The organism is Bacillus sp. JZ34 (genome assembly GCF_053903205.1).
Genome location: NZ_CP096403.1, coordinates 4,210,001 through 4,264,847, shown reverse-complemented (window position 1 = coordinate 4,264,847; position 54,847 = coordinate 4,210,001). Strand labels below are relative to the sequence as shown.

Genomic DNA, 54,847 nt, shown 5'->3' with positions numbered 1-54,847 from the left:
AAACCCTAAAGGTCAAGCGACGATCTCTGAAATTGACGGTGTCGTAGCTGAAATCAATGAAGTCCGTGACAAACAGCAGGAAATCGTCGTTCAGGGCGAAGTCGAAAGCCGTTCATATACGGCGCCTTACAACGCGCGCCTGAAAGTCACTGAAGGAGAGAAAATTTCCCGTGGTCAGGTGCTGACAGAAGGTTCGGTTGATCCGAAAGAGCTTCTGAAAGTTACTGACATCACGACGGTGCAAGAATACCTCCTTCATGAAGTGCAGAAGGTTTATCGTATGCAAGGGGTTGAAATCGGGGATAAGCACGTCGAGGTTATGGTTCGCCAGATGCTTCGCAAAGTGCGTGTCATCGATGCCGGCGACACGGAAGTGCTGCCAGGCACGCTGCTCGATATTCACCAGTTTACCGAAGCGAACAAAAAAGTTCTGCTCGAAGGCAAACGCCCTGCAACAGGCCGTCCGGTGCTTCTCGGTATCACCAAAGCATCGCTTGAAACGGATTCCTTCCTGTCTGCCGCGTCATTCCAGGAAACAACACGTGTCCTGACAGATGCAGCAATCAAAGGAAAACGCGATGAGCTTCTCGGCCTGAAAGAGAATGTTATCATCGGTAAGCTTGTTCCTGCTGGAACGGGTATGCTGAACTACCGTAAAGTGAAGCCGGTATTGCAAGTCCAATCATCTGATGAAATGGTTCCGGCTGAATAAATAAAAAAATCCTAAAGAAGGATGTCACTAAAAATTGTCATCATGTGTTGACATCCTTCTTTCAGGATGATAATATAACCAAGGTGCTCAATTTAAACCTGTTACTTTGGAGGATATATGATGTCTTATGATAAAGTATCACAGGCTCAATCTATTATTATCGGTACGAAGCAGACAGTCAAAGCGCTGAAGCGCAATTCTGTTAAGGAAGTCGTCGTAGCAAAAGACGCTGATCCTTTTCTGACGTCAGATGTTATTAACCTGGCAAATGAACAAGGGATTCCCGTCTCAATGGCAGAGTCCATGAAAAAGCTCGGCAAAGCCTGCGGAATTGAAGTCGGAGCTGCAGCTGTTGCCATTATTCAATAACGTACTCGTTGTTTTTGCTTTTATGCAAAGGCATTGTTTTTTGCTTTTAAATGAACCACCTGGGTATGTGGGTTATAAAACATGATGAAGGGAGGAATTACAAAATGCCTACAATTAATCAGCTAGTCCGCAAAGGACGCGTAAGCAAAGTTGAAAATTCTAAGTCTCCAGCACTTAACAAAGGATACAACAGCTTCAAGAAAGAGCACACTAACGTATCTTCACCACAAAAACGCGGAGTATGTACCCGTGTCGGTACAATGACACCGAAGAAGCCGAACTCGGCGCTTCGTAAATATGCCCGTGTTCGTTTAACTAACGGAATCGAGGTTACGGCCTACATTCCTGGTATCGGACACAACCTGCAAGAGCACAGTGTCGTATTGATCCGCGGTGGACGTGTAAAAGACTTACCGGGGGTACGCTACCACATCGTGCGTGGCGCGCTTGATACTGCCGGAGTTGAAAACCGTGCACAAGGCCGTTCTAAATACGGTACAAAACGTCCTAAGAAAAAATAATTCCGTTTAAATACAAATAAAAGGGTTTTTAAAAGCAAGGAGTTCTGGCAATGCTGTTAAGGGCATCAGGCTTTTCGCGCCTAGCGCTGGTTTGATCCCGGCAGCTGAACCGTGAAATCCCTCTGCTTACTGTAAACCCGTAACAAGAGAAGGGAGGATAATCAGATGCCACGTAAAGGTCCTGTAGCAAAAAGAGATGTTTTACCTGATCCGCTTTACAACTCTAAACTGGTTACTCGTTTGATCAACAAAATGATGATCGACGGTAAAAAAGGTAAAGCTCAAACAATCCTATACAAGTCATTCGATATTATTAAAGAACGTACCGGCAACGATGCAATGGAGGTTTTCGAACAAGCATTGAAGAACATCATGCCAGTGCTTGAAGTTAAAGCACGCCGCGTAGGTGGTGCGAACTACCAAGTACCTGTAGAGGTTCGTCCTGAACGCCGTACGACTCTTGGACTTCGCTGGTTAGTAAACTACGCTCGTCTTCGCGGAGAAAAAACGATGGAAGAGCGTTTAGCTAACGAAATCCTTGATGCAGCTAACAACACTGGTGCAGCTGTTAAGAAACGTGAAGATACTCATAAGATGGCTGAAGCAAACAAAGCGTTCGCTCACTATCGCTGGTAATCTCACACGACAAAATATTATTCCCTAAGAAGGAAGGAGAAAAGACCCAATGGCAAGAGAGTTCTCCTTAGAAAAAACTCGTAATATCGGAATCATGGCTCACATCGATGCCGGTAAAACGACAACAACTGAACGTATCTTGTTCTACACAGGCCGTATCCATAAAATTGGTGAAACTCATGAAGGGGCTTCCCAAATGGACTGGATGGAGCAGGAACAAGAACGCGGTATCACAATCACATCCGCTGCAACAACTGCACAGTGGAAAGGTTACCGCGTAAACATCATCGACACACCAGGACACGTAGACTTCACAGTTGAGGTTGAACGTTCACTGCGCGTACTTGATGGTGCCGTTGCCGTTCTTGACGCACAATCAGGCGTTGAGCCGCAAACTGAAACGGTTTGGCGTCAGGCAACAACTTACGGAGTACCTCGTATCGTATTTGTCAACAAGATGGACAAAACGGGTGCGGACTTCCTTTACTCTGTAGGAACTCTTAAAGACCGTCTTGAGGCGAACGCTCACGCGATCCAATTACCGATTGGCGCCGAAGACAATTTCGAAGGGATCATCGACCTTGTAGAAAACGTTGCGTACTACTATGAAGATGATCTTGGAACACGCTCTGATGCGCGTGAAATCCCTGCCGAGTACAAAGACAAAGCTGAAGAGCTTCGCGCCAGCTTGATTGAAGCTGTTGCTGAGCTTGATGAAGAGCTTATGATGAAGTACTTGGAAGGCGAAGAAATCACAGTTGACGAGCTGAAAGCGGCAATCCGCAAAGGAACTTGTAACGTGGAGTTCTATCCGGTTCTTTGTGGTTCAGCTTTCAAAAACAAAGGTGTTCAATTAGTGCTTGACGCAGTTCTTGACTACCTGCCAGCTCCAACTGACGTACCGGCAATCAAAGGTACTCTGCCTGATTCTGAGGAAGAGGTTACTCGTGAGTCTTCTGACGACGCACCTTTCTCAGCACTTGCATTTAAAGTTATGACTGACCCTTACGTTGGTAAATTGACGTTCTTCCGTGTGTACTCAGGAACACTTGATTCCGGTTCATACGTAAGAAACTCAACAAAAGGCAAACGTGAGCGCGTCGGACGTATCCTGCAAATGCACGCCAACAGCCGTGAAGAAATCTCTACTGTGTACGCAGGGGATATCGCTGCTGCTGTAGGTTTGAAAGACACGACTACAGGGGACACGCTTTGCGACGAGAAAAACCTTGTTATTCTTGAATCTATGGAATTCCCTGAGCCTGTTATCCACGTTGCAATCGAGCCTAAATCTAAGGCTGACCAAGACAAAATGTCTACTGCACTGGCTAAATTGGCTGAAGAGGATCCAACATTCCGTGCGCATACTGACCCTGAAACAGGTCAAACGATCATCGGCGGTATGGGTGAGCTTCACCTTGATATCATCGTTGACCGTATGAAACGCGAATTTAAAGTTGAAGCCAACGTTGGTGCTCCTCAAGTTGCGTATCGTGAAACATTCCGTGCGAGCGCGCAAGTTGAAGGTAAATTCGTACGTCAGTCTGGTGGACGAGGACAGTTCGGACACGTTTGGATCGAATTCTCTCCAAACGAAGAAGGAAAAGGCTTTGAGTTCGAAAACGCAATCGTCGGTGGTGTCGTTCCTCGTGAATACATTCCGGCTGTTCAAGCAGGACTTGAAGATTCACTTCAAAACGGTGTAGTCGCAGGTTACCCTGTTATCGACATCAAAGCGAAATTGTTTGACGGTTCTTACCATGACGTCGACTCAAACGAAATGGCGTTTAAAATCGCTGCTTCAATGGCGCTTAAAAACGCGGCAAGCAAGTGTAACCCGGTTATTCTTGAGCCGATCTCCAAAGTTGAAGTCGTTATCCCAGAAGAATACATGGGAGACATCATGGGTGATATTACATCACGCCGCGGTCGCGTAGAAGGTATGGAAGGACGCGGAAACGCTCAAGTCGTTCGCGCGATGGTTCCACTTTCTGAAATGTTCGGTTACGCTACGGCTCTCCGTTCAAACACACAAGGACGCGGTACGTTCACAATGGTCTTTGACCATTACGAAGAAGTGCCTAAGAGCATTGCTGATGAGATCATCAAAAAAAATCAAGGTGAATAATTGATTTTGCCTCTTCATTAAAGTATAAATACTATTGTAAGATGAGAAAGTGAAACATCGCTTTCACTTTCTATCACTCTATATAACAAAAACTAACCTTTTTAAGGAGGATTTTCAGAATGGCTAAAGAAAAATTCGACCGTTCCAAATCACATGCCAACATTGGTACAATTGGACACGTTGACCATGGTAAAACTACATTAACAGCTGCTATCACAACTGTGCTTCATAAGAAATCTGGTAAAGGTACTGCTATGGCATACGACCAAATCGACGGTGCTCCAGAAGAGCGTGAGCGCGGTATCACAATCTCTACTGCACACGTTGAGTACGAAACAGAAACTCGTCACTATGCACACGTTGACTGCCCAGGACACGCTGACTATGTTAAAAACATGATCACTGGTGCTGCGCAAATGGACGGAGCGATCCTTGTTGTATCTGCTGCTGACGGTCCAATGCCACAAACTCGTGAGCACATCCTTCTTTCTCGTAACGTAGGTGTGCCTTACATCGTAGTATTCTTGAACAAATGCGACATGGTAGACGACGAAGAGCTTCTTGAGCTAGTTGAAATGGAAGTTCGCGATCTTCTTTCTGAGTATGAGTTCCCTGGTGACGATGTACCAGTTATCAAAGGTTCTGCACTTAAAGCTCTTGAAGGTGACGCTGAATACGAAGCTAAAATCTTCGAACTGATGGATGCAGTTGACGAATACATCCCAACTCCAGAGCGCGATACTGAAAAGCCATTCATGATGCCTGTTGAGGACGTATTCTCAATCACAGGTCGTGGAACAGTTGCTACTGGACGCGTAGAGCGCGGACAAGTTAAAGTCGGTGACGAAGTTGAAATCATCGGTCTTCAAGAAGAAAACAGCAAAACAACTGTTACAGGTGTTGAAATGTTCCGTAAGCTTCTTGACTATGCAGAAGCTGGAGACAACATCGGTGCACTTCTTCGCGGTGTATCTCGTGAAGATATCCAACGTGGTCAAGTACTTGCTAAACCAGGTACAATCACTCCACATAAAAAGTTCAAAGCTGAAGTTTACGTTCTTTCTAAAGAAGAGGGTGGACGTCACACTCCATTCTTCTCTAACTACCGTCCTCAGTTCTACTTCCGTACAACTGACGTAACGGGCATCATTCAGCTTCCAGAAGGCGTAGAAATGGTTATGCCTGGAGACAACATCGAAATGACTGTTGAATTGATTTCAACAATCGCGATCGAAGACGGAACTCGCTTCTCTATCCGTGAAGGCGGACGTACAGTTGGTTCTGGCGTAGTATCTTCTATCACTGAATAATACTTATAAAATAAAACGAGATCCGACCGGGTCTCGTTTTTTATTTGTCCTGAAGTCCTTGATTATCCTTGCTGGAATCTGTATAATAAAAAAAGTGTGCAAAAGCCGGTAATATTCAATATTACCTTGCATCATGCCTATAAATTTTGTATAATAGTGCATGTTGGTCTTTGACTGCGATGAAGTGAGAGGTTGCTGACACACCCGGCCGCTTTGCCATGGCAAGGTGATTCAGGTTTTTCTCACGGAGAATTGTCTAATGTAAGTAGGCGAAAAGGAGGGAAAATAATGGCAAAACAAAAAATTCGTATTCGTTTAAAAGCGTATGATCATAGAATCCTTGATCAATCTGCTGAGAAGATTGTTGAAACGGCTAAACGTTCCGGAGCCAGCGTTTCTGGTCCGATTCCGTTGCCAACTGAGAAATCAGTTTACACAATCCTTCGTGCGGTGCACAAATACAAAGATTCTCGTGAGCAATTCGAAATGCGTACACATAAACGTTTGATCGACATTGTGAACCCAACACCACAAACTGTCGATGCTCTAATGCGATTAGATTTACCATCTGGTGTCGATATCGAAATTAAACTTTAATCTAAAATATAGAATGATTTTTATAGGAGGTGTGACGAATGACCAAAGGAATCTTAGGAAGAAAAATTGGTATGACGCAAGTTTTCGCAGAAAACGGTGATCTTATTCCGGTAACTGTTATCGAAGCTGCTCCTAACGTTGTACTTCAGAAGAAAACTTCTGAAAACGACGGCTATGAAGCGATTCAGATCGGTTTTGACGACAAGCGTGAGAAGCTTGCCAACAAACCAGAAAAAGGACACGTTGCAAAAGCGGAAACTGCTCCTAAGCGCTTCGTTAAAGAATTACGCGGAGTGGATATGGATGCGTATGAAGTTGGTCAGGAAGTCAAAGTTGATATTTTCTCTAACGGAGAAGTCGTAGATGTAACAGGAACATCGAAAGGTAAAGGTTTCCAAGGCGCTATCAAACGCCACGGACAATCTCGCGGACCTATGTCTCACGGTTCACGCTACCATCGCCGTCCTGGTTCAATGGGACCGGTAGACCCTAACCGTGTATTCAAAGGAAAGCTGTTGCCTGGACGTATGGGCGGAGAGCAAATCACTGTTCAAAACCTTGAAATCGTAAAAGTGGATGCAGAGCGCAACCTTCTTTTAGTTAAAGGTAACGTTCCTGGTGCGAAAAAATCATTAGTCGCTGTTAAAAGCGCTGTTAAATCTAAATAATTCTCTTAGGAAAGGAGGAAATTGATCATGCCAAAAGTAGCTTTATATAACCAAAACGGTTCTACTGCTGGTGATATCGAATTAAACGACTCTGTATTTGGAATCGAGCCAAATGAGAGCGTAGTATTCGACGCTATTCTTATGCAAAGAGCTTCCTTACGTCAAGGAACTCATAAAGTAAAAAATCGTTCGGAAGTACGTGGCGGAGGTCGCAAACCTTGGCGTCAAAAAGGTACCGGCCGTGCTCGTCAGGGATCTATCCGTTCACCGCAATGGCGCGGAGGTGGTATCGTATTCGGTCCTACACCACGCAGCTATGCATATAAATTACCGAAAAAAGTTCGCCGCTTGGCTATCAAATCAGCATTGTCTTCTAAAGTGAATGACAACAACTTGATCGTTCTTGAAGATCTTAATCTTGATGCGGTTAAAACAAAAGAAATGGCAGCTATCCTTAAAGGTCTGTCTATCGAGAAGAAAGCTTTAATCGTAACTGCGGATACAAACGAGACAGTTGAACTATCTGCTCGTAACCTTCCAGGAGTTACTGTTGTTGAAGCTAACGGAATCAACGTCCTCGATGTTGTCGGTCATGAGAAGCTTGTGATCACGAAAGCAGCGGTTGAAAAAGTAGAGGAGGTGCTTGCATAATGAAAGATCCTCGTGATGTTCTAAAGCGCCCCGTCATTACTGAACGTTCTGCTGATTTAATGACTGAGAAAAAATATACGTTTGAAGTAGACGTAAGAGCTAACAAAACAGAAGTGAAAGACGCTGTTGAGCAAATCTTTGGAGTGAAAGTTGAAAAAGTCAACATCATGAACTACAAAGGGAAATTCAAACGTGTCGGCCGCTACTCTGGTATGACAAACAAACGCAGAAAAGCGATTGTTAAGCTTACTGAAGACAGCAAAGAAATCGAAATTTTTGAAGCTTAATCACTTGTAAAAAGAAGGAGGGAAATTCAAAATGGCGATTAAAAAGTACAAACCGACCTCTAACGGACGTCGCGGCATGACTACGTCTGATTTCGCGGAAATCACGACAGATCAGCCGGAAAAATCCTTGCTTGCCCCGCTTCACAAAAAAGGCGGACGCAACAACCAAGGTAAATTAACTGTACGTCATCAAGGCGGCGGACATAAACGCCAATACCGTATTATCGACTTCAAACGCGATAAAGATGGTATACCTGGACGCGTTGCTACAGTTGAGTACGATCCAAACCGTTCAGCTAACATTGCTCTAATTAACTATGTAGACGGAGAAAAACGCTACATCCTGGCTCCTAAGGGCCTTCAAGTAGGAACTGAAATCATGTCAGGACCAGAAGCTGACATTAAAGTAGGTAACGCACTTCCACTGATCAACATCCCTGTTGGTACAGTCGTGCACAACATTGAATTGAAACCTGGAAAAGGCGGACAGCTTGTACGTTCAGCTGGTACATCTGCTCAAGTTCTTGGTAAAGAAGGAAAATACGTTCTTGTACGTCTGAACTCCGGTGAAGTTCGCATGATTCTTTCTGCTTGCCGCGCTTCTATCGGTCAAGTAGGTAACGAACAGCACGAACTGATCAACATCGGTAAAGCAGGACGTTCACGCTGGAAAGGCATCCGTCCTACAGTTCGCGGTTCTGTTATGAACCCTAACGATCACCCGCACGGTGGTGGTGAAGGACGCGCTCCGATCGGACGTAAATCACCTATGTCTCCATGGGGTAAACCAACTCTTGGATTCAAAACTCGTAAGAAAAAGAACAAATCAGATAAATTCATCGTACGTCGTCGTAAAAATAAATAACGGGGTTGTCTACGGTTCATATCGGACCGTAGTGCAATCACGAAGGGAGGTTCCAAAATGGCTCGCAGCTTAAAAAAAGGACCATTTGTCGATGATCATCTAATGACAAAAATCGAGAAATTAAATGAAGCGGATAAGAAACAAGTTGTGAAAACTTGGTCTCGCCGTTCTACTATTTTCCCGCAATTTATCGGTCACACAATCGCAGTCTATGATGGACGCAAACATGTGCCTGTTTACATCTCTGAAGATATGGTAGGTCACAAGTTGGGTGAATTCGCACCGACACGCACTTACAAAGGTCATGCTAGTGATGACAAAAAAACAAGACGCTAATGAGAGGAGGCTTTTAAATGCAACAAGCTAAAGCTGTCGCAAGAACAGTCCGTATTGCTCCTCGTAAGGCACGTCTAGTAATGGACCTGATTCGAGGCAAGCAAGTAGGTGAAGCAGTATCGATCTTAAACCTTACGCCAAAAGCTGCTTCCCCGATTATTGAAAAAGTTTTAAAATCTGCTATCGCTAACGCTGAGCACAACTACGAAATGGATGCAAACAACCTGGTTGTTACTCAAGCTTACGTGAACGAAGGCCCTACGTTGAAAAGATTCCGTCCGCGCGCTATGGGACGTGCAAGCCAAATCAACAAACGTACGAGCCACATTACTATCGTTGTATCAGAAAAGAAGGAGGGATAACTCGTGGGTCAAAAGGTAAATCCAGTCGGTCTTCGTATTGGTGTTATACGTGATTGGGAATCTAAGTGGTACGCTGGCAAAGATTACGCTGACTTCCTTCACGAAGATCTGAAAATCCGTGAATTTATTAATCAACGCCTGTCTGACGCTTCTGTTTCTAAAGTGGAAATCGAGCGTGCGGCAAACCGTGTAAATATTACGATCCACACAGCTAAGCCTGGTATGGTTATCGGTAAAGGCGGTTCTGAAGTAGAAGCGCTTCGCAAAGCCCTTAACAGCCTTACTGGCAAGCGTGTACACATTAACATTCTTGAAATCAAAAGAGCTGATCTTGATGCTCAGCTAGTTGCTGATAACATTGCTCGTCAATTGGAAAACCGTATCTCTTTCCGTCGTGCGCAAAAGCAACAAATCCAACGCACAATGCGCGCTGGTGCACAAGGAGTTAAAACAATGGTTTCCGGTCGTCTTGGCGGCGCTGACATCGCTCGTTCTGAATACTACAGTGAAGGAACTGTTCCATTGCACACACTTCGTGCAGACATCGACTATGCTACATCTGAAGCTGACACAACTTACGGCAAGCTTGGTGTAAAAGTCTGGATCTATCGTGGAGAGGTTCTTCCTACTAAGAAGAAAACTGAGGAAGGAGGAAAATAATATGTTAATGCCAAAACGCGTTAAATATCGCAGAGAGCATCGCGGAAAAATGCGCGGCCGTGCAAAAGGCGGCTCTGAAGTGCATTTCGGTGAATACGGCATCCAGGCTCAAGAAGCTTCTTGGATTACAAACCGTCAAATCGAAGCTGCGCGTATCGCAATGACTCGTTACATGAAACGTGGCGGTAAAGTTTGGATCAAAATTTTCCCTTCTAAGCCTTATACAGCTAAGCCTCTAGAGGTTCGGATGGGTTCCGGTAAAGGTGCTCCTGAAGGATGGGTAGCTGTTGTAAAACCGGGCAAAGTTTTATTTGAAATTTCTGGTGTGTCTGAGGAAGTCGCTCGTGAAGCTCTTCGTCTTGCATCTCACAAATTGCCAATTAAAACGAAGTTCGTAAAACGTGAAGAAATTGGTGGTGAATCAAATGAAAGCTAATGAAATTCGTGACCTTACCACTGCTGAAATTGAACAAAAAGTAAAGTCTCTTAAAGAAGAACTTTTCAATCTTCGCTTTCAATTAGCGACAGGACAACTTGAAAACACTGCTCGCATTCGTGAAGTGCGCAAGTCAATCGCGCGCATGAAAACTGTGATTCGGGAAAGAGAAATTGCTGCCAACAAATAATTCCGGAGGGAGGTTCTCTAAAACATGAGCGAACGCAATCAGCGCAAAGTCTACCAAGGACGTGTTGTTTCTGACAAAATGGATAAAACCATTACTGTTGTTGTAGAAACTTACAAAAAACATTCACTCTACGGTAAACGCGTAAAGTACTCTAAAAAATTCAAAGCACATGATGAAAATAACCAAGCTAAAATCGGAGACATCGTAAAGATCATGGAAACTCGTCCATTATCTGCGACTAAACGTTTTCGTCTAGTTGAAGTTGTCGAAGAAGCTGTTATTATCTAATAAAGTTCGGAAACCTTTTTCCGAAGGGAGGTAACAAATAATGATTCAACAAGAGACTCGTTTAAAAGTAGCTGATAACTCTGGTGCCCGTGAAGTATTAACAATCAAGGTGCTTGGTGGTTCTGGACGCAAAACAGCTAACATTGGTGATGTCATTGTTTGCACGGTTAAACAAGCAACACCAGGAGGCGTTGTCAAAAAAGGTGAGGTCGTAAGAGCTGTAATCGTACGTTCTAAGAGCGGCGCGCGCAGAAATGACGGATCTTACATCAAATTCGATGAGAATGCATGTGTTATCATCCGTGACGACAAAAGCCCGCGCGGAACTCGTATCTTCGGACCTGTAGCACGTGAACTTCGTGATAACAACTTCATGAAAATTGTTTCTCTAGCTCCAGAAGTACTTTAATGATATCAATGCCGGACTAAGGAGGTGCGATCAGGATGCATGTTAAAAAAGGCGATAAAGTAATGGTTATCTCTGGTAAAGACAAAGGGAAACAAGGTGTGATCCTTGCAGCTTTCCCTAAAAAAGACCGCGTAATCGTTGAGGGTGTCAACATGGTGAAGAAGCACTCAAAGCCGACTCAAGCTAACCCTCAAGGCGGAATTTTAAATCAAGAGGCGCCAATTCATGTGTCAAACGTAATGCCGCTCGATCCTAAAACAGGTGAAGTGACTCGCGTAGGATACAAAGTGGAAAATGGCAAAAAAGTTCGTATTGCAAAAAAATCTGGGCAAGTTCTAGATAACTAGTAATAAAGGAAGGGAGGTCTATCTCATGAACCGCCTTAAAGAAAAGTACAATAAAGACATTACACCTGCATTAATGAAAAAGTTCGAATACAAATCTGTGATGCAAGTGCCTAAAATTGAAAAAATCGTAATCAACATGGGTGTTGGTGACGCTGTTCAAAACGCTAAAGCTATCGATAGCGCTGTTGAAGAACTAACGTTTATCGCTGGTCAGAAACCTGTCGTTACTCGTGCGAAGAAATCTATTGCTGGATTCCGTCTTCGTGAAGGAATGCCAATCGGTGCGAAAGTAACTCTTCGCGGAGAGCGCATGTACGATTTCCTTGATAAACTAATTTCTGTTTCTTTACCACGTGTTCGTGACTTCCGCGGAATTTCAAAAAAATCTTTTGACGGTCGCGGAAACTACACACTAGGAATCAAAGAACAGCTGATCTTCCCTGAAATTGACTATGATAAGGTAACTAAAGTTCGCGGTATGGACATCGTTATCGTAACGACTGCCAACACTGATGAAGAAGCTCGTGAACTGTTAACTCAATTAGGTATGCCATTCCAGAAATAATCAATGAAAGGGAGGCGAAATCGTGGCTAAAAAGTCAATGATTGCGAAACAAAAACGCACACCGAAGTTTAAAGTACAAGAGTACACTCGCTGCGAACGCTGCGGCCGTCCGCACTCTGTTATTCGTAAATTTAAACTTTGCCGTATTTGTTTCCGTGAACTTGCATATAAAGGACAAATTCCTGGCGTTAAAAAAGCCAGCTGGTAATCCCCGTTTATGGGAAGGAGGTTATTAAATAATGGTTATGACAGATCCGATTGCAGATATGCTGACTCGAATTCGTAATGCAAACATGGTACGTCATGAGAAGCTCGAAATTCCTGCTTCGAAGTTGAAAAGAGAAATCGCTGAAATCTTGAAAAGAGAAGGTTTCATCCGTGACGTAGAATTCATTGAAGATAACAAGCAAGGTATCATCCGTGTTTTCTTGAAATACGGACAAAACAACGAGCGTGTCATCACTGGCCTTAAGAGAATCAGCAAACCAGGTCTGCGCGTTTACGCTAAGTCAAACGAAGTGCCTCGCGTACTGAACGGACTTGGAATCGCAATTCTTTCTACATCACAAGGTGTGTTAACAGATAAAGAAGCCCGCGCTAAACAGGCTGGCGGAGAAGTATTAGCATACGTTTGGTAAGAAGTTTAACATGAATGGAGGTGTTTGGTATGTCTCGTGTAGGTAAGAAGCTACTTGAGATTCCTTCAGGCGTTACAGTTACTCTGAACGACAACACTGTAACCGTGAAAGGACCAAAAGGAGAATTAACTCGTACGTTTCATCCTGATATGAAGATTAAAATTGAGGACAATGTACTTACTGTAGAGCGTCCTTCAGATAATAAAGAACACCGTGCGCTGCATGGCACAACTCGCAGCATCATCGGAAACATGGTTGAAGGTGTATCTAAAGGTTTTGAAAGAGGTTTGGAATTAGTCGGTGTCGGTTACCGTGCTTCTAAATCCGGAAACAAACTTGTTTTGAACGTTGGATACTCTCACCCTGTAGAAATCGTTCCTGAAAACGGAATTGAAATCGAAGTTCCATCTCAAACAAAAGTGGTTGTAAAAGGTACAGATAAAGAGCGTGTTGGAGCTACTGCTGCAAACATTCGCGCTGTACGTTCTCCAGAACCTTACAAAGGCAAAGGGATCCGCTATGAAGGAGAAATGGTTCGTCGTAAAGAAGGTAAATCTGCTAAGTAAAACCGCTTAATGTGAGAAAGGAGTGACCCAGATGATTACGAAAACAAGCAAGAATGCTGCACGTCTTAAAAGACACGGTCGTGTTCGCGCGAAGCTTTCAGGAACCCCTGAGAGACCTCGTCTAAATGTTTTCCGTTCAAACAAACATATTTACGCACAAGTGATCGATGACGTGAACGGTGTTACACTTGTGAGTGCATCAACTCTTGATAAAGACTTTAACGCTGAAAATGGCAGCGATACGTCTGCGGCTGCAAAAGTTGGCGAGCTTGTTGCAAAACGCGCTTCTGAAAAAGGTATCACAAATGTCGTGTTCGACCGTGGCGGTTACCTTTATCATGGACGTGTAAAAGCATTGGCTGATGCTGCACGCGAAGCTGGATTAGAATTTTAATAAAAGAAGGAGGGACATATGAATATGCGTCGTATTGACCCAAGCAAATTAGAGTTAGAAGAACGCTTAGTTACCGTTAACCGCGTAGCGAAAGTTGTTAAAGGTGGTCGTCGTTTCCGCTTCGCAGCTCTAGTCGTTGTCGGTGACAAAAACGGACACGTAGGATTCGGTACTGGTAAAGCACAAGAAGTACCAGAAGCGATCCGCAAAGCTGTTGAAGATGCGAAAAAGAATTTGATCGAAGTACCAATGGTTGGAACTACAATTCCACACGAAATCATCGGACGTTTCGGTGCAGGAAACATCTTGTTAAAACCTGCTTCTGAAGGTACGGGAGTTATCGCTGGAGGCCCAGTACGTGCGGTACTTGAGCTTGCAGGTGTAGCTGATATCCTTTCTAAGTCTTTAGGTTCTAACACACCGATCAACATGATCCGTGCAACAGTCCAAGGTTTAAGCGAGCTGAAACGCGCTGAGGACGTTGCGAAGCTTCGTGGAAAATCTGTAGAAGAACTGTTAGGATAAGGAGGGAACATTAATGGCTAAATTAGAAATTACCCTCAAACGCAGTGTAATCGGACGCCCGGAAGATCAGCGTATTACTGTAAGAACGCTCGGTTTAAAGAAAACAAACCAAACTGTCGTTCATGAAGACAACGCTGCAATCCGCGGTATGGTTAACAAAGTATCTCATTTAGTTTCTGTTAAAGAACTTTAAAAATAAACGATAGGCTAAGGAGGTGTCCAAATGAAACTTCATGAATTAAAGCCCGCAGAAGGTTCACGTAAAACGCGCAACCGCGTAGGTCGTGGTATTGGTTCTGGTAACGGTAAAACAGCAGGTAAAGGTCATAAAGGTCAAAACGCTCGTTCTGGCGGCGGTGTACGTCCTGGATTCGAGGGTGGACAAATGCCTTTGTTCCAACGTCTTCCTAAACGCGGTTTCACAAACATCAACCGCAAGGATTTCGCTGTAGTCAACCTAGACAAACTCAACAGCTTTGCAGAAGGGACGGAAGTTACTCCTGAACTTCTTTTAGAAACAGGTGTAATCAGCAAGTTGAAATCTGGAGTGAAAATTCTTGGCGACGGTCAATTAGAAAAGAAATTAACTGTTAAAGCCAATAAATTCTCCGCTTCTGCTAAACAAGCAATTGAGGCTGCTGGCGGTACAGCTGAGGTGATCTAACTTGTTTAAGACAATCTCCAATTTTATGCGTGTGAAGGATATTCGGAATAAGATTATCTTCACTCTTTTAATGCTTATCGTCTTTCGTCTCGGTTCGTTCATTCCTGTGCCGCATGTAAACACAGAAGTTTTAAAGGCACAGGATCAAATGAGCGTATTTGGGATTCTAAACACATTTGGCGGCGGTGCATTGTTCAACTTCTCCATTCTTGCGATGGGAATCATGCCTTACATCACAGCTTCAATCATCATTCAGCTCCTGCAGATGGATGTTGTGCCGAAGTTTACCGAATGGTCTAAGCAAGGAGAAGTTGGTCGCCGAAAACTAGCACAGTTCACAAGGTACTTCACAATCGTTCTTGGATTTATCCAGGCTTTAGGTATGTCTTACGGGTTTAACAACATGGCCGGCGGCGCGTTGATTACAAACCCTGGAGTCGGTACTTATTTGCTTATTGCGGTTGTACTAACTGCTGGAACTGCTTTTTTAATGTGGCTGGGAGAACAAATTACGTCTCATGGAGTTGGTAACGGAATATCCATTATCATCTTCGCCGGTATCGTTGCCGGCATTCCGCAGACGATTAATCAGATCTACGCTCAGCAGTTTGTAGATGCTGGAGATCAGTTATTCTTGCAAATCATAAAGGTTGTCGTTATATTGGTTGCGATTTTGGCGATTGTCGTTGGCGTTATTTTCATCCAACAGGCAGTTAGAAAAATCTCAATTCAATATGCGAAAGGTTCAGGCCGTTCACCGGTTCCTGGCGGCCAGTCTACACACTTGCCGCTGAAGGTTAACCCGGCGGGAGTTATTCCGGTTATCTTTGCAGTAGCATTTATCACCACTCCGCGGACCGTGGCAACATTTTTTGGTACCAATGACGTCACGAATTGGATTCAAAAAACGTTTGATTACACGCATCCGGTCGGAATGGGAGTTTATGCGGCGTTGATCATCGCCTTTACCTATTTCTATGCATTTGTGCAGGTAAACCCTGAGCAAATGGCCGATAATCTTAAAAAACAAGGTGGCTATATTCCGGGAGTTCGTCCAGGAAAAATGACTCAAGATAGAATTACGAGCATTTTGTATCGACTTACATTTGTAGGCTCCATATTCTTGGCCGTGATTGCCATTCTTCCTGTCTTGTTCGTTAATATTGCTGGGCTGCCTTCATCTGCACAAATTGGTGGAACAAGTTTGCTGATTGTCATCGGGGTTGCACTTGAAACAATGAAGCAGCTTGAAAGCCAGCTGGTAAAACGAAACTATCGTGGATTTATGAAGCACTAGAGGAAATGGGGCGCGCCCATTCCCTCTAAAATAGAGAGGACGGGGAATCCGAAATGAACTTAGTCTTAATGGGACTGCCTGGGGCCGGTAAAGGGACACAGGCTGAACGGATTGTTGAAGATTTTGGGATACCTCATATCTCAACAGGAGACATGTTCCGCGCTGCGATGAAAGAAGAAACGGATCTGGGACTCGAAGCCAAATCATACATTGATAAAGGTGAGCTTGTTCCGGATGAAGTGACAATTGGTATTGTCAGGGAGAGACTTGGCAAGAATGATTGTGACGGAGGTTTTCTTCTGGACGGATTTCCGAGAACAGTCGCTCAAGCTGAAGCACTTGAGGAAATTCTTAAAGGACTTGGCAAGTCGATTGACCATGTCATCAACATTCAAGTCGATAAAGATGCATTGATGGAACGTCTGACAGGACGCAGAATCTGCAGAAACTGCGGTGCAACTTATCATTTAGTCTTTAATCCGCCTGCGAAAGAAAATGTATGCGACAAGTGTGGAGGAGAGCTTTATCAGCGTGAAGACGATAATGAAGCTACTGTATCTACACGGTTAGAGGTCAACATGAAGCAAACCCAGCCTTTACTCGATTTCTATGCGGATAAAGGATATCTCGTAAACATTGACGGGCAGAAGCACATCAATGAAGTTTACGCTGATATAAAGGAGCTTCTCGGAGGCCTGGACAAATGATTATTTGTAAAACTCCCCGAGAAATCGAAATCATGCGGGAAGCCGGAAGAATTGTCGCTTTAACTCATCAGGAGCTGAAAAAGCACATTAAACCCGGCATCTCGACAAAAGAACTGGATCAAATTGCCGAACGTTTTATTACAAAGCAAGGTGCAATCCCGTCTTTTAAAGGGTATAATGGTTTTCGCGGGAGCATTTGCGTTTCGGTCAACGAAGAACTCGTGCACGGTATTCCGGGAAAACGGGTCCTTCGCGACGGAGACATCATCAGCATCGATATCGGTGCGAAGCTGAACGGTTATCATGGTGACTCTGCATGGACTTATCCAGTGGGTACGATTAGCGATGATGATCAAAAGCTGCTGGATGTGACAGAGGAGTCTTTATATAGAGGCTTGAAGGAAGCAAAACCGGGAGAACGTTTGTCGAATATTTCCCACGCAATTCAAACGTATGTCGAAAGCGAACAATTTTCAGTCGTCAGGGAATATGTAGGACACGGGGTAGGGCAGGATCTTCATGAGGATCCGCAAATTCCTCACTACGGTCCGCCGAACAAAGGCCCGCGTTTAAAGCCTGGCATGGTCCTGGCCATTGAGCCGATGGTTAATGCAGGCACACGCTATGTCAAAACATTGGCTGACAACTGGACGGTTGTAACTGTGGACGGGAAGAAGTGTGCTCACTTTGAACACACGATTGCCATAACGGAAGCCGGTTTTGAGATACTGACAAAAGCCTAGGTGAAATGAGATGTATCGGAAAACACCTGAAATTGGACAGTTCGTACGCATAGCAAGAGGCCGCGAAATGAACCAATACGCAGTTGTTATTGATATAGTCGATCATCATCATGTGCTGGTAGCAGACGGAGAAAAGCGTAAATTTCATTCTCCTAAGAAAAAGAATATCAATCATTTAACCTTTTATGATTGCGTATCTCCGGAAGTTCAGAACAGTATAAACGAAACAGGGCGTGTGACAAACGGAAAATTGAGATTTTCTCTTTTGAAATTTGTCAGAGAGCAAGTTACTGATTTGAAGAAGGGAGAACACTTGAATGGCGAAAGACGATGTAATTGAAGTGGAAGGTACTGTAGTCGAAACGCTGCCAAACGCAATGTTCAAAGTTGAACTTGAGAATGGTCATACGGTTTTGGCTCACGTATCTGGTAAAATCCGCATGCACTTCATTCGCATTTTACCTGGAGACAAAGTTACGGTAGAATTATCTCCATATGACTTAACTCGTGGTAGAATTACGTACCGTTACAAATAAAGCACTCCGGAAATTGAAGGAGGTTGGAAACACATGAAAGTGAGACCATCAGTTAAACCGATCTGTGAAAAATGTAAGGTCATTCGCAGAAAAGGAAAAGTAATGGTGATCTGTGAAAATCCAAAGCATAAACAAAAACAAGGATAATTTTTAAGGAGGTGCGAGAGAGATGGCTCGTATTGCTGGTGTAGATATCCCACGTGATAAACGTGTTGTTATTTCATTAACATACATCTTTGGAATCGGTCGTACAACGGCTCAGCAAATCTTAAAAGAAGCTGGAGTTTCTGAAGATACTCGCGTTCGTGATTTGACTGAAGAAGAACTTGGTAAAATCCGTGACGTGATTGACAAATTGAAAGTTGAAGGTGACCTTCGCCGTGAAGTGTCTCTTAACATCAAACGTCTGATCGAAATCGGAAGCTACCGCGGAATTCGTCATCGTCGCGGATTGCCTGTTCGCGGTCAAAATACTAAAAATAACGCGCGTACTCGTAAAGGTCCGCGTCGTACTGTAGCTAACAAGAAAAAATAAGCAAGGGAGGTAATTAAACAATGGCTGCTGCTCGTAAAACAAACACGCGTAAACGCCGCGTGAAAAAGAATATTGAATCTGGAATTGCTCATATCCGTTCAACTTTCAACAACACGATTGTTACTATCACAGATGTTCATGGTAATGCTCTTTCTTGGTCAAGCGCCGGATCTCTTGGATTTAAAGGTTCTAAAAAATCCACTCCGTTTGCTGCGCAAATGGCCGCTGAAACAGCTGCTAAAGGTTCTATCGAACATGGACTTAAAACTCTTGAAGTTACTGTAAAAGGACCTGGTTCTGGCCGTGAAGCTGCAATTCGTGCACTTCAAGCTGCTGGACTGGAAGTTACAGCAATCAGAGACGTAACGCCTGTTCCTCATAACGGATGCCGTCCGCCAAAACGTCGCCGCGTGTAATTTGTTTGTATAGATTTTGTGTCCCTGTCAATAATGGGTTATGATACAGTTAATTTATAAAACGAATGCACACTCGTTGCCTGAGCACATACGGGACTAAACAATGGGGAATTTCGGATAGAATCAGAGAAATTCTTTCCGGGGTTTCGACGTTTTGAAGGAGGGTTTTATGAAATGATCGAGATTGAAAAACCAAAAATCGAAACGGTTGAAATCAGCGACGATGCCAAGTATGGTAAATTTGTCGTAGAGCCACTTGAGCGTGGATATGGTACAACTTTGGGTAACTCCTTACGTCGTATCCTTTTATCCTCACTCCCTGGTGCCGCTGTAACATCGATCCAAATAGATGGTGTACTGCATGAATTCTCGACGATCGAAGGCGTCGTTGAAGATGTTACAACGATTATCTTAAACATTAAAAAACTTGCACTGAAAATCTACTCTGAAGAAGAGAAGACGCTTGAGATTGATGTACAGGGTGAAGGAGTTGTAACAGCTGCTGATATTACCCACGACAGTGATGTTGAGATTTTGAATCCTGATCTTCACATTGCGACTCTTGGCCAAAATGCGAGTTTTCGAGTTCGCTTAACCGCTCAAAGAGGTCGCGGGTATACACCAGCTGACTCGAATAAGAGAGACGATCAGCCAATTGGGGTCATCCCGATTGATTCCATCTTTACACCTGTTTCTCGTGTAACATATCAAGTTGAGAATACTCGTGTGGGTCAGATTACAAACTATGACAAACTTACGCTTGACGTATGGACAGATGGAAGCACTGGACCAAAAGAAGCAATTGCGCTTGGTTCAAAGATTTTGACTGAACACCTTAATATTTTTGTCGGTTTGACCGACGAAGCTCAGCATGCTGAAATCATGGTTGAAAAAGAAGAGGACCAAAAAGAAAAAGTTCTTGAAATGACTATTGAAGAGCTCGATCTTTCAGTCCGTTCTTACAACTGCTTGAAGCGTGCGGGAATCAATACAGTTCAAGAACTTGCGAACAAAACTGAAGAAGATATGATGAAAGTTCGCAACCTGGGTCGCAAGTCGCTTGAAGAAGTAAAAGCGAAACTTGAAGAACTTGGACTTGGCCTTCGCAAAGACGATTGACTAGTTTCCATGTGAACTAGGATTTTCGTGTGTTTTTTATTTCAGATCGAGTATTTCAATAAAGGAGGGGACACCACATGTCATACAGAAAACTAGGACGCACTAGTGCACAGCGTAAAGCAATGCTGCGTGATCTTACAACAGACTTGATCATCAACGAGAGAATCGAAACAACAGAAGCTCGCGCGAAAGAACTTCGCTCTGTTGTAGAAAAAATGATTACACTTGGCAAGCGCGGAGATTTACACGCACGCCGCCAAGCAGCTGCATACATCCGCAATGAGGTTGCAGATGCAGAGAAAGACCAAGATGCACTCCAAAAACTTTTCTCTGATGTAGCACCTCGTTATGAAGAGCGCCAAGGCGGATACACACGTATTATGAAGCTTGGTCCTCGCCGTGGTGACGGAGCACCAATGGCTATCATCGAATTGGTTTAATCACATATTTTGTGTGTCTAAAGAAGGGCGGGACAGTTTTTAACTGGATCTATGCCCTTTTTTTAGATACCGGGGAATTTTCTATGATAAAAGAATAGTCAGAAAAGCAGAGCTTTAGAGGAGAGGAGGCCGGACGGGCAAATGAATCAAGATCGATTAATAGCTGCAGAGGATATCACGTTTCGCTACCAGAAAGATGCGGACAGGCCTGCGCTTGATCATGTATCTTTCCAAGTGTCGAAAGGAGAATGGCTTGCGATCGTAGGTCACAACGGCTCAGGGAAGTCGACGCTCGCCCGTGCTTTAAACGGACTGATCCTGCCTGACGAAGGATCGATTGAAGTCGGCGGTATTCAGCTGACGGAAGAGACGGTCTGGGATGTCCGAAAAAAAATCGGCATGGTGTTTCAAAATCCGGATAACCAATTTGTCGGGACAACCGTTCGCGATGATGTGGCTTTTGGTTTAGAAAACAACGGAGTTCCAAGAGAAGACATGGTGGAAAGGGTGGATTGGGCCGTTCAACAGGTGAACATGCAAGAATTTCTCGATCAAGAGCCGCACCATCTCTCTGGAGGGCAAAAGCAGCGTGTTGCGATTGCGGGAGTGCTTGCCGCCCGTCCTGACATCATGATTCTCGACGAGGCGACTTCCATGCTCGACCCGATGGGACGGGAAGAAGTGCTGGATACGGTCAGAAGGCTGAAAGACCAGGGAATGGTTACGGTCATTTCGATTACACATGACTTAAACGAAGCTGCTAAGGCCGACCGGATCATCGTCATGAACGGCGGAAGAAAATTTGCCGAAGGCACACCGCAGGAAGTCTTTCGTCTGAATCAAGACCTGATAAAAATCGGGCTTGATTTGCCTTTTTCTTTTCAGCTCAGCCAAATGCTGAAGGAAAGCGGTCTGGCTTTGAAAGGCGATCATCTGACACAAGAAGGATTGGTGAATGAGCTATGGACATTGAAATCAAAGATGTAGAGCACCGATACCAGATGAAAACGCCTTTTGAACGCCTTGCGATCTATGATGTCAACGCCGTGATTAAAGAAGGAAGCTATGTCGCAGTGATCGGCCATACAGGATCGGGAAAATCGACGTTGCTTCAGCACCTGAACGGGCTTTTAAAACCGACAAAAGGACAGATACGCCTCGGCGGGGACGTTCTCGAAGCAGGCAAAAAGAATAAACACTTAAAAGCTTTGCGGAAAAAGGTCGGGATTGTCTTTCAGTTTCCTGAACATCAGCTGTTTGAAGAAACAATTTTAAAGGACATTTCATTCGGCCCGATCAATTTCGGCATGAGCCGGGAGAAGGCGGAAGAAAAGGCGAGGGAAATGCTGAAGCTTGTAGGTTTGGATGAGGAGCTGTCCGACAGGTCCCCGTTTGAACTAAGCGGCGGGCAAATGCGCCGCGTGGCCATTGCGGGAGTGCTGGCGATGGAGCCGGAGGTTCTCGTCCTCGATGAACCGACGGCAGGGCTTGACCCAAGAGGCCGCAAAGAGATCATGGACATGTTCTACAGCCTCCATAAGCAGAGGAATCTGACGACGATTCTCGTCACCCACAGTATGGAAGATGCGGCGGCGTATGCAGATGAACTGATTGTGATGCATAAAGGCACGGTCAAAGCAAAAGGGACGCCGCGGGAGCTTTTTTCAAGGAAAGACGATATCGCTGCCTTTGGGCTTGATTTGCCGGAAACGATTAAATTCCAAAAACGTCTTGAAGAAACGCTGGGCATTACGTTCAAAGCGCCGATCTTGACGATTGAAGAAGCAGCCTCCGAAATTAAAGCTCTTTTTCAGGAGGAAAATGCCCTATGATGGACAATATCATTATCGGCAAATATGTACCCGGGACATCGATCATTCACCGGCTTGATCCGCGTACAAAGCTGTTAACCATTTTCCTTTTTGTCTTTATCGTTTTTTTCGCGAATAATACGGAAACATATGCACTGCTCGGCCTGTTTACGGTCGCAGCCGCAGCTTTGTCGGGCGTTCCGGTGCGATTCCTTTTAAAAGGGATGAAGCCCGTGTTCTGGATTGTGCTGTTTACGTTTCTGCTTCATATTTTTATGACAAGGGAAGGGCCGCTTCTCGCCGATCTCGGCTTGTTTAAAATTTATGAGCAGGGGCTTGTTCAAGGGATTTTTATTTCGCTGCGCTTTGTTTACCTCATCATGATCACAACGATTTTAACATTGACGACGACTCCAATCGAAGTGACCGATGGTTTGGAGCATTTGCTCGGTCCGTTTAAAAAATTAAAGCTTCCCGTTCATGAACTCGCTCTCATGATGTCCATCTCCCTCAGATTTATACCGACTCTGCTCGAAGAGACGGATAAGATCATGAAAGCGCAAATGGCAAGAGGCGTTGATTTTACGAACGGCCCGGTCAAAGAACGTGTCAAAGCGATCGTTCCTCTTCTTGTTCCGCTGTTTGTCAGTGCCTTTAAAAGAGCCGAAGAGCTTGCAACTGCGATGGAGGCGCGAGGATACAGGGGAGGGGAAGGCCGTACAAAATACAGGCAGCTGACGTGGAAATGGAAGGATACTTCCGTGCTCCTCATTTTAGCTGGTCTTGGCGTATTGCTAATTTTATTGCGGACTTAGGTGATAGACGATGAGAATGAAGTGTACGATTTCATATGACGGACACCTTTTTTACGGCTACCAAGTGCAGCCTGGTCAAAGAACGGTGCAGGATGAGCTTGAAAAAGCGCTGCAAACGCTCCATAAAGCGAAGGAGCGTATTCCTGTCGTTTCATCCGGGCGCACCGACAGCGGCGTTCACGCGGTCGGACAGACGATTCATTTTGACAGTCCGCTATCCATCCCTGAGGCGAAATGGCCGTATGCTTTGAATGCCCTGCTGCCTGATGATATATCGGTCCACAATGCGGAAGCTGTCGATGATCAATTTCATGCGAGGTTTTCTGCAAAAAGAAAAGAATACCGGTATATGATTTACAGGGGCAGACATCCGGACGTTTTTAAACGCCACTATGCATACCATGTTCCGTATGACCTTGATATGGAAAAAGTCCAAGAAGCCTCCCGCTTTCTGGTTGGAACCCATGATTTCACAAGCTTTTGTGCAACCAAAACCGAAGTGAAGGACAAAGTTAGAACGGTCTATGAACTCGAATGGTCTGACACAGGGGACGGACTGCAGATGAGGATTGTGGGCAGCGGATTTTTGTATAACATGGTTAGAATCATTGCCGGCACGCTTCTTGATGTAGGAACCGGAAAATTTTCCCCTGGAGACATTGAAAAGATGATTCTTGCCAGAAGCCGCGATGCCGCAGGGCGCACTGCACCGGCGCACGGCTTGTATTTATGGCGTGTTATCTATGACAACTAAACCAGGTGTAACATTTTCTTGACAGAGAGTACAGAAAGTTATAAGATATCATATGGTATGTATTTCAACCCCACGATAAGCCCCGGAAACTTATTGTGTTTTGAAATAGAACGTAATTGAAGTTTATTGAAAATGGCAGATTTATTTAGGAGGGAAATTTAATGCGTACAACACCTATGGCTAACGCAAGTAATATTGAACGCAAGTGGTTAGTTGTTGATGCTGCTGGCAAGACGCTAGGACGTCTTTCTACAGAAGTTGCATCTATCCTTCGCGGAAAACATAAACCAACTTACACACCACACGTTGACACTGGAGATCATGTGATCATCATCAACGCTGAAAAAATCGAGTTAACTGGTAAAAAGTTAACGGACAAAATCTACTACCGTCACACTCAACATCCAGGCGGTTTAAAATCAAGAACTGCTCTTGAAATGCGTACAAACTACCCTGAGAAAATGCTTGAACTTGCGATCAAAGGCATGCTTCCAAAAGGTTCTCTAGGTCGTCAAATGTTCAAAAAATTGAACGTATACCGTGGTTCTGAGCATCCACACCAAGCACAAAAACCTGAAGTTTACGAACTTCGCGGTTAATTAAAAAGGAGGTTACCAATTTGGCACAGGTTCAATATTACGGTACTGGCCGTCGTAAAAGCTCTGTAGCGCGTGTGCGTTTAGTTCCAGGAGAAGGCCGTATCATCGTGAATAATCGTGAAATCAGCGAGCACATCCCATCTGCAGCTCTAATCGAAGATATCAAACAACCATTAAATTTGACTGAAACAGCTGGTACTTATGACGTTTTAGTAAACGTTCATGGAGGCGGCTTATCCGGTCAATCCGGAGCAATCCGTCACGGTATCGCCCGCGCTTTGCTTGAAGCAGATCCGGAATACCGTTCAACTCTAAAACGTGCCGGTCTACTGACTCGTGACGCACGTATGAAAGAACGTAAAAAATACGGACTTAAAGGCGCACGCCGTGCACCTCAGTTCTCAAAACGTTAATATACCAACGTTCAAGCCCTCATCCGGTTACTCGGAAGAGGGCTTGTTTTTTGCTTTAAAATGATTTTTGACCACATTTTGACCACGTTTAAATGAATTTCTCATAATTCCATGTACTTTTTAAATGTTTCGGCCGTTTTTTCTTTTGCGGTTTTCGTGACATGTGTATAGATGTTCATAGTCGTTTGAATTTCTTTGTGACCTAAACGGGCTTGTACTTCTTTAATGGATGCGCCTGCTTCAAAAAGGATCGATGCGTGAGAATGTCTAAAACCGTGAATCGTGATTCTGTGAAGCTTATTTTTAGCGATCATACGGTTTAAGAGGGAAAAGCCTTAGAGGGCGCATATCGCCCCGTATAAGCGCGTATTTAGCTTCTGAGGTGATCCCATTAGATAAGAGTATTTCTTTTTGCTACGTACGCCATTTTGTAAGTATTTGGGCCGTATGATAATCAATCGTAATAATTCGCTTAGAATGATATTTTTTTGTTGTTTGGATGACTTCTTTACCGTCTTCAAAAAACATTGTTTGTTTGATGTTTATTGTTTTCTCTTTTAAGTCAACGTCCCTCCATTCCAAGGCAAGAAGTTCCCCTTTACGCATACCGGTAAAAATAAGAACATAAAACATAACATAATCTTGTTGTTCAAGTTGCGAATGCGCTTTTTCGAGAAAGGTTTTGATTTCGTCCTTTTCCCAAAAGTTCCGTTTCTCTTCTTCCTGCGGTAAAAACCAATATGAACGCCTCCTATGCTCAATTAGTAAATTGCACAAGTTGAAAAGAACGTTTGTTCTGTTTTTGGTGTTAAAGAAAAGCCCTAAAAAGGGCATTTCTTAATTATTGACTTCGATTGTGTGCTTGATGTCTTTTCCAAGAGGCTCGAAATTGTTATCTGTTGGAGCATCAACACGCAGTTCAATGGATTTCAAATCCTTAACAGATGACTTTTTTAAGATATATACATTATGCCCCTCGTTTTTAACTTTGCCTAAGTATTCACCCTCGATGTGTTCAGACAATAACATTTCAGGTTCCAGCTGCTCTTTAGTGTTTGTGACGATTGTGGCTTGTCCTAAATAGAAGTTAACATCTTTTTCTGATGTGTTTTCGCCAGATAGTTCAATTGTGACAGCATTCACTTTCTCACCTACTTTGACACCGAGCAGATCAGCAGTTTCTTCGTTTTTTGGCTCCATTTCTTTCAATTGTACAGCTTTGATTTCGTATTTAATAGGACCTGTAGTTCCGTTTATATTTAGTTTTTTATTAGTATAGACATTTTTCCCTTTGAGGTTTTCGTCTTCCTGTACATCTTCTTTTTTGTTGTCAGTGTCTTTATTTTCGCTTGCTGATGATTCTTTTTTGGTATCATCTTTTTTTGCGGTGTCTTTAGAACCGCACGCCCCTAAAATAATCCCTAAACAGAGCGCAAGGGATAAAATTAAAAATTTCTTCAAGTAAAGCCCCCCAGTTCATTTATATGGTACATCTTTTATCATAGGACAAAACTCCCGCAAATTCAACGGAACAATACCAATTTTGTAAAAAGTTACGTCTGTGATTAATCAGATTTCTTTTTCCCGCCTTCTTTCAGTTGCGCCGTCATGATTTCAAGAGCAGCATCTAAATCTCCTGTGTAAATTCTCCATCAAGGGTGGCAAGGAATGTTTTTGCATTAGATAATCCAAAAGGGGAATTTATAGTAAAAAACGGCAGTCATTTCGAAATGGATACAACGGGGCACACTTGGATCGATTCAACAGGAGTTATATCGATCAGCAGTGGCGAAAGGGTTTCGCTAGGATCAACTGTTCACTTGCCTGCTAAAACTATGTTAGGCGGAAGAGATACCTCAAGCCAATACGAGCAAGCAAGAACTTACAGAGATATATGGCGGATTACAGTATAACCGAATGATTCCGCTGATTATGTAGATGTTCATCTAGGCTCGGATTCTGCCGCCTACGGTTCCACGCAATACTTTTTTCAAGATGAAAACGCCAAAAAAGCTGAAAATATTTTTGCTGTTTTCGCCCAACCATACGGGGGCTATTCTAATGCTTGTACGGCAGGCGTTGAGGCCATGTCTAGCACAGGATTTAAGTGTATGTGCGAGGAACTGGAACATTAACAGGGGGCAGCGATAAGATTATGCGAGTGCTAGTCTGTATGTTTTACGAAGTACCGTAAAAAAAGTGAGGTTTTAAAATGGCTATCGATTATAAAGGTTATTCCTATCACAAATATATGGACGGGGTCGAAATCACCGAAACCGATACGGGGATCATTATAAGCGAATTTTCCTGATCGACGGTGACACAAAACATCATTTTGACGCCGTTTCTATCAGTTTAAATAGAGACGATGAATTCCCGATCTTGTATGAATTGTTCATCGTGAAAGACGCGGAAACCGGAAGCATGAAATACCATCTTGATAAAACATATCTTGAATAGCTGATTGTAAAGCCTTTCTCCAAAGAGAAAGACAGATCAGTCAGAACTTAGAACAGGAAAACGAAAAGCTCAAAAAAGAGCTTCAAGAAGAGCGGATCGGAAATTCACAGGCGGAAGATGAAGTGATAGAAATGAATCAAATCGAAGTAAATAAAGAATATCACGAAAAAAGAGCAGAAGCGGCGAGATAAGCGGCTTTTTTATTTTGTATAAAGGAGTCCATACAATGGATACATTTTATAAAGGTGTCATTGCTGTTGCGGGTGAAATTGCCGGATTTCTTTTTGGAGGTTGGAGCGTGCTGCTTACTATTTTGTCTGTACTTGTGATTGATTATGCAAGCGGTCTGATGGCTGCCGGAATAAACGGAGAAAAGTAAAGTCGGATATATCGGCATTACTCGTAAAGTGTTTATTTTTGTGATCGTTGGGGTTATGGCGAATTTCGGTGGATTTTCGGGACATGAAAGAACGTAAAAAATACGGACTTAAAGGCGCACGCCGTGCACCTCAGTTCTCAAAACGTTAATTTCTGGCGTTTCAAAGGCTCTCAAGACTTTTGTCTTGGGGGTCTTTTTTATTGCTGCCGTCCTACATATGAAGCGGATACCGGAACACGGTTCATCTCCCGCGCCCAGACGGATATTTGTCCGATGTGATGAATTTCATGGGCGATCAAATGCTTTAAAATGTCACTTTGTGTATAGGTATCTTCTGACCAAGACGTTTTGACAGGCTTTTGTTCGGCTGCGCTGGAAAAATGAAAAACCACGCTCTCAACTTCGGGACGATACGCTTCAGAAAACCTGATAATGTGCTGAATCGACGGGTAGTCGGAAAACTCGGGAGTGAAGTCCGGCTTGTCTAAAATGGCATACATCCAGCTCACCTCAACATCGACAATATGAAACAAGTTTTTCAAAATGCTTTCCATACCGCCTGAATGCCTTTTTTCGAGTTCCTCTTGTAACTGATGCAAGCACCATTCAAACCCTTCATTGCGAACCTGCCAATTATATTGAAACAATCCATTCATTGCCTCACATCTCTTTATCTGTTCGGACTTTTCCTTCTCCTGAAAATCGGGCTTCAAACTGCATAAAAGGAAACTGATCAATTGAATTTTCCGGCGTTTATTTTTCATTTTTACTTGAAGCAGATCCGGAATACCGTTCAATTCTAAAACGCGCTCTACTTCTGACTCGCGATGCGAATAAGAACGTACCCGTGCACCTCAGTTTTAAAAACGTAAATATAGCATGTTACATGCTCTCAAATCATTTGATTGGAGGCCACGACGATTGTATAAGATAAGCAGACATAGAAAAGCCTTTAAAAGACGGTTCTCAGCCTTCTGAAAATGTTTTGATTGTGCCTTGGTCCTTTGACCTCTTAGCGGAGCTGTAAACGTTTATTGAGGCTGTTGAGGAGAGGGAGGGCAGCGAGAGGGTATAGCCCCCCGGATGATGTGTGAAAACGGGCTTAAAATAATGGTCCAGCTATAAAAAAAGCAAAAGAACCAATGAGTTCTTTTGCTTTTTCAAAGGGAAGGGGGAAACTTTTTAGTTTCGCACACTCAATCAGTCAATGCTCGATAGACATTTAATACTCCCGCACCGGTGTCTATTTTGTCAGCGTTCCGATCAGCATTTTTTAACAGGATTTTAACAGCCTTGTCTGGTTTGTCATGCAATTGTTTCTGATCAATCAGAAGGGCCAGAGCGCCGGATACTTTTGGGGCCGCGATCGAAGTGCCTATTGAGAATGTATAGGTTACTCCGGGAGCTGCACCGAGAATGTATTCCTGCCTGAACAGTCCTTCTCCGTAATATCGATCCTCGCCCACTTCATTTAAAAGACGGAGATCGCCTCCATCGGCTGCAATGTCGACGACATTTTTTCCATAATTGGAAAAGACGGATCTCATTCCGCTTGGACCTATTGAGGAAACGGTGACGACATTCGGCAATTGGGCCGGAATCAAAATGACTTTGCCGTCTGCCGATAAGTCCTCCTGTTTGGTACTTCGCCAATATTCAAATACGGCATTTTTGTCTTTCAAGTCAAGGCCTTCATTTCCAATTGAGGCTACAACGGCACTGCCCTTTTTATGGGCAAATGAGACTGCTTTTTTAAAAGCTTTAATTTCAGCCAGATCATTCGTATCAGGCATTTGTTTGTTCTTCCGATTTTGTTTTACAAGAAATGTACCGAAGCTGACGTTGATAATATCGACATCATCGATCGCCGCTTGGATGATCGCATCAATAATCCAGACTGTGTCAGCGCTTTTCCCGCCGAATACTCTGTAAGATCTGATTCCTGTTTCTGGAGCGATCCCTTTCATCAATCCATTTGCCGCAATTTGACCGGCTACAAATGTTCCGTGTCCCAGGTAATCTGTGCTGTCGTTTATGTCACCCTTTTCATATGGTTCCTGTCCTCTCAGTCCCCCTTTAGGCACAAAGTTTCGGACGGAGAGGATGTTTTCTTTCAAATCTGGATGGTTCATGTCAATTCCGGAATCAATGATACCCACGATTGTGTTTTTGCTTCCTTCGGTGATTTGATAAGTCTGTCCATTATTAGTCGCTTTTCTCATATCCCATTGGAAGTCGTCCCATAGAGTAGGGGTGCCCCCAAATATCGTCGCCTCCGCCGGAGCAGTGTTATGCAGTGAGGCAGGCTGCATGGCTACAGATTGGTTATGGCTGTTTATATAGTTTATTTCAGCCGCCAATTCTTGAACCTCTTTTTGTCTGCCTTCTATCTGATAAAGCCCGATTTCTTCGACTGAGTATACAAGTTTTATGTTTCGTTCATTAAGTGTCTTCACCCAATCATCGTGATGGGCTGGGCTCTCTAGGTAAATCGTATATCTATCAAGTTGACTGTCATTAGCGGAAGCCTGCCCGGGCAGGGCAAAGATGATCACGACGAGCAGGCACAATAATAATATGTGAATTCGTTTTATGTTCATGATTTTTCCTCCCAGCCTACCATACATGTTGAATTCGCCGAGAAGTTAGTAGTTTTTATTGGCTTTTAGTATCAGGCTATCATGAATAAAAGGTTCTGTTATTCAACTTTTTAATGCTGAGCAGCGAGAAGAGCGCGGTCATCGCGACGCAGACGATAAAAAATACTGCCAGCCTGTCGGTGCCGGCATATACATTTGTCATCCCATAGAGCGGCAGTGCCCATGGATAAAGGACTGGTATCAACGAGTCCGTATTGTTCGAAAAGGCTAAGAAGGAGGGAAAACTTAAGAATATGCTGATCATCAGGGCCGTCCGAGCGGATTTCATTCGTAGATAAAAATAGAACAGGAGCGTTCCGAGACTGGTTGCCCCGGCCGTTCCAAGGATTACGGCCGATAAGTAAGTGCCTATTGGGATTTGGTCCGTATATCCAGAAGCATAGCCAAGGACAATCTGCAAACCGAACATCAGCAATTGTGCGGACAGAATGATGATTACGGTCCAAGCCATCTTGCTTAAAAAGAACACTGTTCCCTTTGCAGGAATCATCAGCAAATGCTCCCAATTGTTTGCTTGTTTTTCATATTTGGACATTGTGCCCGTAATCAGGGAGATGATAATCGGAAAGAAGACCGTACCATAAAACATCTGGGTCATCATCATAAGAATCTGCCAAGAATTCGCCTCATTGTAAACGTACTTTCCAATCATGATTTTTGTATGAATAATCCATCCGTAGATGACAGGCAGGACAACTAGGATAATGATCATCAGCCAGATTTTCATTTTTCTAATTTTGATCCATTCTGCCGAAAACGCCTGCTGAAAGCTTGCCATTTCACTCACCTCCGGAAGAAAAGGTTTTTTGGTAAAAAATCAGTAAAGATAACATACCGTACCCCAGTGTCGACACCAGCATGAGAACTGGTAATAAGCTGTTTGCCTGTGTTCCGGCCCGCAACAGTTCAGCAAGCGGACCCCATGGGAGCCACCAATAAGGCAGCACAGCATGAAAGAGGAAAACCGCCATCCCGATGCTGACGGAAATATACGGATTTTCAACCACGACTGTCGCAGACGTCTGAAAGACAACAAAAGGAAGTGCAAACAGAAATGCCGTGTAGAGCAATGGTTCAGGGAATGTCCCTCCGAATATGAAGCCTAGTCCGCCCATCAGCAGCCACAGGATCAAACCGAATAGCTGGACAAGTAAGGTGGCTAGAATAACTTTTACAAAAAAATGCTTCCACTTTGCATGCGGAGTGGAAAGGAGAACGGGCCACATTCCCGATTTGTGCTCAACCCCGCTCACTAACAAGGTGAACATCATCACCACAAAGATGATGAGATAGCTCCAAGTCAAGGTGCAAAGCTCATAAAGGACGCGGAAGGCCTGTTCCGCGGTTCGCCCGTTTTTTGTCAAATAGAGCATCATTGTCCAACAGGCCGCAAAAATCAGGAGCGGTCCGGAACATAATGGCAGCAGGAGGGCTGCGGGCCTTTGTTTCCGCCACTCGGCTGCAAAAACGCTTTTCATACAGACACCTCGGAGGAACGGATTAGCTGTAGATAGGCTTCTTCCAGCGTCCCTGGAGATTCGTTTATATGAAAATCGGTTATTTCATTTTCAATCAAAATGCCTTCTATTTTGTCTTTTACTGCTCCAGAAACTTGCACTTGCTCAGCCCGGTCAACGCGGGTCTCTAAGCCATGTTCGTGCAGAATATCGATGATTTTTCCGCTTTCAGTTGAGCGGATGATGTAACCAGATTTTTGATCGGAGAGCAATGTCGCCATTTCTCCTTGAAACAGAAGGTTTCCATGGTAAATGACACCTATCCGATTTGCCATTTGCTCGACCTCTCCAAGAAGATGGCTCGATACAAGAACGGTGGCACCTTCTTTTTTCGGCAGTTCGCGGATTAGCTCCCGTATTTCATGGATTCCCTCAGGATCCAATCCGTTTGTCGGCTCATCGAGCAGCAGGAGCCTGGGGTTGTGAAGAATCGCGCTGGCAATGCCTAGCCGCTGCTTCATGCCGAGTGAATATGACTTTACTTTTTTAGATCCGACGCGGTGCAGACCGACTCTTTCAAGCGCCCAGTCGATAGCCCTGTTGTCTGAGATTCCGCGCAGGGTGGCCAGTATACGTAAATTATCGCGTCCGTCCAGATGTTCATAGTAGGAGGGCTTTTCAATCAGGGCGCCCGTCTTGGCTAGAATTGAAATCCGGTTATCAGGCATTCTATTTCCAAACATAAGAATCTCACCGGAATCGGGGCGGATCAAGCCCATCAACATCCGCATCATCGTTGTTTTTCCTGAGCCATTAGGTCCGAGGAATCCGTATACTTCTCCTTCCGGAACCAGCAAACCGGCATCTTTCACGACATCGATGCGGTTGTATGTTTTCGTCACGCCTTTCGTTTCGATGATCAAGAATCGTCGCTCCTTTCTATTTCGTTACACATCTTCTTTATTGTATTCAAATACATCATCGATCGAACAGCCGAACGCATGTGCAATTTCAAATGCGAGCGTGAGGGAAGGGGTGTATTTCATTTTTTCAATTGAGATGATTGTTTGCCTGCTCACACCCGCCCGTTCCGCTAATTGCTGCTGGGTCATCTTGGTGCGCGCCCGCCATTCCGGAAGCCGGTTCGTCAGTTTTTTTTTCTGTTTGTTTTCTGCATTCATACCTGTCCCCCATTGATCAATTTCTATGTCCATTCCTTTTTGTGAAAATATAAAGCACCGCCGCCGATGAATGCAACGAAGCTGACAATCAGCGTCGGATAAAAAGCTGATTCATTCGCCAAAAAGCCAGCATCTCCGCCCATTGCAGCTGAAAAAGCCTGTGTCATGCTGAGCATTGGATGAGACCAAGGATAAAGAGGTCCCAACAGCTCCGAGTTGGCAATGAGGATAGCCGGCAATGTCAGCATTACATTGACGGTGCTTGGACCGGCAAAGCTTTTAAAATAGGTCGCAAGCCAAAACTGAAGGGCGGCAAGCGGAAGGCACGACAGCCATCCCATAAGGCAGCTCATGACCAGGCTGTACCAGGGGAACGGAGAGCCGAATCCTTGAACGCTTCCCACAAACCAGATGCCGATCAGGAAAAACAGCTGCGTGAATAGCAGCAAGATCATGATGATGACATATTTGGCAGCGTACACTTGAACCCTGCTCACCGGCAGGGTCAACAGCTGCTTCCATCCGCCGTGGGCATGCTCGTTACTGCACAGTAGAGCGGCAAGTACACCTGTCAACAATGGCAAAAACAGCGCACTGTGCGTAAGGATCATTTGTGTGCTCAGTGCAAGCCATTTGCTCGAGCCAATGCTGAAGAGCGGGAAAAAACCGATGACAGCGGAAAGGGCTGGACTGGCGAGCACGATAAACCAGATTTTTGAATTTTTTAGTTTCAGCCACTCGGAGTTCAATAGTTGATAGAACATACTATGCGACATCCTTTCGTGATAGGGATAACAAGGCAAATAAATAGATGAGCAGTCCCACGGCCAATCCCTTTATGACTGAGAGGGTGCTTTGCCCTATACCATCTATTAACAATGGCCATTTCCATGGCATCCACTCAGGCAGTCCGTGAGCATACATGATAAACACTGCACTTGCGATGCCGATTGTCAAAGCGATTCCTTGATTGGAATATTTCACCGAGAGCCAAAACTGTAAAAAAACGAAAGGTAGTGCTGCAAATAATGTATAAAAGCTCATCATCAACGCATCCCCGAGCGGAAATGTCTCCGAAAATCCAAGCAGTCTGCCGAGCACATATGTGCCCGCAGGAAGTATAGCTGTCGAGATCAGCATCATGGTGATAATGATGATAATCTTGGACTGGTACACTTTCCATTGTTTAACGGGGAGGGAAAAGAGTTTCTTCCACATATTTGCATGATGTTCCATTCCCGCGAGCAGCGAGTTGATCATCGTTGTTCCGAGAAGGAGGGAAGGCGGCCAGTAGGCATGGATGTTTTCAAGCAGGAACAGCCATTTATCCGGGTTCCGCGACATGAGGTAATCAAAGCGGAGCGCATAATTGGCCCCTTGCATCGCGACGACTCCGAGTGGGCCGAAAATGACGATTACCCATGTCAGTTTTCTGATCTTCAGAATTTCAGATTTCAACAATTCAGAGATCACAGTGTTTCTCCCCCTTTAGTCATGTCGAGGAAGATATCTTCAAGTGATTTCGATTCGTCGTAAATTCGGAAGATGTCAATCTCATTTTCAAAGAGTTTTCTGGCGAGCCGGGAAATTTCCATATCAGTCCTGTCCTCAATCATCAGGCCGCGCTGTGTTTTAACCGCCTCTACGCCCTCACGCGAGAAAATGTCTAACGCCCCGTCCGTGTCACTTGTCGAAAATACAATCTTTGTATCGGCCTTCGAACGGAGCTCTCCGATCGCGTCTTGAAAGAGCATTTCTCCGTTGGCGATGATTCCTACCTGGGTGGCTACTTGTTCAATTTCAGAAAGCAAATGCGAGGAGATCATGACGGTAATGCCGTAATCGGACGGCAGTCTGAGGATGAGCTCGCGTATTTCAAGGATTCCCGCCGGATCCAATCCGTTTGTTGGTTCATCGAGAATGACGAGTTTCGGATATCCGAGCAGCGCTGCAGCTATGCCTAAGCGCTGCTTCATGCCGAGCGAATATTCTCCCGCTTTCTTGTCCGCCATTTTCGTCAATCTGACCATCTCAAGCACATCGTCAATATTAGACTTCGGAACATTCAGTATCTTCCGGATTGCCTCCAGATTCTCCTCGCCTGTGAGATGAGGATAATATGACGGCGATTCCACAAGTGAACCGACGTTTCGCAGAATGTCAAGCCGATTGCTTTTCAAGTCCTTCCCGAAGATTCTCGTTTCGCCTTTTGTCGGGTTGATGAGTCCGAGCAGCATGCGAATCGTCGTCGTTTTTCCTGCACCGTTTGGACCGAGGAAGCCATAAATTTCTCCCTCTTGAATGCACAAATTCACGTTTTTCACAACATCTGTTTTACGGTATGTTTTGGTTAATTGTCTCGTTTCCAGAATATATTGATGTTCATCCATTTTTTCATCCCCTTGATCGCATTTTTCCTTGTTTTATTCGTCAAATGTGGAATCAGTACTTTCTTTTCAAAATGAACAGATAGATAGTACCGAAAATTACGCTTAGTGCAAACATTAATGACGTTATTTTTTGATACATTAGTCCACTGATGTCATGGCCGAATCCGAAGAAAATACTCAGTGCGATAAGCGCTGCAAGCACATAAAACATAGATGAGTAGACTCTTAGGAAAATTGCTTCTGACCGTTCATCCCTGCCCATACGCCTCGATACTATCCAGATAATTGCCAGGCAGGCGAGGATCACCACTCCTCCAATACTATTTCCGTATACCGCAATCTGTTCGATATTCATGGTAATCATCCTCCATAATTAGTTATTTCAATTAAATTGTAAAGTAAACTTCACTTATTGTAAAGTGTGCTTTACGAATTTTAGAAAAAGACACGCTTCTTGACGATCCAAGAGCGTGTTATGAAATCATTTCTTTATAGAATTCACTGTAGAAACTGGACTTTTTCAGCAACTCATGGTGTGTGCCCGATTCGATGATTCTTCCGTTGTCGACAACGACAATCATGTCACAATTCATTACTGTCGTAAGTCTATGGGCAATCACAATTCTTGTGCAGTTAATATCAGAGAGATACTCGTCAATCTTTGATTCATTTAAATGATCAAGTGAGCTGGTTGCCTCATCAAGGACGAGAATCGACGGTTTTCCAAGAAGCGCCTTTGCGAGGGCGATTCGCTGCCTTTGCCCGCCAGAAATATTCATGCCCATCTCAGATACCATTGTATGATACTGCATTGGCATCTTCATAATTTCTTCATGGATTTGGGCAGCCTTTGCGGCTTCGATTACTTCTTCGGGAGACGCCTCTGGATTATGGAGAATTATATTATCATAAATGCTTCTATTAAACAGCATGACATTTTGAGGTACGGTACCAATTTGCCGACGCAGGTGGCCCAGATCAAGCTCTTTCATGCTAACGCCGTCGTAATAGATGTCTCCCGAAGACGGTGCGAATAGCCCGATTATCATGTTGGCGAGTGTCGTTTTTCCTGATCCTGACTGTCCAATAAGAGCAACTTTTTGTCCTTTCTTGATATCGAGTGTAACATTATGAATCACATTTTCGCTGTATTTAGAGTAGGAGAAAGTGACATTCTTTAACAGAATATTGCCTTCAAGTGTTTTTTTCATCTTGTCTCCCTCCATTTCTCCAGGTGCATCGAGGACATCTTCAACTCGTTTTAGGTAGGATGTTGTCAAGATAAAAGAATTGATCGTTTGAACGATATTGCCGCTCAACATGAAAAATTGGTTTGAAATGGCATGAAATGCTACCAATACCCCAAGCGTGATACTTCCTGCAAACACTTGGTGTGCTCCAACCCATAAGAGGATCAGGGGAGCCATAAGCTGCATTGTATTGCTTGCGGTGTTTACGCGGTTCAGTACAATTTCTTTCTTCCTATAAGCGCTAAGAAGATTCCTGAATCTCTGAAGCCATCTATTGTAAATCTTGCTTTCCACACCGGACGTCTTTACTCCAAATATTCCATAGAGCATTTCTGTCTGCGCTCCTTGCACTTCGGAATGCTCTTTAATCTCCATCTGATTCGTCTCTGCGAGGTATCTTTGGCTCACGGCGATTAGTATTACATTGGTAGATGCTATCAAAGCGACTATAAAAACCATTAGAGGCGATTGCAAGAACATATACAATAGGATGACCAGCAAAACAGCGGAATCCAGCAGACCTTTTACTACCTGGTTGGCCAGCTGGTCGCGGATCACCTTCATGCTGTTCGCCCTAAAAAGCAAATCTCCGAAGGAACGCAGAAGGAAGAACTGGTACGGCAGCCTGAGAAGGTGACTGAAAAATCTAGTTTGGATCTCATAATCAAGCGCATTATGAAGAGTGATCAGAATTCTCCCCCGTAAAAACGTAAATAGGGTATTGAATAGGATCAGCCCACCAATTCCGGCTAAGAATATATTCAGTAGATCCCGATAGTCGGGGACAATAATCTTGTCAATGACAAATTGGATAAAGATTGGCATCGCTACTGTGAACATCTGTAGCAAGAATGTGAGAAACAGGATACTAATGAAAATCTTTGGCCTATTCGTCACTAAATAAGAGAAGGATGCCCAGACGTTTTTTCTGCTCCGGCGTTCAAAATTTTTGTTGGGATATAAAGTAAGTACGTATCCCGAATATTTCTCCGTGAATTCTTTCTCTTTCAGCTTCCTCCTTCCAGAACCTGGATCAACGATTGTATAAGCTTGTTGTGCAACCTTCTCGAGAATAACGAAATGATTGTTTTCCCAGTACAGGATTGCTGGCAGTATGAGAGTCCCCAGTTGCCGGCTATCAGCTTTATACGATTTCGTGTCGAAATTCAGCTGCTCCGCCAACTTTTTAAGATGGAACAAAGTCGTTCCATCACGGCCGTTTCCCATTCGCTCCCGAACCTCGTACATGGATAAGTCATTTTTGTAATAGGACGAAATCATTGCGATGCAACAAAGTGCGCATTCGGTCTGCTGCATCTGTTCAATGAAAGGAACACGCCTGCGAGTTGGAAATAATTTTTTCTTCTTTAACATACGGCTCCTCCCTTTGGCAGCTCCAAAGCCAGAACTGATGGTATTTCGGGGTTTTTGAACCTCAACAGGCTATACCCAATCCCCGTCCGGCCAAGCATGAAGCCATCCATCTCCGCTCTAGGATCTAAGCCAAACCTCCAACCGTACGTCTTTTTCTGGGAAAGAACAATATCAACTAAATCCCTTGCTTTCTTTTCCAGTTTTACGTCATTCAGCTCTTGGGAGGCTGTTAGGAGGATGTCCGCGTTTCCCATAGTTCCGTGGCAAAGACAGTGGCTTTCTATTACCCCTTCGCATATGACCGTTTTCAAAGATATGTCGAGGTCCTTTGCGATAAGTTCTAAATTTGATGTGTTTTTCAGCATCAGTCGGGATAGGGCAATGCCCGGCGCTCCGTGACACCAGTAAACTCTTTTTCGTTTCTGATTTTCGGAAGCTGCAGCCGAGTCCCAATTGCCTGTGGCTGGATCGTAAAATGTATTTTCATATAAAAGTAATTTTTCAGTTTTATCTTTATAGATTTTCTTCCCTGTTACTTTTCCAAGTGAGCCGAGTGCCCAGGCGTATCCCGATGCTCCATGAGCAAGGCCGGTCCCCTCATCGATTTCAGTCAGCAGCTGCATGAGTCTATCTCCTGCAAATTGAGCCATATCCAAATAGTCTTTGTCTCCCGTTTCTTGATAGATATTAAGCGACATCACGATAAAACCGGCCAGACCTCCTGAGAAATCAGGGTTTTTTTCATCACGGATGATATCATGTAAAGAAGGCAACCTTTCCTTTGCCCGCCGGATCAGTTCGCGGTCATTCCATAGTAGTCCAAGGTGAACCAGTCCATACAAAAATGCGCCTTCTCCACTGAAAGCCGAAACGGAAGGGTTGAGCGGTTTGTCGCCGGCTTTTCGAATAACTGTTTTGATCGCACCACGGCTTAGTTTTTCGTATTGACAATTGTTTGTTTCCCTCGCTAAATAAGCCAAAAAGAGAGCATAGCCAAGTAATCCATCATATAGATCAGAGCTCTTGACCGACACGTTAACGCCTGTTTCCTTATTTAAATTTAATCCAAGCCAGTTCACTTCAAGGTTATCCTCGATAATAGCCCTGTCTTTTAATTGTCTGCCTAGCTCCAATGCTTCCTTAATGATAGAGGAAGGAGAAAGGTTCCCTTTTCTTTTAGGTAGGGTTGGGACGGTCTGATGAAATTTCCATACGTCGCCCAGCATGGATGCGAGAGACCACCTTAAATATTGTGTTTGTTTTTCTAAGTCGCTTTTGCTAAGTTTGTTGATCCTTTTGAAAATAGATTCAAACCCTGTTTCAGAAAAGAAAGAGGAGATAAGGTGTCCATTGCTGTTATAGAGATCACGGCTGTTTAGTGTAAAATAGAAATACGGAACGTCATGTCTTAGCAGATCCTTTGTTTCATGCTTGACTAGCTCCTCGAATTTTGAGCTTTGGTTGGTCACTTGCCACAGAATATCGAACATTTGCACTCGGTCAAGCCCGTTCTGTACATAATCGGGATGCAGGCTGTTATGGAGGAATTCCATGTACACGTGTGTTGGCCTGAATACCTGGCGGACATGGGCTTTACCATAAGGCTGCAAAGGGCCATCAACACTCATGAATTCTTCCTTATGGCGAAGAAACAGTTTGTACATGTCTGAAAAACCTGTTTCCAATTCAGCCGAATAATCGAAGGCGGACATTGTTTTCCCTTTAAACATCGGTTTGTTTTTGTACTCACCCGACTTTGCGGGAACACGGGTCATCTTAATTTCATCGGTTCCCTCGCCTTCAAGATGGAGGCTCTTTATTTTTTTTGATACCTGGTTTTGACCTGCGCCTAGGGCGCTCAAGTCAAAGTCAATAATTGAATGCTCAAAAGAAGGGAGTGGAAGCATCAAAGTTGAGTAGACCGAATCGTTTAGCTCAAGTGCCAGTCGGCTCTGGACTCTGAGCTGTTTCATCATTTCCAGATTTCGGCTGAAAAGCGTCTCTAAATCTATCGGAACTGGGTATTCCCCGTGCGCGATAATATTTTCTGCATGAAAATCGGAGGAGCCCAAGATGTAGAACAGCGCAGTATAAGCTCCTTGCCTATAATAAAAGCGACTCACCTCATCTTCATGTGTGCACTTTTCGTACGGGACAAACTCCTGCCAGCCGTAGGTTCGGCAATCCAAACTTTTGGCTGATTGGAGAGGATACTGCAAACCTTTCCCGTTCAGCCAAGACAGCAAGGCTTCGAAAATTTTATCGATCAAAATCTGTCGTGGTTTATAAACTAGCTTGTTGCCGGTTTCAAATTCCAGTAGAGCAACAGTTCTGCCGTTTTGATGTGTATCACCGAGGCCCATTTTCAGTCTCTCTAATCGATGGAGACGGTTCCCAAATTGATATTTGATGCTCTCGTGATCTTTCACAAAACGTTGGATTAGTTCCACGGTGACGTCCAGAGTATTTTGCATGCTCTCAGTCATCAACCGCGAAAGGACTGGATAGTTTCCGAAGAATTCCATCCTGAGTTCATGATCCTCATTGAGTTGGCGCATAAAGTGCTCAAATCGTTCTTCACCCGTTTCTCCTTCGAGCATCCCGACCTTTCTAGCGATGTTGACTTCGAGAATCACACATTTCATCAGCATTGAATGAAGCCGTTCATAAAGTGTATTAGCAATCGACTTGATTATGGTTTCAAGGTTTACCAGGCTGGTGTTAATATGCCTGAGTGCATCAGCAAGCCGCTTTTTCGCATACTGGATGAAAGGATCAACCAATGCTTGAAAGCTGGTGTAATCCAATGGAGTTGATTTATATGTATGCATCACTTTTTCAAATACCGTAGTCCACGGCAATTCTTTCTCCACAACTGGATTATCCTTCTCTTCTATGTACTGCATCAGCTGTTCTATAGTCAAGCGGTCCATTTTGAGCCGCTTCTCGAGCATTCCTTCGGGTATAGCCCTTTTCCACTTATTGAACTCTTTTATATTAACAGCTGGCGTTTTTGTGCCGGTAATTTTTCGTTCATTCAGATAAGCAGAACGGCTGAACATATCCTTCATTTTTGCAACAGTCATGTTAATCTCCCCTTTCTTTTATGCATACATTTAAGAAAAGTTGGATATAATAGATAACGAAACGGTTGGCCTCGATAAAACATGACCAACCGCCCCTTGTTTTTCATTTTCCGGCCAAACGTTATGTAAGAAGAAGGATCTGAGCTCCCATTCTAAATCCCTCTCATACTAGCATTGGCCAAATTAGCAATCAGATGTACATGCGTTAGACGGACACCAAACAGCTGTAACCAATGTTCCACATGGCAATGAAGAAGGAGTAGTGTGCGGTGTAACATCCGCAGCACCTGCAAGGTTCTTTAATTCTTCTTCGTTGACCTCGCCGACAGGGTTAGAAAACTCAAGATTGGCACGTTTGTTGGCATCACGGTAAATTGCAGCCATTTCACGATGTGACATTCGTTTCACCTCCTTTCAAGTAGTTTGTTTTCAAGATTCAATATGTTCGGTACCGCCTCACTGTCATATTGCTTCAATAACCCCATTCCGATGCCAGCCAGCCCGGTCATTAACCCTTTAGCTTCCGTTCCCCTTGATATACCATAATTCCACATTTTCTGTTTAACGATCTCCAACAATTGCGATCTGACAGATTCGATATAAACGTCCAGTTCACGATCCTGAAGTACTTGTTTGGCATAGAGGAGAATTTCTAATTGTCCAAAGTCACCGTGGCAGTAAGAGCGGTTATTACCAAATCCTTTGTGCAAAGTCGTTTCAAGCGCAACTTCAATTTCCCTGTCGAGCAAAGGATCCGTCCAGCCATTTTCCTTCAGGCGGAGCCTTGACAATAGTATTCCCGGAGCTCCATGACACCAGGCGTATGAGGATGTATCCCTTCCTGGCGTTCGCCAGTTTTTCTCCTTTTCATCATAAAATGTCCGCTCATATTCCAAGGCTTTCGATATATACGGAAGGATTGCTTTGTTTTCAGTCCAGTAATTGAGAGAGGAAAGAGCAGCAGCGGTACCTCCCGTACCATGCGAATAGCCTGTCAGAACTGAGCCGTCCAAGACAGAAGGCCAGCCCATTCCGCCGCTTTTCATTACACGACCGTGTTTCATTAGATGTTTTCCGCATGAAATAGCTCCCTTAACCGCTTGGATGCTTCCTGTTCGATGGAAAATACACAGCAGGATGTCAAGTGCTCCCGTAGCACCACCTATATAATCAAAGATTGTATCCTCGTTGATCATCGCGATATATCCTGGCAAGGCTTTTTCCACCTGTTGGTGAAGAGATGAATCATTCCAGAGTTCTGCAAGTAGGATGGTTGTAAACAGGTTTCCGCCTACACCGCTGTATGCCCCGAGGCTCCAAGTTGGATTTTCGCTGAATTTTTTCATATCATTTAGAATCGGAACAATTGCTTGTTCCGCCGCCTCTTTAAATCGTTGTTCACCTGTAAAATACGAGAGGTAAGCTAGAAAGAGGGCTATTCCGCTGTTGCCGTTATAAAGATCGAGTCCTACGGGAGAAATTTTCCATATCACTTCATTGTTTCCTTCCAGCACGGTACTGATCCAGGTAAGATCCTTTTTGTTCCTGTTCACCCCTTGTATTTTTGTCTTCAGTAAGTAATTTCCTATATCGACTGCCTGTTCTAGGAAATCTTCTTTAGCCGGAGCTGTCTTATTCCAGAATGGATCAATTTTCTCAACATCCGCATAATGATCTGCACTTGAGGCGAGCATGACCATATGCAAAACCTGTAGTTGCCCGTATAAGTCCTTTTCGTCAAGACTTCGTATCTTTTCCAAGACAAGGTCAAACGCAGGGGAAAGAAAGAAGTCTCTGATGACTCTTCCGTTTGAGCTCCATAAATGCCGCTCGCCCGGTCTGGTTGTGAATAAAGGGACATCATGGCGGCGTAAATCTTCCATTTCATCAATGATAATACTCTCCATTTTTGGAACCTGGAGGCACTTTAGCCACAGCCTGTGTAAAAAAACTTCCTGATCAACTGGATCTCGAAGCAAATCAGGATGGACTAGACTACGCAGGAATTCTCCATAGACCGCTGTTGGTCTTAAAATCGTCCTGACTCTGACTTGCTTGAATCCTTGCAACTGGCTGGTAAGCTCTACTTTGTTTGCAGCCATAAATCGGTAGACGGCCGTAAAGCCCTCGACAATTTCAGATAGATAATCGTGAAGATTCACGAACTTCCCATTATAGCTTGGCAGATTGAGGCCGGCTTCCAAAAAGGCTATCCCCTTTTTCAAATATGCCTGGTCAGTACCCTTATCGACAATTTGGGCCACTTCAAACGGGAGGCGCTGATTTCCTTTCCCTCCCAATCCACTTAAATCAACACCTGATTTATTCCGGTCCTTCCGCTGATAAAGCAAATTAGGTAGCATGCCGGAAGCCATAATCGATTTCGAGAGCATTTTATCGGCTTGTCCAAGAGCTTCTTTGCTGTAACTGTCATCGTAAATATTCTGATGAAACAATGATTCCATATCGACGAACACCGGGTGACCACCCATTGCAATGATATTTCCATAGTGAAAATCAGTTGCGTTCAACACATACAGTACAGCAAGTTGAGCGCCCATACGTTTATAAAAATCTTTGACTTCTTCGGCTGATTGGCAGGCTTTATATTGAATAAATTCCGTCCAACCATGATCATCTGCATTGACCACCTTCATTTTGTAGAAATTCGGAATATTGTTCTCCTGAGCATTTAGCCAAGATAGCAACTTCTGATATTGTTGGTCTGCGTCCAAGGGTCTTGGTTTATAGACGAGCGATTGGCCGCCTTCGAATTCCAAAATTGAAACACTTTTTCCATTGTCGTGTGTGTCCCCTTTACCAAGGTGAATCTTCCTTAATCTTCCTATTTTCGGGAAGGTTTTAATCAGCACGGGCCAGTCATTTTCTAGATGCTCAACAATATCCCTAATAAAGCTAACTGAGCTATTGACTTTGTGGATCAAAAGGGAGATGAGGCTCTGATACTCGCTTCCGAATGAGGATAGGAACTTTTTATCTGTCAAAATTTCATGTTCGAAATAGTCATACCGCTCTTCGGGGGTGCTGCCTTTCAGGAGTCCCTGCTCTCGGTATACATTCAGCTCAAGCACGAGGGTCTTGTGGCAGATAGAATAGATGTCGTCATTCATTTGTTCAAGCAAGTCTGAATATAACTCGTTTTCTGAAAAATCGAATGAATGGTTATGTATGTATAAAGTTTTAAGTTTGGAGAAAGCTAGTTTCAGGAAATGATCGATGAATGTACCGAACTTTTTATTTTGTTCCGTCTGGCGTGCCGGCAGAGGATCAAGCGCTCCCTTAAGGATTAAATCCCAATCATCAAACCAGGGATGAACATTTTCTACAGCACTCTTTTTGCCGCCAAACTTTAAGGCTAATATATGATCAATGTTTATTCCAGATATTTCATTTAGGCTTCTTTTCATATACTCTTCATTATTGTAGAAGAAACGGCTCCAAAATTTGATCTGCTCTAACCGCTCTGAATCCGTTCCCTTCAACATGCTGTCCATTGTTTCACTCCTAACCTTTTTCTGAATGAGATGCACACGGCCGGCAAAATGCCGGCCAGATTCAACTAATATCTTGTACTGAAGAGTACACCAGGAACCTTTATTACCTAATTGACAGCTGATGTTGCACCAAGCACAGCCGCCTGCAAGCATTTCCATTTCACTGTCTGACAGCTTGTCCATTAAATCACCCGCAGGGTTGGTCACTTGGCAGTTGTGTAATAGGATTTTTCCATGCTTCCAAATTTGAAGTTTTCCTACATCTCTTTATTAACATTATTTTTGTAGACAGTCGTTAATATCGGCTGGGTTTCATTTGCAGCTCCGTTGACATTCTTTTGTAAGAGTGCACCATTGACCTTTGTTACCTAATTGACAGCTGATGTTATACCACTCGCAGCCGCCTGCAAGCATTTCCATTTCACTGTCTGACAACTCGTCCATTAAGTCACCGGCAGGACTTACAATTTGGCTGTTCATACGTGCAACAGGATTTTTCCATGCTTCGATCTTTGACATTTTCCTTCACCTCTTAATTAATTTTGGGAGCTCAGCATTATTATAACAATAATTAGAATTGTTGGATTATTTTTGGGCTATTTTGGATTATTTCTTGTGCAAAATGCCCTATTTCAAAATTATTGTGTCCAATAAGTTAAATATTCGAAAATATCTATACATAAACTTTCCTTCTTTGTATAATTGAGATGAAATACCTAATATGTATATTTTAGGAGTGTTAGTAATGGATCTGCCAACCCAATTAATTGGAGGTATGCTTGAAACATTCTTGATTATAACGATTGGTATTTCGTTATTGAATGTCAGCTATAAAAACAAATTTTTCAGCCTGCTCTTAATCAGCCTTTACGGAAGCATTGTATTGTATCTGGTGAAAAGTTCTTTTCCTCCTCTGCTGTACCTTTCCATTATGGTTTTGGCGATCAGTTTACCGGTTTCGCTTTTTTTGAACCTCAGAATTCTGTTATCGATAATCGGCGTTTTATTGGGTGCTGTTTGTTTACTCGTATCCGAAGTGATTGGCTTCGCAATGTTAAGAGTTGCCGAGCCAGTTCTCAATGTAAAAGAGGGAAGCCTTGGTACGGCATTGCCCCATTTTTGTATCCTTTTATTCATGCTTTTCCTAATTCGAAAAAAGAGAGTGGTTTTAATTTCACCGAAGAAACAGGTGAAAGACTTGGACATAAAATTGTACATGATTTTGATACTGTCATTTTCTTTGCTGCTTCTATACTATTTCATCATCTATAAGAACCAAAAAGTAGAGGGCTTTATTAATCTTTTTTGGAGCATTGCCCTTGTTTCATTAACTTTTTTCACCTTGATTATCATGAGGCGCATTTTCTACAAAAACCTCCGTAACGCTGAGAATTCTTTAGAGGAACAATATGAGGAGGTTGGCAAATACATTCACTTCATAAAAAAACATAACCATGATCAGGGGCATCATCTTATCGCAATTCAACAAATGCTTAATAAAGGGCATTATGAAGAAACGAAACATTATCTAAGTGACGTGATGAAGGACTCCGCTTTAATCAGCGACATACTTCCTATCCATTCCATTGCGCTCAGCGCCCTGCTCCTTTCGTATAAGGATAAAGCCTTAAAGGAAGATATTCGTATTCACTATAAAATCAGCGATAGTCTGAGGGATTTTCCATGCAAGCTTTTTGAAACAAATAAAATATTTGGAAACCTGATCATGAATGCAGTGGAAGCCGTAAAAGAACTCGGTGATATTCCAGAACGGACAGTATATGTCCAGATTGATTCCGGAGAAGGTTACTACAGAATAGATGTAGGCAACTTTGGAGACGTAGAGCGGTTCGCTGAGGTGGTAGATCGGATTTTTGAAGAAGGATTTTCTACGAAAGGCAAGAAGGGAAGGGGATATGGCCTCCATATCGTTAAATCAGTCGTTGAGAAGCATCAAGGATTCATCTTTCCGGAGATCATCGATAGGATGATCGTCTTCAAAGTCAGGATTCCGAAGGAGTTAGGCGATGGTTAAGTTCACACCCAATTACTTGTCAAAAAAAATTTCGGAACAGATCATTTATTACAACCCTGATTTTCGTAGTAGGCAAGATAGCATACGATACGGGCTTGAGTGGATGCTTGCCGCCATCAATCAAATACTGCTGGTATTTATTATAGCTTGTTATTTTGACTGCGTGATACAAGCCATGGTCATCTTGTCGGCGGGCGGATTTTTGAGAATGTTTTCAGGGGGAAGCCACTTTAAAGGTTATTATTATTGTTTATTTTTCAGCACGTTTCAAATTATGGTGATCACGTACATATCCATAGAATTTGCTTTTCACTTCTCCCGGGGGATGAAATGGATGCTGATTGGCCTGATTGTCTTGTCATTTTTCATTTTCTTAAAAAAATCACCGAAACTGCATAAAAAGATGCAGGTATTCAGTCCTCAACAGAGAACAGAGATTAAATATAGGTCGATTTGCGTTTTTCTGGGTCTCATGCTGGTCAGCCTTTTGGTTGACAGCCAGCTTCAATACGGCATTTGGATCGCAATGATCATGCAAAGCATTACCTTGACTGACTCATGGCATAAAATCATCTTATCTTTTGATAAGAGGTTTAATAAAAAATAAAAGGGGACTAGGGAAATGGTGAAATTTATTACTTATTTGATTGGTGTATCCGCTTTGTTTTTCAATTCAATTACTTCACTAAGCAGCTGTTTCTGGTTTGCTTATGAACCGGAATTGCCTGAGGATTTAAAGAGTGACGATCATTGACGGTAAGAATATGCGTGATTGATGATGATCAAGATATTCTTGATTTTTTCAAAGAGGTTTCGGACAGCATCAGTCATGCTAGATTTGAATTAATCACAAGAGAAATAAGCGAGTTGATTTCCCACCTGGAGTCTGTGAATGAAGTCGATCTGGTCATTATCGATATCAATCTGAAGCAGTCAAGCGGTTTCGATTTAGCTGAATATCTGAAAGAGTATTATCCCAGTATCAGCATCATGTTCATGAGTTCCTACACAGAATACGCTCTGGATGGATATAAGTTTTATCCTATTGATTTTTTAGTCAAACCGATTAACATTTTAAGACTCAAATCAGCTGTAGAGCTTCTTCGAAATCATAAGGCTTTTTCAAAAAGAAACAATAAAAAGATAGGCATCAGTTCTAGCGGCAAAATTCATCTCGTAGATGTAGACAGCATTTTGTATATTGAAAAGGTGGGGAGAAAATCCTGCATAAATCTTGAAAATGGAAAGATCATTAAGTCAAGTCAATGTTTGATGACCCTTGAGGAAATGCTTAAAGGGAGCAACTTTTTTAGAACCCATCAGTCTTTCCTCGTTCCGTTGGATAAGATTGAGGAAATCATCCAAGACACCTACATGAAGTCGTATAATCTAAAAATTAAAAACTGCAAAAAGATTATCAATGTGAGCCGTAACAAATACCGTGAGCTCAAAGAACTTCTCACCGCGGTGATATAAAAGTAAAACTTTTACTTGATACAAGGCACGATGAATCGATTTAGCCAATCGATCATTGCGCCTTTATTTATGCTGCTGGACAGATGATTAAACAAGTATTGAAAATAAGAAAAGACTAAAAACTGATTTTCCTTTGCAGAACACTTTATGGATGGCGCGCATAAATGAGCTGAAACTAACCTCTCCTAATATTTTCGGCTTCTTCCTCCGTTTCCCTTCCTTAGAAAAGCATGATTTCCGGCTCCTGACTGCACAATACAAGGTAAAAAGGAGGCGGTTCTATGGGGACGGTCGTATCTTTTAACAATGAAAAACAAAAGAAGCAGATCAATTTGGAAAAAAAGCTTCTGCGCGAACTGTCTTTGGAAAAAATGCTGAATTCTGCGGAGGAATGCTTTGCTCCTCTTTTTCATTTTTTTTCTAAGCACACGGATATTTTGTATGACGGCTGCATCGATTTTGCCATTGAGGCCTATTTGCTGGGAGCCGAGTACGGAAAGTTCGGCTATCACGGAGAGCCCGTTCAACGAGCGATGGTCCGCTCAGAAAAAGAAGAAAAACAGCTTCTGCACGAGCTTTATGAATATGCGGTGAGCTGGTCTGAGGCTTTTAATATTCAAGCGGCTCATGAACCACTCTATTATGCTTGCGAATACTTCATCCAAAGCTGGTGGAAGGAAGGCTTCAGCGAGCGGGAAAGACGCTTTAAGCTTCGGCTCAGATAATTTATGTAAAAGTGCGGCCAAGCTGAATCATATTTCCTTTCCTTGTCCCATATGTTGTAGTAAGGACGAGCGGGAGGGAAAGGGATGAAGAAAAAAATAAAATGGCTCGGGTTTTTACTCGGCTTTGTCGTTTTATTATGTTTATTTCAATATCAATTTCACAATGATGATTCTTGGCGGTCATGGAATCTTCCGTTGAGCGGCAAGATCATTTATATTGATCCTGGACACGGGGGCGCGGATGGAGGAGCATCAAGCGGTGAACTCCTTGAAAAAGATGTGGCGCTTGAAGTATCCCTTAGAATCAGGGACTATCTCCAGGAACAGGGCGCCTTGGTGTTGCTGACGCGGGAGGACGATCATGATCTCGCTCCTGAAGAAACGAAGGGGCTCAGCAGAAGGAAAGCGGAAGACTTGCGGAAAAGGGTCGACGTGATCAACAATTCTGAAGCCGACCTTTACCTCAGCATCCATTTGAATGCGATTCCTTCCGCCCGATGGAGCGGTGCGCAAAGCTTCTTTTACGGGCAATATGAAGAAAACGAACGGGCCGCCAAGTTTATTCAGGATGAATTAAGACATAATCTTGAAAACACGACGCGGAAGGCAAAGCGGATACACGGCATTTATTTGATGCAAAATGTGAAAAAGCCGGGGGCCCTCGTCGAGATCGGATTTTTGTCAAATCCGAAAGAAGCAAAACAGCTGGCCAAGCCCAAATATCAGGACAAAATCGCGGCATCCGTATATAAAGGTGTATTGCGCTACTTTACAGAAGACAGAGACCCTCCTGAATAAGAGGGTTTCTTTTTGTGTCAAAGACACTATAAGGAAAGATATGCTATACTTATTTTGTAAACGAATACAACAAAGGGTGAGATCAATGTTGCGAGAAGACGATGTAAAAAAAATAGTCGGCGATTTGGACGAGCCATTTCTTCACAAGCCGCTCAGAGAGCTGGATGCCGTCAAGGAAATTAAAATAAAACCCGAAAAACGGCACGTCAGCGTAAAGGTGGCGCTCGCAAAAACGGGATCTGCCGAACAAATGCAGCTTCAGCAGGAAATCGTCATACGGTTAAAAGAAGCCGGTGCAGAGACGGTCGGCCTGCGTTTTGAGGAGCTGCCTGAAGAAGTTGTGATGAATAATCAAGAGTCTGCCCAAGGGCAGGATCAATCTCTGCTGAATAGTGAAAAACAGCCTGTGTTTTTAGCGGTGGCAAGCGGTAAAGGCGGCGTCGGCAAGTCGACGGTGTCCGTCAATTTGGCTGTGTCTCTGGCTCGAATCGGAAAGAAAGTCGGATTAATCGACGCCGATATTTACGGATTCAGCGTTCCGGATATGATGGGAATCACTGTACGGCCGACGATTGAAGGAGAAAAGGTCGTGCCGGTTGAAAGATTCGGAGTCAAAGTAATTTCGATGGGATTTTTTGTTGAAGACAATGCCCCTGTCATTTGGAGAGGCCCTATGCTTGGAAAAATGCTGAATAACTTCTTCCATGAGGTTGAATGGGGAGATGTCGATTATATTATCTTAGACCTGCCGCCGGGAACAGGCGATGTAGCGCTTGATGTTCACTCAATGCTTCCGAGCTGCAAAGAGGTGATCGTGTCGACGCCGCACCCTACTGCCGCGTTTGTCGCTGCAAGAGCGGGCGCGATGGCTTTGAAGACCGATCATGAAATCTTGGGAATCGTTGAAAATATGGCTTATTACGAAAGCGTCAAAACAGGCGAAAAAGAATACGTATTCGGCAAAGGCGGAGGCGAGAAGCTCGCAGAAGAACTCGGCGTTCCGATTCTGGGCAAAATTCCGCTGAAGCAGCCAGATTGGGATGACAGCGAATTCGCGCCGTCCGTTTATGATGAAAGTCATCCGACCGGTTCCATTTATTTGGATATCGCCAAAAAAATCGACGAAAGCATTGGCGTAAAAGCTTAAAGATCAGAAAAAGCTTCCTCCGCGGAAGAAGCTTTTAGTGAATGAAAAGCGGCTTAGCTTTGTTTTTCTTCGCCGCCTTTCATTTCTTCTTTCATGCTTTCAGAAGCAGCTTTTTTCAGTTCCTCTTCAAACTGCTTTCTGTAGAGCGGGCTTGACAGAGTGTCAGATATGACTTTCTGCAGGTGGGTTCGGAATTCCTGGCTTCTGACAAGTTCACCGTATTTTTTGGTCATTTCAGGATCCTGCATGACCTGCATCAGCATTTTTTGGTACTCAGGATCTTTCATCAGTTTTTTCAGCACTTTTTCATGTTCATTTTGAAGTGTTTTGGCAAAGCCTTCTGCGAATTTTGGATCTTCGAAGACTTTTTTCCAAAATTCAGCTCCTTTTTTGGAGGTCATTGTTTTTTCAACGGTTTCTTTGACGGTTTTTTCATCCATCACAAGTGTTTCATTTAATTTGTCATCATTTAATATTTCTTGAATCGCTTTTTTTCCGTCATCTGTCTTTAATATATCGACAACCATCTTTTTGGTTTGATCATAGTCCATCTCAGCTGCTTGGTCCGTGGGAGCACAAGCTGTTACAGATAGAAACAGAAAACAGCTTATCGATAGCATTGTGGTCTTGAACATGCTTAAGCTCCTTTCGAAAACTCGTCTTACCTTTAATATGAATGTCTTTTATAAATTTATACATAACAAAATATCGCTGCTACAGCGTTTACTTAGGGGTTGGGAAGTCTACAATGAAAAGCCGTAATCTCGTCCGATTTTTCTTTTCCGTGTTGGGTGTCGGAGCTTTGACTACAAGTATTGTCGGTTTTGCCATTGAGTGGGGAAGATATAAGGAGCTGTTTCTTTCCTTCGAGGTATTGGAGATTCTTTCTGTTCTATTTTGGTTTATCGGGGTTGGCATGATCTTTAGCGTGATTGCTCAAATGGGGTTTGTGATTTTCTTAACGATTCACCGTTTTGCACTGGAAATCTTCAGATCTCATTCTTTGTGGAATTCGATTCAGCTGTTTTTGATTGTATTTGTCGCGTTTGATTTGGTTTACTTGCGTTTTCTGTTTTTTGAAAAAGAGGGAGGCTCCATCATTCCGTATATTTGGCTGCCGCTCTTTATTTTGGCGGTAAGCATTGCGGCCGCTTATGCAAAGCAAAAACAGTCCTCTAAAAAAACGTTCGTTTCCGCATTATTTCTAATGTTTGTTTTTACTGTGATGGAGTGGTTCCCGGCGTTAAGGGTCAATGAAGAGGACTGGCTCTATTTAATGCTGCTTCCTTTATTAGCCTGCAACGCTTTTCAACTTTTAATGCTGCCAAAGTTTCAGGCCCGCGCTTAGACCGGTTGCTATTTTACTTCTGATGATTTTGCATCCGTATTTGCGATTAAATCGCTGACGGTTACATTTTTGAGTCCCTTGCTTCTGAGGTGGTGCACGATCTCAGGCAGGGCTTCTTTTGTTTGTTTGGCCGAATCTGAAGCGTGAAAGAGCACGATATCACCAGCGCTCACCGTTTCATTTACGTTTTGTACGATCTTTTGAACCCCCGGGTTCGTCCAGTCATCCGAATTAATACTGTAGTGAACGACGGTATAGCCGTACTGTTTAGCGACATCGAGTACGTCTTTATTAAACTGGCCGGTCGGCGGCCTTAAAAGCGTGAGGTCCTCAAGACCGAGTTTTTGAAAAGAGTTTTGTGCTTTTGTTAAGTCTTTTTTGATTTCGCTTTTCTTCATTTGCGAATAGTTTTTATAAGCATAGCCCATGCTCCCGATCTGATGACCGTCTTTACGGATTCTTTCCACGACATCCGGATGGCGCTCCGCCCATGAAGCTGAAAGAAAAAAGGTCGCATCTTTAATACCGTTTGCTTTTAATGTATCTAAAATAGGCATGGCCTTTTGATCTCCCCAGCTGATATTAAAGGTAAGAGCGACTTCGTTTGTATCTGAGTCTCCTCTATATACCGCTTTTGCTCCGCTTTCTGTAGAAAACACAGGAAGAGGGAGCAGGTTTTGTACATAAAAAAAGCTTGCTGTCGCAAAAGCGGCTATCATAATAATGATTAACTGCTTAATCCGTTTCATATGCCACACATAAAAATGGTTCACAGAGAAACTCCTCCTTGTCCATGCTGCTTTGTATTCATCCTATGCTTGTTTAAAATAGAACATAACAATAATTCATCTTAAGAAAAAAATTAAAAAGAGGGTTGACCAGATTTGAATTAACATGTTATATTATTATTCGTCGCTGATAAACAGCTGACATGAAAAAGCTCCAACAAATAATTTTGAAAAAAGTTATTGACAAATATGTGGGCTTGATGTTATATTATTAAAGCCGCTGAACGAAGCGGAAATGATCTTTGAAAACTAAACAAGACAAACGTACCTGTTAATTCATTAAATAAATCGCACATGCGAATGTGCGTAGTCATTATCAAACTTCATGGAGAGTTTGATCCTGGCTCAGGACGAACGCTGGCGGCGTGCCTAATACATGCAAGTCGAGCGGACCGACGGGAGCTTGCTCCCTTAGGTCAGCGGCGGACGGGTGAGTAACACGTGGGTAACCTGCCTGTAAGACTGGGATAACTCCGGGAAACCGGGGCTAATACCGGATGCTTGATTGAACCGCATGGTTTAATTATAAAAGGTGGCTTTTAGCTACCACTTACAGATGGACCCGCGGCGCATTAGCTAGTTGGTGAGGTAACGGCTCACCAAGGCAACGATGCGTAGCCGACCTGAGAGGGTGATCGGCCACACTGGGACTGAGACACGGCCCAGACTCCTACGGGAGGCAGCAGTAGGGAATCTTCCGCAATGGACGAAAGTCTGACGGAGCAACGCCGCGTGAGTGATGAAGGTTTTCGGATCGTAAAACTCTGTTGTTAGGGAAGAACAAGTACCGTTCGAATAGGGCGGTACCTTGACGGTACCTAACCAGAAAGCCACGGCTAACTACGTGCCAGCAGCCGCGGTAATACGTAGGTGGCAAGCGTTGTCCGGAATTATTGGGCGTAAAGCGCGCGCAGGCGGTTTCTTAAGTCTGATGTGAAAGCCCCCGGCTCAACCGGGGAGGGTCATTGGAAACTGGGGAACTTGAGTGCAGAAGAGGAGAGTGGAATTCCACGTGTAGCGGTGAAATGCGTAGAGATGTGGAGGAACACCAGTGGCGAAGGCGACTCTCTGGTCTGTAACTGACGCTGAGGCGCGAAAGCGTGGGGAGCGAACAGGATTAGATACCCTGGTAGTCCACGCCGTAAACGATGAGTGCTAAGTGTTAGAGGGTTTCCGCCCTTTAGTGCTGCAGCAAACGCATTAAGCACTCCGCCTGGGGAGTACGGTCGCAAGACTGAAACTCAAAGGAATTGACGGGGGCCCGCACAAGCGGTGGAGCATGTGGTTTAATTCGAAGCAACGCGAAGAACCTTACCAGGTCTTGACATCCTCTGACAACCCTAGAGATAGGGCTTCCCCTTCGGGGGCAGAGTGACAGGTGGTGCATGGTTGTCGTCAGCTCGTGTCGTGAGATGTTGGGTTAAGTCCCGCAACGAGCGCAACCCTTGATCTTAGTTGCCAGCATTCAG

General features: G+C 43.8%; 72 protein-coding genes, 1 rRNA gene and 1 pseudogene (2 of these 74 cut by a window edge). 54 read left to right on the top strand and 20 right to left on the bottom strand.

What is annotated here, in order from left to right; all coding sequences use genetic code 11:
* The 43 genes from rpoC to rpsI (M1D90_RS21440) form a co-directional block, all read left to right on the top strand.
* On the top strand, nt 1-712 hold the 3' end of the coding sequence (gene rpoC, locus M1D90_RS21650; RefSeq protein ID WP_039073334.1) for a DNA-directed RNA polymerase subunit beta'. It extends 2,888 nt beyond the left edge of the window; only the last 712 of its 3,600 coding nucleotides appear in the window; its start codon lies beyond the left edge, outside the window; it ends in the stop codon at nt 710-712.
* A gap of 120 nt (nt 713-832) precedes the next feature.
* Nucleotides 833-1,081, top strand: coding sequence for a 50S ribosomal protein L7ae-like protein (locus M1D90_RS21645; RefSeq protein ID WP_023855916.1), 249 nt, complete (start codon nt 833-835; stop codon nt 1,079-1,081).
* A 104-nt stretch (nt 1,082-1,185) separates the two neighbouring features.
* A complete protein-coding gene (gene rpsL, locus M1D90_RS21640; protein WP_020449855.1) occupies nt 1,186-1,602 on the top strand; it encodes a 30S ribosomal protein S12 in 417 nt (138 codons plus the stop codon).
* Between the two features lie 165 nt (nt 1,603-1,767).
* Entirely contained in the window at nt 1,768-2,238 is a 471-nt protein-coding gene (rpsG, locus tag M1D90_RS21635; protein ID WP_003178317.1) for a 30S ribosomal protein S7, read from the top strand.
* A gap of 49 nt (nt 2,239-2,287) precedes the next feature.
* On the top strand, nt 2,288-4,366 hold the full coding sequence (gene fusA, locus M1D90_RS21630; RefSeq protein WP_023855914.1) for an elongation factor G: 2,079 nt from the start codon (nt 2,288-2,290) through the stop codon (nt 4,364-4,366).
* A 119-nt stretch (nt 4,367-4,485) separates the two neighbouring features.
* Complete coding sequence (gene tuf / locus M1D90_RS21625) at nt 4,486-5,676, top strand: elongation factor Tu (RefSeq protein ID WP_023855913.1); 1,191 nt, start codon at nt 4,486-4,488, stop codon at nt 5,674-5,676.
* A 288-nt stretch (nt 5,677-5,964) separates the two neighbouring features.
* Nucleotides 5,965-6,273 carry a 30S ribosomal protein S10 gene (gene rpsJ / locus M1D90_RS21620; RefSeq protein WP_003156464.1) on the top strand — a complete coding sequence of 103 codons (309 nt, stop codon included), beginning with the start codon at nt 5,965-5,967 and terminating at the stop codon, nt 6,271-6,273.
* A 38-nt stretch (nt 6,274-6,311) separates the two neighbouring features.
* The gene (gene rplC, locus M1D90_RS21615) at nt 6,312-6,941 is read left to right on the top strand and encodes a 50S ribosomal protein L3 (RefSeq protein WP_020449858.1); all 630 of its coding nucleotides are present in this window, start codon (nt 6,312-6,314) and stop codon (nt 6,939-6,941) included.
* Nucleotides 6,942-6,968: 27 nt separating this feature from the next.
* Entirely contained in the window at nt 6,969-7,592 is a 624-nt protein-coding gene (gene rplD, locus M1D90_RS21610; RefSeq protein ID WP_268462510.1) for a 50S ribosomal protein L4, read from the top strand.
* On the top strand, nt 7,592-7,879 hold the full coding sequence (gene rplW, locus M1D90_RS21605; RefSeq protein WP_020449860.1) for a 50S ribosomal protein L23: 288 nt from the start codon (nt 7,592-7,594) through the stop codon (nt 7,877-7,879). The genes rplD and rplW overlap by 1 nt, the downstream gene beginning before the upstream one ends.
* Before the next feature lie 31 nt (nt 7,880-7,910).
* A complete protein-coding gene (gene rplB, locus M1D90_RS21600) occupies nt 7,911-8,744 on the top strand; it encodes a 50S ribosomal protein L2 (RefSeq protein WP_020449861.1) in 834 nt (277 codons plus the stop codon).
* Nucleotides 8,745-8,801: 57 nt separating this feature from the next.
* A complete protein-coding gene (rpsS, locus tag M1D90_RS21595; RefSeq protein ID WP_003178334.1) occupies nt 8,802-9,080 on the top strand; it encodes a 30S ribosomal protein S19 in 279 nt (92 codons plus the stop codon).
* 17 nt (nt 9,081-9,097) lie between these two features.
* Nucleotides 9,098-9,442: a 50S ribosomal protein L22 gene (gene rplV / locus M1D90_RS21590; RefSeq protein ID WP_020449862.1), complete on the top strand. Its 345-nt coding sequence runs from the start codon at nt 9,098-9,100 to the stop codon at nt 9,440-9,442.
* 3 nt (nt 9,443-9,445) lie between these two features.
* Nucleotides 9,446-10,102: a 30S ribosomal protein S3 gene (gene rpsC / locus M1D90_RS21585; protein WP_023855912.1), complete on the top strand. Its 657-nt coding sequence runs from the start codon at nt 9,446-9,448 to the stop codon at nt 10,100-10,102.
* Nucleotide 10,103: 1 nt separating this feature from the next.
* A complete protein-coding gene (rplP, locus tag M1D90_RS21580; protein WP_020449863.1) occupies nt 10,104-10,538 on the top strand; it encodes a 50S ribosomal protein L16 in 435 nt (144 codons plus the stop codon).
* Nucleotides 10,528-10,728: a 50S ribosomal protein L29 gene (gene rpmC / locus M1D90_RS21575; protein WP_003178343.1), complete on the top strand. Its 201-nt coding sequence runs from the start codon at nt 10,528-10,530 to the stop codon at nt 10,726-10,728. The genes rplP and rpmC overlap by 11 nt, the downstream gene beginning before the upstream one ends.
* A 24-nt stretch (nt 10,729-10,752) precedes the next feature.
* Nucleotides 10,753-11,016 carry a 30S ribosomal protein S17 gene (gene rpsQ, locus M1D90_RS21570; protein ID WP_003178345.1) on the top strand — a complete coding sequence of 88 codons (264 nt, stop codon included), beginning with the start codon at nt 10,753-10,755 and terminating at the stop codon, nt 11,014-11,016.
* Between the two features lie 40 nt (nt 11,017-11,056).
* Nucleotides 11,057-11,425, top strand: coding sequence for a 50S ribosomal protein L14 (gene rplN, locus M1D90_RS21565; protein ID WP_020449864.1), 369 nt, complete (start codon nt 11,057-11,059; stop codon nt 11,423-11,425).
* A gap of 35 nt (nt 11,426-11,460) precedes the next feature.
* On the top strand, nt 11,461-11,772 hold the full coding sequence (gene rplX, locus M1D90_RS21560) for a 50S ribosomal protein L24 (RefSeq protein WP_003178350.1): 312 nt from the start codon (nt 11,461-11,463) through the stop codon (nt 11,770-11,772).
* A gap of 25 nt (nt 11,773-11,797) precedes the next feature.
* Nucleotides 11,798-12,337 (top strand): 50S ribosomal protein L5, encoded by a 540-nt coding sequence (gene rplE / locus M1D90_RS21555; RefSeq protein WP_020449865.1) that lies wholly within the window; start codon nt 11,798-11,800, stop codon nt 12,335-12,337.
* 22 nt (nt 12,338-12,359) lie between these two features.
* Nucleotides 12,360-12,545 (top strand): 30S ribosomal protein S14, encoded by a 186-nt coding sequence (gene rpsN, locus M1D90_RS21550; protein ID WP_003178353.1) that lies wholly within the window; start codon nt 12,360-12,362, stop codon nt 12,543-12,545.
* 31 nt (nt 12,546-12,576) lie between these two features.
* Entirely contained in the window at nt 12,577-12,975 is a 399-nt protein-coding gene (gene rpsH / locus M1D90_RS21545; protein ID WP_003178355.1) for a 30S ribosomal protein S8, read from the top strand.
* Between the two features lie 29 nt (nt 12,976-13,004).
* On the top strand, nt 13,005-13,541 hold the full coding sequence (rplF, locus tag M1D90_RS21540; protein ID WP_003178356.1) for a 50S ribosomal protein L6: 537 nt from the start codon (nt 13,005-13,007) through the stop codon (nt 13,539-13,541).
* Nucleotides 13,542-13,572: 31 nt separating this feature from the next.
* Complete coding sequence (gene rplR, locus M1D90_RS21535; RefSeq protein WP_020449866.1) at nt 13,573-13,935, top strand: 50S ribosomal protein L18; 363 nt, start codon at nt 13,573-13,575, stop codon at nt 13,933-13,935.
* A gap of 24 nt (nt 13,936-13,959) precedes the next feature.
* A complete protein-coding gene (gene rpsE, locus M1D90_RS21530; protein ID WP_023855910.1) occupies nt 13,960-14,460 on the top strand; it encodes a 30S ribosomal protein S5 in 501 nt (166 codons plus the stop codon).
* A gap of 13 nt (nt 14,461-14,473) precedes the next feature.
* Nucleotides 14,474-14,653, top strand: a complete 180-nt coding sequence (gene rpmD, locus M1D90_RS21525; RefSeq protein ID WP_020449868.1) for a 50S ribosomal protein L30 — start codon at nt 14,474-14,476, stop codon at nt 14,651-14,653.
* Nucleotides 14,654-14,683: 30 nt separating this feature from the next.
* On the top strand, nt 14,684-15,124 hold the full coding sequence (gene rplO / locus M1D90_RS21520) for a 50S ribosomal protein L15 (protein ID WP_020449869.1): 441 nt from the start codon (nt 14,684-14,686) through the stop codon (nt 15,122-15,124).
* A gap of 1 nt (nt 15,125) precedes the next feature.
* Nucleotides 15,126-16,421: a preprotein translocase subunit SecY gene (gene secY, locus M1D90_RS21515; protein WP_020449870.1), complete on the top strand. Its 1,296-nt coding sequence runs from the start codon at nt 15,126-15,128 to the stop codon at nt 16,419-16,421.
* A gap of 53 nt (nt 16,422-16,474) precedes the next feature.
* Nucleotides 16,475-17,128: an adenylate kinase gene (locus tag M1D90_RS21510; RefSeq protein WP_020449871.1), complete on the top strand. Its 654-nt coding sequence runs from the start codon at nt 16,475-16,477 to the stop codon at nt 17,126-17,128.
* Nucleotides 17,125-17,871 carry a type I methionyl aminopeptidase gene (map, locus tag M1D90_RS21505; protein ID WP_023855909.1) on the top strand — a complete coding sequence of 249 codons (747 nt, stop codon included), beginning with the start codon at nt 17,125-17,127 and terminating at the stop codon, nt 17,869-17,871. The genes M1D90_RS21510 and map overlap by 4 nt, the downstream gene beginning before the upstream one ends.
* Before the next feature lie 10 nt (nt 17,872-17,881).
* Nucleotides 17,882-18,211, top strand: coding sequence for a KOW domain-containing RNA-binding protein (locus tag M1D90_RS21500; RefSeq protein ID WP_023855908.1), 330 nt, complete (start codon nt 17,882-17,884; stop codon nt 18,209-18,211).
* Nucleotides 18,189-18,407 carry a translation initiation factor IF-1 gene (gene infA, locus M1D90_RS21495; RefSeq protein WP_003178377.1) on the top strand — a complete coding sequence of 73 codons (219 nt, stop codon included), beginning with the start codon at nt 18,189-18,191 and terminating at the stop codon, nt 18,405-18,407. Before M1D90_RS21500 ends, infA begins: the two co-directional genes overlap by 23 nt.
* A gap of 33 nt (nt 18,408-18,440) precedes the next feature.
* Entirely contained in the window at nt 18,441-18,554 is a 114-nt protein-coding gene (gene rpmJ / locus M1D90_RS21490) for a 50S ribosomal protein L36 (protein WP_003156543.1), read from the top strand.
* Nucleotides 18,555-18,576: 22 nt separating this feature from the next.
* Entirely contained in the window at nt 18,577-18,942 is a 366-nt protein-coding gene (gene rpsM / locus M1D90_RS21485) for a 30S ribosomal protein S13 (protein ID WP_003178378.1), read from the top strand.
* Nucleotides 18,943-18,962: 20 nt separating this feature from the next.
* Nucleotides 18,963-19,358 (top strand): 30S ribosomal protein S11, encoded by a 396-nt coding sequence (gene rpsK / locus M1D90_RS21480; RefSeq protein ID WP_020449874.1) that lies wholly within the window; start codon nt 18,963-18,965, stop codon nt 19,356-19,358.
* Nucleotides 19,359-19,532: 174 nt separating this feature from the next.
* A complete protein-coding gene (locus tag M1D90_RS21475) occupies nt 19,533-20,477 on the top strand; it encodes a DNA-directed RNA polymerase subunit alpha (RefSeq protein WP_020449875.1) in 945 nt (314 codons plus the stop codon).
* Between the two features lie 77 nt (nt 20,478-20,554).
* Complete coding sequence (gene rplQ, locus M1D90_RS21470; RefSeq protein WP_020449876.1) at nt 20,555-20,917, top strand: 50S ribosomal protein L17; 363 nt, start codon at nt 20,555-20,557, stop codon at nt 20,915-20,917.
* Between the two features lie 141 nt (nt 20,918-21,058).
* A complete protein-coding gene (locus tag M1D90_RS21465) occupies nt 21,059-21,904 on the top strand; it encodes an energy-coupling factor ABC transporter ATP-binding protein (RefSeq protein ID WP_025810420.1) in 846 nt (281 codons plus the stop codon).
* Nucleotides 21,880-22,749 carry an energy-coupling factor ABC transporter ATP-binding protein gene (locus M1D90_RS21460; protein ID WP_020449878.1) on the top strand — a complete coding sequence of 290 codons (870 nt, stop codon included), beginning with the start codon at nt 21,880-21,882 and terminating at the stop codon, nt 22,747-22,749. Before M1D90_RS21465 ends, M1D90_RS21460 begins: the two co-directional genes overlap by 25 nt.
* Complete coding sequence (locus tag M1D90_RS21455) at nt 22,746-23,543, top strand: energy-coupling factor transporter transmembrane component T family protein (RefSeq protein WP_023855906.1); 798 nt, start codon at nt 22,746-22,748, stop codon at nt 23,541-23,543. The genes M1D90_RS21460 and M1D90_RS21455 overlap by 4 nt, the downstream gene beginning before the upstream one ends.
* 10 nt (nt 23,544-23,553) lie before the next feature.
* Nucleotides 23,554-24,297, top strand: coding sequence for a tRNA pseudouridine(38-40) synthase TruA (truA, locus tag M1D90_RS21450; RefSeq protein WP_025810423.1), 744 nt, complete (start codon nt 23,554-23,556; stop codon nt 24,295-24,297).
* Between the two features lie 161 nt (nt 24,298-24,458).
* Nucleotides 24,459-24,896 carry a 50S ribosomal protein L13 gene (gene rplM / locus M1D90_RS21445; RefSeq protein ID WP_003178393.1) on the top strand — a complete coding sequence of 146 codons (438 nt, stop codon included), beginning with the start codon at nt 24,459-24,461 and terminating at the stop codon, nt 24,894-24,896.
* Nucleotides 24,897-24,916: 20 nt separating this feature from the next.
* Nucleotides 24,917-25,309, top strand: coding sequence for a 30S ribosomal protein S9 (gene rpsI, locus M1D90_RS21440; protein WP_023855904.1), 393 nt, complete (start codon nt 24,917-24,919; stop codon nt 25,307-25,309).
* 101 nt (nt 25,310-25,410) lie between these two features.
* Here the strand turns inward: rpsI (M1D90_RS21440) and M1D90_RS21435 are convergent, their stop codons facing one another.
* The 3 genes from M1D90_RS21435 to M1D90_RS21425 form a co-directional block, all read right to left on the bottom strand.
* Nucleotides 25,411-25,623 carry a tyrosine-type recombinase/integrase gene (locus M1D90_RS21435; RefSeq protein WP_025810425.1) on the bottom strand — a complete coding sequence of 71 codons (213 nt, stop codon included), beginning with the start codon at nt 25,621-25,623 and terminating at the stop codon, nt 25,411-25,413.
* Between the two features lie 100 nt (nt 25,624-25,723).
* On the bottom strand, nt 25,724-26,086 hold the full coding sequence (locus tag M1D90_RS21430) for a site-specific integrase (RefSeq protein WP_250635916.1): 363 nt from the start codon (nt 26,084-26,086) through the stop codon (nt 25,724-25,726).
* Between the two features lie 60 nt (nt 26,087-26,146).
* Nucleotides 26,147-26,770: a glycosyl hydrolase lipoprotein gene (locus M1D90_RS21425; protein ID WP_020449883.1), complete on the bottom strand. Its 624-nt coding sequence runs from the start codon at nt 26,768-26,770 to the stop codon at nt 26,147-26,149.
* 1,225 nt (nt 26,771-27,995) lie between these two features.
* Between M1D90_RS21425 and M1D90_RS21420 the strand changes: the two genes are divergently transcribed.
* Nucleotides 27,996-28,148 carry a phage holin family protein gene (locus M1D90_RS21420; RefSeq protein WP_223254888.1) on the top strand — a complete coding sequence of 51 codons (153 nt, stop codon included), beginning with the start codon at nt 27,996-27,998 and terminating at the stop codon, nt 28,146-28,148.
* A gap of 83 nt (nt 28,149-28,231) precedes the next feature.
* Nucleotides 28,232-28,297: pseudogene (gene rpsI, locus M1D90_RS21415) on the top strand (30S ribosomal protein S9); the annotation flags it as partial.
* Nucleotides 28,298-28,345: 48 nt separating this feature from the next.
* On the opposite strand, the gene M1D90_RS21410 reads toward rpsI (M1D90_RS21415), so the two are convergent.
* From M1D90_RS21410 to M1D90_RS21340, 15 genes are all read right to left on the bottom strand, one after another.
* The gene (locus M1D90_RS21410; RefSeq protein WP_020449884.1) at nt 28,346-28,804 is read right to left on the bottom strand and encodes a DinB family protein; all 459 of its coding nucleotides are present in this window, start codon (nt 28,802-28,804) and stop codon (nt 28,346-28,348) included.
* Between the two features lie 540 nt (nt 28,805-29,344).
* On the bottom strand, nt 29,345-30,748 hold the full coding sequence (locus tag M1D90_RS21405; protein ID WP_033155051.1) for a S8 family peptidase: 1,404 nt from the start codon (nt 30,746-30,748) through the stop codon (nt 29,345-29,347).
* Nucleotides 30,749-30,827: 79 nt separating this feature from the next.
* Nucleotides 30,828-31,586, bottom strand: coding sequence for an ABC transporter permease (locus M1D90_RS21400; RefSeq protein ID WP_020449886.1), 759 nt, complete (start codon nt 31,584-31,586; stop codon nt 30,828-30,830).
* Between the two features lies 1 nt (nt 31,587).
* Nucleotides 31,588-32,286: a hypothetical protein gene (locus M1D90_RS21395; RefSeq protein ID WP_020449887.1), complete on the bottom strand. Its 699-nt coding sequence runs from the start codon at nt 32,284-32,286 to the stop codon at nt 31,588-31,590.
* Nucleotides 32,283-33,188 (bottom strand): ABC transporter ATP-binding protein, encoded by a 906-nt coding sequence (locus M1D90_RS21390; RefSeq protein ID WP_020449888.1) that lies wholly within the window; start codon nt 33,186-33,188, stop codon nt 32,283-32,285. The genes M1D90_RS21395 and M1D90_RS21390 overlap by 4 nt, the downstream gene beginning before the upstream one ends.
* 24 nt (nt 33,189-33,212) lie before the next feature.
* Complete coding sequence (locus tag M1D90_RS21385; protein ID WP_020449889.1) at nt 33,213-33,446, bottom strand: helix-turn-helix transcriptional regulator; 234 nt, start codon at nt 33,444-33,446, stop codon at nt 33,213-33,215.
* A 23-nt stretch (nt 33,447-33,469) separates the two neighbouring features.
* Complete coding sequence (locus M1D90_RS21380) at nt 33,470-34,210, bottom strand: ABC transporter permease (protein ID WP_020449890.1); 741 nt, start codon at nt 34,208-34,210, stop codon at nt 33,470-33,472.
* Between the two features lies 1 nt (nt 34,211).
* Nucleotides 34,212-34,919: an ABC transporter permease gene (locus M1D90_RS21375; protein ID WP_020449891.1), complete on the bottom strand. Its 708-nt coding sequence runs from the start codon at nt 34,917-34,919 to the stop codon at nt 34,212-34,214.
* A complete protein-coding gene (locus tag M1D90_RS21370; RefSeq protein WP_020449892.1) occupies nt 34,916-35,836 on the bottom strand; it encodes an ABC transporter ATP-binding protein in 921 nt (306 codons plus the stop codon). The genes M1D90_RS21375 and M1D90_RS21370 overlap by 4 nt, the downstream gene beginning before the upstream one ends.
* Before the next feature lie 52 nt (nt 35,837-35,888).
* Nucleotides 35,889-36,191: a hypothetical protein gene (locus M1D90_RS21365; RefSeq protein ID WP_020449893.1), complete on the bottom strand. Its 303-nt coding sequence runs from the start codon at nt 36,189-36,191 to the stop codon at nt 35,889-35,891.
* A gap of 118 nt (nt 36,192-36,309) precedes the next feature.
* Nucleotides 36,310-38,460 carry a peptidase domain-containing ABC transporter gene (locus tag M1D90_RS21360; RefSeq protein ID WP_020449894.1) on the bottom strand — a complete coding sequence of 717 codons (2,151 nt, stop codon included), beginning with the start codon at nt 38,458-38,460 and terminating at the stop codon, nt 36,310-36,312.
* Nucleotides 38,454-41,546, bottom strand: coding sequence for a type 2 lanthipeptide synthetase LanM family protein (locus M1D90_RS21355; protein ID WP_020449895.1), 3,093 nt, complete (start codon nt 41,544-41,546; stop codon nt 38,454-38,456). Before M1D90_RS21355 ends, M1D90_RS21360 begins: the two co-directional genes overlap by 7 nt.
* Nucleotides 41,547-41,729: 183 nt before the next feature.
* Entirely contained in the window at nt 41,730-41,945 is a 216-nt protein-coding gene (locus tag M1D90_RS21350) for a class II lanthipeptide, LchA2/BrtA2 family (RefSeq protein WP_020449896.1), read from the bottom strand.
* A gap of 5 nt (nt 41,946-41,950) precedes the next feature.
* On the bottom strand, nt 41,951-45,244 hold the full coding sequence (gene lanM / locus M1D90_RS21345) for a type 2 lanthipeptide synthetase LanM (RefSeq protein WP_020449897.1): 3,294 nt from the start codon (nt 45,242-45,244) through the stop codon (nt 41,951-41,953).
* Between the two features lie 129 nt (nt 45,245-45,373).
* Entirely contained in the window at nt 45,374-45,580 is a 207-nt protein-coding gene (locus tag M1D90_RS21340) for a plantaricin C family lantibiotic (protein ID WP_020449898.1), read from the bottom strand.
* A gap of 202 nt (nt 45,581-45,782) precedes the next feature.
* Between M1D90_RS21340 and M1D90_RS21335 the strand changes: the two genes are divergently transcribed.
* The 7 genes from M1D90_RS21335 (at nt 45,783) to M1D90_RS21305 (ending at nt 51,242) form a co-directional block, all read left to right on the top strand.
* The gene (locus M1D90_RS21335) at nt 45,783-47,096 is read left to right on the top strand and encodes a sensor histidine kinase (protein WP_080624145.1); all 1,314 of its coding nucleotides are present in this window, start codon (nt 45,783-45,785) and stop codon (nt 47,094-47,096) included.
* Nucleotides 47,089-47,703 carry an accessory gene regulator ArgB-like protein gene (locus tag M1D90_RS21330; protein ID WP_020449900.1) on the top strand — a complete coding sequence of 205 codons (615 nt, stop codon included), beginning with the start codon at nt 47,089-47,091 and terminating at the stop codon, nt 47,701-47,703. Before M1D90_RS21335 ends, M1D90_RS21330 begins: the two co-directional genes overlap by 8 nt.
* 15 nt (nt 47,704-47,718) lie before the next feature.
* Entirely contained in the window at nt 47,719-47,850 is a 132-nt protein-coding gene (locus tag M1D90_RS21325) for a cyclic lactone autoinducer peptide (protein WP_006640358.1), read from the top strand.
* Nucleotides 47,847-48,572 carry a LytR/AlgR family response regulator transcription factor gene (locus M1D90_RS21320; protein ID WP_006640359.1) on the top strand — a complete coding sequence of 242 codons (726 nt, stop codon included), beginning with the start codon at nt 47,847-47,849 and terminating at the stop codon, nt 48,570-48,572. The genes M1D90_RS21325 and M1D90_RS21320 overlap by 4 nt, the downstream gene beginning before the upstream one ends.
* Nucleotides 48,573-48,853: 281 nt before the next feature.
* Entirely contained in the window at nt 48,854-49,297 is a 444-nt protein-coding gene (locus tag M1D90_RS21315; RefSeq protein WP_020449901.1) for a YbaK family protein, read from the top strand.
* Nucleotides 49,298-49,381: 84 nt separating this feature from the next.
* The gene (cwlD, locus tag M1D90_RS21310; protein WP_020449902.1) at nt 49,382-50,095 is read left to right on the top strand and encodes an N-acetylmuramoyl-L-alanine amidase CwlD; all 714 of its coding nucleotides are present in this window, start codon (nt 49,382-49,384) and stop codon (nt 50,093-50,095) included.
* An 85-nt stretch (nt 50,096-50,180) separates the two neighbouring features.
* Complete coding sequence (locus M1D90_RS21305) at nt 50,181-51,242, top strand: Mrp/NBP35 family ATP-binding protein (RefSeq protein ID WP_065643136.1); 1,062 nt, start codon at nt 50,181-50,183, stop codon at nt 51,240-51,242.
* A gap of 53 nt (nt 51,243-51,295) precedes the next feature.
* On the opposite strand, the gene gerD is transcribed toward M1D90_RS21305, so the two are convergent.
* A complete protein-coding gene (gene gerD / locus M1D90_RS21300) occupies nt 51,296-51,877 on the bottom strand; it encodes a spore germination lipoprotein GerD (protein WP_065643135.1) in 582 nt (193 codons plus the stop codon).
* A 113-nt stretch (nt 51,878-51,990) separates the two neighbouring features.
* Between gerD and M1D90_RS21295 the strand changes: the two genes are divergently transcribed.
* The gene (locus M1D90_RS21295; RefSeq protein WP_020449905.1) at nt 51,991-52,590 is read left to right on the top strand and encodes a KinB-signaling pathway activation protein; all 600 of its coding nucleotides are present in this window, start codon (nt 51,991-51,993) and stop codon (nt 52,588-52,590) included.
* A gap of 8 nt (nt 52,591-52,598) precedes the next feature.
* Here the strand turns inward: M1D90_RS21295 and pdaB are convergent, their stop codons facing one another.
* Nucleotides 52,599-53,363, bottom strand: a complete 765-nt coding sequence (gene pdaB, locus M1D90_RS21290; protein WP_020449906.1) for a polysaccharide deacetylase family sporulation protein PdaB — start codon at nt 53,361-53,363, stop codon at nt 52,599-52,601.
* 337 nt (nt 53,364-53,700) lie between these two features.
* Between pdaB and M1D90_RS21285 the strand changes: the two genes are divergently transcribed.
* Nucleotides 53,701-54,847, top strand: a 16S ribosomal RNA gene (locus tag M1D90_RS21285); it runs 403 nt beyond the window's last position.

Coding starts and splice junctions, on each gene's coding strand:
- M1D90_RS21645 (WP_023855916.1), top strand. CDS start 833: ATGTCTTATGATAAAGTATCACAGGCTCAATCTATTATTATCGGTACG.
- rpsL (WP_020449855.1), top strand. CDS start 1,186: ATGCCTACAATTAATCAGCTAGTCCGCAAAGGACGCGTAAGCAAAGTT.
- rpsG (WP_003178317.1), top strand. CDS start 1,768: ATGCCACGTAAAGGTCCTGTAGCAAAAAGAGATGTTTTACCTGATCCG.
- fusA (WP_023855914.1), top strand. CDS start 2,288: ATGGCAAGAGAGTTCTCCTTAGAAAAAACTCGTAATATCGGAATCATG.
- tuf (WP_023855913.1), top strand. CDS start 4,486: ATGGCTAAAGAAAAATTCGACCGTTCCAAATCACATGCCAACATTGGT.
- rpsJ (WP_003156464.1), top strand. CDS start 5,965: ATGGCAAAACAAAAAATTCGTATTCGTTTAAAAGCGTATGATCATAGA.
- rplC (WP_020449858.1), top strand. CDS start 6,312: ATGACCAAAGGAATCTTAGGAAGAAAAATTGGTATGACGCAAGTTTTC.
- rplD (WP_268462510.1), top strand. CDS start 6,969: ATGCCAAAAGTAGCTTTATATAACCAAAACGGTTCTACTGCTGGTGAT.
- rplW (WP_020449860.1), top strand. CDS start 7,592: ATGAAAGATCCTCGTGATGTTCTAAAGCGCCCCGTCATTACTGAACGT.
- rplB (WP_020449861.1), top strand. CDS start 7,911: ATGGCGATTAAAAAGTACAAACCGACCTCTAACGGACGTCGCGGCATG.
- rpsS (WP_003178334.1), top strand. CDS start 8,802: ATGGCTCGCAGCTTAAAAAAAGGACCATTTGTCGATGATCATCTAATG.
- rplV (WP_020449862.1), top strand. CDS start 9,098: ATGCAACAAGCTAAAGCTGTCGCAAGAACAGTCCGTATTGCTCCTCGT.
- rplP (WP_020449863.1), top strand. CDS start 10,104: ATGTTAATGCCAAAACGCGTTAAATATCGCAGAGAGCATCGCGGAAAA.
- rpmC (WP_003178343.1), top strand. CDS start 10,528: ATGAAAGCTAATGAAATTCGTGACCTTACCACTGCTGAAATTGAACAA.
- rpsQ (WP_003178345.1), top strand. CDS start 10,753: ATGAGCGAACGCAATCAGCGCAAAGTCTACCAAGGACGTGTTGTTTCT.
- rplN (WP_020449864.1), top strand. CDS start 11,057: ATGATTCAACAAGAGACTCGTTTAAAAGTAGCTGATAACTCTGGTGCC.
- rplX (WP_003178350.1), top strand. CDS start 11,461: ATGCATGTTAAAAAAGGCGATAAAGTAATGGTTATCTCTGGTAAAGAC.
- rplE (WP_020449865.1), top strand. CDS start 11,798: ATGAACCGCCTTAAAGAAAAGTACAATAAAGACATTACACCTGCATTA.
- rpsH (WP_003178355.1), top strand. CDS start 12,577: ATGGTTATGACAGATCCGATTGCAGATATGCTGACTCGAATTCGTAAT.
- rplF (WP_003178356.1), top strand. CDS start 13,005: ATGTCTCGTGTAGGTAAGAAGCTACTTGAGATTCCTTCAGGCGTTACA.
- rplR (WP_020449866.1), top strand. CDS start 13,573: ATGATTACGAAAACAAGCAAGAATGCTGCACGTCTTAAAAGACACGGT.
- rpsE (WP_023855910.1), top strand. CDS start 13,960: ATGCGTCGTATTGACCCAAGCAAATTAGAGTTAGAAGAACGCTTAGTT.
- rpmD (WP_020449868.1), top strand. CDS start 14,474: ATGGCTAAATTAGAAATTACCCTCAAACGCAGTGTAATCGGACGCCCG.
- rplO (WP_020449869.1), top strand. CDS start 14,684: ATGAAACTTCATGAATTAAAGCCCGCAGAAGGTTCACGTAAAACGCGC.
- M1D90_RS21510 (WP_020449871.1), top strand. CDS start 16,475: ATGAACTTAGTCTTAATGGGACTGCCTGGGGCCGGTAAAGGGACACAG.
- map (WP_023855909.1), top strand. CDS start 17,125: ATGATTATTTGTAAAACTCCCCGAGAAATCGAAATCATGCGGGAAGCC.
- M1D90_RS21500 (WP_023855908.1), top strand. CDS start 17,882: ATGTATCGGAAAACACCTGAAATTGGACAGTTCGTACGCATAGCAAGA.
- infA (WP_003178377.1), top strand. CDS start 18,189: ATGGCGAAAGACGATGTAATTGAAGTGGAAGGTACTGTAGTCGAAACG.
- rpmJ (WP_003156543.1), top strand. CDS start 18,441: ATGAAAGTGAGACCATCAGTTAAACCGATCTGTGAAAAATGTAAGGTC.
- rpsM (WP_003178378.1), top strand. CDS start 18,577: ATGGCTCGTATTGCTGGTGTAGATATCCCACGTGATAAACGTGTTGTT.
- rpsK (WP_020449874.1), top strand. CDS start 18,963: ATGGCTGCTGCTCGTAAAACAAACACGCGTAAACGCCGCGTGAAAAAG.
- M1D90_RS21475 (WP_020449875.1), top strand. CDS start 19,533: ATGATCGAGATTGAAAAACCAAAAATCGAAACGGTTGAAATCAGCGAC.
- rplQ (WP_020449876.1), top strand. CDS start 20,555: ATGTCATACAGAAAACTAGGACGCACTAGTGCACAGCGTAAAGCAATG.
- M1D90_RS21465 (WP_025810420.1), top strand. CDS start 21,059: ATGAATCAAGATCGATTAATAGCTGCAGAGGATATCACGTTTCGCTAC.
- M1D90_RS21460 (WP_020449878.1), top strand. CDS start 21,880: ATGGACATTGAAATCAAAGATGTAGAGCACCGATACCAGATGAAAACG.
- M1D90_RS21455 (WP_023855906.1), top strand. CDS start 22,746: ATGATGGACAATATCATTATCGGCAAATATGTACCCGGGACATCGATC.
- truA (WP_025810423.1), top strand. CDS start 23,554: ATGAGAATGAAGTGTACGATTTCATATGACGGACACCTTTTTTACGGC.
- rplM (WP_003178393.1), top strand. CDS start 24,459: ATGCGTACAACACCTATGGCTAACGCAAGTAATATTGAACGCAAGTGG.
- M1D90_RS21435 (WP_025810425.1), bottom strand. CDS start 25,623: ATGATCGCTAAAAATAAGCTTCACAGAATCACGATTCACGGTTTTAGA.
- M1D90_RS21420 (WP_223254888.1), top strand. CDS start 27,996: ATGGATACATTTTATAAAGGTGTCATTGCTGTTGCGGGTGAAATTGCC.
- M1D90_RS21410 (WP_020449884.1), bottom strand. CDS start 28,804: ATGAATGGATTGTTTCAATATAATTGGCAGGTTCGCAATGAAGGGTTT.
- M1D90_RS21405 (WP_033155051.1), bottom strand. CDS start 30,748: ATGAACATAAAACGAATTCACATATTATTATTGTGCCTGCTCGTCGTG.
- M1D90_RS21400 (WP_020449886.1), bottom strand. CDS start 31,586: ATGGCAAGCTTTCAGCAGGCGTTTTCGGCAGAATGGATCAAAATTAGA.
- M1D90_RS21395 (WP_020449887.1), bottom strand. CDS start 32,286: ATGAAAAGCGTTTTTGCAGCCGAGTGGCGGAAACAAAGGCCCGCAGCC.
- M1D90_RS21385 (WP_020449889.1), bottom strand. CDS start 33,446: ATGAATGCAGAAAACAAACAGAAAAAAAAACTGACGAACCGGCTTCCG.
- M1D90_RS21380 (WP_020449890.1), bottom strand. CDS start 34,210: ATGTTCTATCAACTATTGAACTCCGAGTGGCTGAAACTAAAAAATTCA.
- M1D90_RS21370 (WP_020449892.1), bottom strand. CDS start 35,836: ATGGATGAACATCAATATATTCTGGAAACGAGACAATTAACCAAAACA.
- M1D90_RS21365 (WP_020449893.1), bottom strand. CDS start 36,191: ATGAATATCGAACAGATTGCGGTATACGGAAATAGTATTGGAGGAGTG.
- M1D90_RS21360 (WP_020449894.1), bottom strand. CDS start 38,460: ATGTTAAAGAAGAAAAAATTATTTCCAACTCGCAGGCGTGTTCCTTTC.
- M1D90_RS21355 (WP_020449895.1), bottom strand. CDS start 41,546: ATGACTGTTGCAAAAATGAAGGATATGTTCAGCCGTTCTGCTTATCTG.
- M1D90_RS21350 (WP_020449896.1), bottom strand. CDS start 41,945: ATGTCACATCGTGAAATGGCTGCAATTTACCGTGATGCCAACAAACGT.
- lanM (WP_020449897.1), bottom strand. CDS start 45,244: ATGGACAAGCTGTCAGACAGTGAAATGGAAATGCTTGCAGGCGGCTGT.
- M1D90_RS21340 (WP_020449898.1), bottom strand. CDS start 45,580: ATGTCAAAGATCGAAGCATGGAAAAATCCTGTTGCACGTATGAACAGC.
- M1D90_RS21335 (WP_080624145.1), top strand. CDS start 45,783: ATGTATATTTTAGGAGTGTTAGTAATGGATCTGCCAACCCAATTAATT.
- M1D90_RS21330 (WP_020449900.1), top strand. CDS start 47,089: ATGGTTAAGTTCACACCCAATTACTTGTCAAAAAAAATTTCGGAACAG.
- M1D90_RS21325 (WP_006640358.1), top strand. CDS start 47,719: ATGGTGAAATTTATTACTTATTTGATTGGTGTATCCGCTTTGTTTTTC.
- M1D90_RS21315 (WP_020449901.1), top strand. CDS start 48,854: ATGGGGACGGTCGTATCTTTTAACAATGAAAAACAAAAGAAGCAGATC.
- cwlD (WP_020449902.1), top strand. CDS start 49,382: ATGAAGAAAAAAATAAAATGGCTCGGGTTTTTACTCGGCTTTGTCGTT.
- M1D90_RS21305 (WP_065643136.1), top strand. CDS start 50,181: ATGTTGCGAGAAGACGATGTAAAAAAAATAGTCGGCGATTTGGACGAG.
- gerD (WP_065643135.1), bottom strand. CDS start 51,877: ATGTTCAAGACCACAATGCTATCGATAAGCTGTTTTCTGTTTCTATCT.
- M1D90_RS21295 (WP_020449905.1), top strand. CDS start 51,991: ATGAAAAGCCGTAATCTCGTCCGATTTTTCTTTTCCGTGTTGGGTGTC.